General features: G+C 74.2%; 49 protein-coding genes, 2 tRNA genes and 1 pseudogene (2 of these 52 running past the window's edge). 31 read left to right on the top strand and 21 right to left on the bottom strand.

Annotation, left to right across the window (positions count from 1 at the left end; genetic code table 11):
• Positions 1-1,360, top strand: the 3' portion of a protein-coding gene (dnaB, locus tag J2S46_RS20880) for a replicative DNA helicase (RefSeq protein ID WP_191288703.1). It extends 134 nt beyond the left edge of the window; 1,360 of the gene's 1,494 nt are visible here — the last part of the coding sequence; its start codon lies off the left edge, out of view; its stop codon occupies positions 1,358-1,360.
• A 156-nt stretch (positions 1,361-1,516) separates the two neighbouring features.
• Here dnaB and J2S46_RS20875 read toward each other — a convergent pair whose 3' ends face one another.
• Positions 1,517-2,080 carry a dihydrofolate reductase family protein gene (locus J2S46_RS20875; protein WP_191288519.1) on the bottom strand — a complete coding sequence of 188 codons (564 nt, stop codon included), beginning with the start codon at positions 2,078-2,080 and terminating at the stop codon, positions 1,517-1,519.
• Positions 2,081-2,368: 288 nt separating this feature from the next.
• A complete protein-coding gene (gene def, locus J2S46_RS20870) occupies positions 2,369-3,040 on the bottom strand; it encodes a peptide deformylase (protein ID WP_191288520.1) in 672 nt (223 codons plus the stop codon).
• A 143-nt stretch (positions 3,041-3,183) separates the two neighbouring features.
• On the opposite strand from def, the gene J2S46_RS20865 reads away from it, so the two are divergent.
• Both J2S46_RS20865 and J2S46_RS20860 read left to right on the top strand, forming a co-directional pair.
• Complete coding sequence (locus tag J2S46_RS20865; protein ID WP_370882214.1) at positions 3,184-3,759, top strand: winged helix-turn-helix domain-containing protein; 576 nt, start codon at positions 3,184-3,186, stop codon at positions 3,757-3,759.
• A 551-nt stretch (positions 3,760-4,310) separates the two neighbouring features.
• A complete protein-coding gene (locus J2S46_RS20860) occupies positions 4,311-5,813 on the top strand; it encodes a PKD domain-containing protein (RefSeq protein ID WP_191288521.1) in 1,503 nt (500 codons plus the stop codon).
• A gap of 339 nt (positions 5,814-6,152) precedes the next feature.
• On the opposite strand, the gene J2S46_RS20855 is transcribed toward J2S46_RS20860, so the two are convergent.
• Together J2S46_RS20855 and manA are read right to left on the bottom strand one after the other, a co-directional pair.
• Positions 6,153-6,734 (bottom strand): DUF4232 domain-containing protein, encoded by a 582-nt coding sequence (locus tag J2S46_RS20855; RefSeq protein ID WP_191288522.1) that lies wholly within the window; start codon positions 6,732-6,734, stop codon positions 6,153-6,155.
• 106 nt (positions 6,735-6,840) lie between these two features.
• Positions 6,841-8,040 (bottom strand): mannose-6-phosphate isomerase, class I, encoded by a 1,200-nt coding sequence (gene manA / locus J2S46_RS20850; RefSeq protein ID WP_191288523.1) that lies wholly within the window; start codon positions 8,038-8,040, stop codon positions 6,841-6,843.
• Positions 8,041-8,355: 315 nt separating this feature from the next.
• Here manA and J2S46_RS20845 point away from each other — a divergent pair, with 315 nt between their 5' ends.
• Positions 8,356-9,135 (top strand): polyprenol monophosphomannose synthase, encoded by a 780-nt coding sequence (locus J2S46_RS20845; RefSeq protein WP_229912210.1) that lies wholly within the window; start codon positions 8,356-8,358, stop codon positions 9,133-9,135.
• A 128-nt stretch (positions 9,136-9,263) separates the two neighbouring features.
• Here J2S46_RS20845 and J2S46_RS20840 read toward each other — a convergent pair whose 3' ends face one another.
• Positions 9,264-9,629 carry a winged helix-turn-helix transcriptional regulator gene (locus J2S46_RS20840; RefSeq protein WP_073929182.1) on the bottom strand — a complete coding sequence of 122 codons (366 nt, stop codon included), beginning with the start codon at positions 9,627-9,629 and terminating at the stop codon, positions 9,264-9,266.
• Between the two features lie 105 nt (positions 9,630-9,734).
• On the opposite strand from J2S46_RS20840, the gene J2S46_RS20835 reads away from it, so the two are divergent.
• From J2S46_RS20835 to J2S46_RS20815, 5 genes and pseudogenes are all read left to right on the top strand, one after another.
• Positions 9,735-10,370, top strand: a complete 636-nt coding sequence (locus tag J2S46_RS20835) for an FMN-dependent NADH-azoreductase (protein WP_191288525.1) — start codon at positions 9,735-9,737, stop codon at positions 10,368-10,370.
• Positions 10,371-10,571: 201 nt separating this feature from the next.
• Entirely contained in the window at positions 10,572-11,483 is a 912-nt protein-coding gene (locus J2S46_RS20830; RefSeq protein WP_191288526.1) for an MBL fold metallo-hydrolase, read from the top strand.
• Between the two features lie 108 nt (positions 11,484-11,591).
• Positions 11,592-12,218 (top strand): molybdenum cofactor guanylyltransferase, encoded by a 627-nt coding sequence (gene mobA / locus J2S46_RS20825; RefSeq protein ID WP_191288527.1) that lies wholly within the window; start codon positions 11,592-11,594, stop codon positions 12,216-12,218.
• 113 nt (positions 12,219-12,331) lie between these two features.
• Positions 12,332-12,610 (top strand): annotated as a pseudogene (locus J2S46_RS20820) (DUF6457 domain-containing protein); the annotation flags it as partial.
• Complete coding sequence (locus J2S46_RS20815) at positions 12,607-13,968, top strand: molybdopterin molybdotransferase MoeA (RefSeq protein ID WP_370882213.1); 1,362 nt, start codon at positions 12,607-12,609, stop codon at positions 13,966-13,968. The pseudogene J2S46_RS20820 and the gene J2S46_RS20815, both read left to right, overlap by 4 nt.
• Before the next feature lie 88 nt (positions 13,969-14,056).
• On the opposite strand, the gene J2S46_RS20810 is transcribed toward J2S46_RS20815, so the two are convergent.
• On the bottom strand, positions 14,057-15,172 hold the full coding sequence (locus J2S46_RS20810; RefSeq protein WP_191288529.1) for a potassium channel family protein: 1,116 nt from the start codon (positions 15,170-15,172) through the stop codon (positions 14,057-14,059).
• A 147-nt stretch (positions 15,173-15,319) separates the two neighbouring features.
• Here J2S46_RS20810 and J2S46_RS20805 point away from each other — a divergent pair, with 147 nt between their 5' ends.
• From J2S46_RS20805 to J2S46_RS20785, 5 genes are all read left to right on the top strand, one after another.
• Positions 15,320-16,297, top strand: coding sequence for an NAD(P)H-quinone oxidoreductase (locus J2S46_RS20805; protein ID WP_191288530.1), 978 nt, complete (start codon positions 15,320-15,322; stop codon positions 16,295-16,297).
• Between the two features lie 180 nt (positions 16,298-16,477).
• The gene (locus tag J2S46_RS20800) at positions 16,478-17,707 is read left to right on the top strand and encodes a hypothetical protein (RefSeq protein ID WP_191288531.1); all 1,230 of its coding nucleotides are present in this window, start codon (positions 16,478-16,480) and stop codon (positions 17,705-17,707) included.
• Positions 17,708-17,949: 242 nt separating this feature from the next.
• Positions 17,950-18,555, top strand: coding sequence for a bacterial proteasome activator family protein (locus J2S46_RS20795; RefSeq protein WP_073929314.1), 606 nt, complete (start codon positions 17,950-17,952; stop codon positions 18,553-18,555).
• 210 nt (positions 18,556-18,765) lie between these two features.
• On the top strand, positions 18,766-20,193 hold the full coding sequence (locus J2S46_RS20790) for a protein kinase domain-containing protein (protein ID WP_191288532.1): 1,428 nt from the start codon (positions 18,766-18,768) through the stop codon (positions 20,191-20,193).
• A 112-nt stretch (positions 20,194-20,305) separates the two neighbouring features.
• Positions 20,306-22,042 carry a protein kinase domain-containing protein gene (locus J2S46_RS20785; protein WP_191288533.1) on the top strand — a complete coding sequence of 579 codons (1,737 nt, stop codon included), beginning with the start codon at positions 20,306-20,308 and terminating at the stop codon, positions 22,040-22,042.
• Between the two features lie 13 nt (positions 22,043-22,055).
• Here J2S46_RS20785 and J2S46_RS20780 read toward each other — a convergent pair whose 3' ends face one another.
• Together J2S46_RS20780 and J2S46_RS20775 are read right to left on the bottom strand one after the other, a co-directional pair.
• A complete protein-coding gene (locus tag J2S46_RS20780) occupies positions 22,056-23,081 on the bottom strand; it encodes a phosphotransferase (protein ID WP_370882321.1) in 1,026 nt (341 codons plus the stop codon).
• A gap of 194 nt (positions 23,082-23,275) precedes the next feature.
• Complete coding sequence (locus J2S46_RS20775; RefSeq protein ID WP_073929174.1) at positions 23,276-23,935, bottom strand: response regulator; 660 nt, start codon at positions 23,933-23,935, stop codon at positions 23,276-23,278.
• A 458-nt stretch (positions 23,936-24,393) separates the two neighbouring features.
• Between J2S46_RS20775 and pdhA the strand changes: the two genes are divergently transcribed.
• Genes pdhA through J2S46_RS20760 form a run of 3 tightly spaced genes read left to right on the top strand, consistent with a single transcriptional unit; the run spans position 24,394 to position 27,952 of the window.
• The gene (pdhA, locus tag J2S46_RS20770) at positions 24,394-25,545 is read left to right on the top strand and encodes a pyruvate dehydrogenase (acetyl-transferring) E1 component subunit alpha (RefSeq protein ID WP_073929173.1); all 1,152 of its coding nucleotides are present in this window, start codon (positions 24,394-24,396) and stop codon (positions 25,543-25,545) included.
• Entirely contained in the window at positions 25,545-26,519 is a 975-nt protein-coding gene (locus tag J2S46_RS20765; RefSeq protein WP_370882212.1) for an alpha-ketoacid dehydrogenase subunit beta, read from the top strand. Before pdhA ends, J2S46_RS20765 begins: the two co-directional genes overlap by 1 nt.
• 14 nt (positions 26,520-26,533) lie before the next feature.
• Positions 26,534-27,952, top strand: a complete 1,419-nt coding sequence (locus tag J2S46_RS20760; RefSeq protein ID WP_191288535.1) for a dihydrolipoamide acetyltransferase family protein — start codon at positions 26,534-26,536, stop codon at positions 27,950-27,952.
• Between the two features lie 115 nt (positions 27,953-28,067).
• Here the strand turns inward: J2S46_RS20760 and J2S46_RS20755 are convergent, their stop codons facing one another.
• The gene (locus J2S46_RS20755; RefSeq protein WP_191288536.1) at positions 28,068-29,012 is read right to left on the bottom strand and encodes a hypothetical protein; all 945 of its coding nucleotides are present in this window, start codon (positions 29,010-29,012) and stop codon (positions 28,068-28,070) included.
• 207 nt (positions 29,013-29,219) lie between these two features.
• Here J2S46_RS20755 and J2S46_RS20750 point away from each other — a divergent pair, with 207 nt between their 5' ends.
• A complete protein-coding gene (locus J2S46_RS20750; protein ID WP_191288537.1) occupies positions 29,220-30,470 on the top strand; it encodes a benzoate/H(+) symporter BenE family transporter in 1,251 nt (416 codons plus the stop codon).
• A gap of 19 nt (positions 30,471-30,489) precedes the next feature.
• Here the strand turns inward: J2S46_RS20750 and J2S46_RS20745 are convergent, their stop codons facing one another.
• Positions 30,490-31,464, bottom strand: a complete 975-nt coding sequence (locus tag J2S46_RS20745; protein WP_191288538.1) for a hypothetical protein — start codon at positions 31,462-31,464, stop codon at positions 30,490-30,492.
• Between the two features lie 438 nt (positions 31,465-31,902).
• Here J2S46_RS20745 and J2S46_RS20740 point away from each other — a divergent pair, with 438 nt between their 5' ends.
• Entirely contained in the window at positions 31,903-33,135 is a 1,233-nt protein-coding gene (locus J2S46_RS20740) for a M64 family metallopeptidase (protein ID WP_191288539.1), read from the top strand.
• Positions 33,136-33,273: 138 nt separating this feature from the next.
• Entirely contained in the window at positions 33,274-34,698 is a 1,425-nt protein-coding gene (locus J2S46_RS20735; RefSeq protein WP_191288540.1) for an MFS transporter, read from the top strand.
• A 39-nt stretch (positions 34,699-34,737) separates the two neighbouring features.
• On the opposite strand, the gene J2S46_RS20730 is transcribed toward J2S46_RS20735, so the two are convergent.
• Complete coding sequence (locus tag J2S46_RS20730) at positions 34,738-35,571, bottom strand: BRO-N domain-containing protein (protein ID WP_191288541.1); 834 nt, start codon at positions 35,569-35,571, stop codon at positions 34,738-34,740.
• A 206-nt stretch (positions 35,572-35,777) separates the two neighbouring features.
• Entirely contained in the window at positions 35,778-36,599 is an 822-nt protein-coding gene (locus tag J2S46_RS20725) for a maleylpyruvate isomerase family mycothiol-dependent enzyme (protein WP_191288542.1), read from the bottom strand.
• 170 nt (positions 36,600-36,769) lie between these two features.
• Here J2S46_RS20725 and J2S46_RS20720 point away from each other — a divergent pair, with 170 nt between their 5' ends.
• The 3 genes from J2S46_RS20720 (at position 36,770) to J2S46_RS20710 (ending at position 39,510) form a co-directional block, all read left to right on the top strand.
• A complete protein-coding gene (locus J2S46_RS20720) occupies positions 36,770-37,567 on the top strand; it encodes a carbon-nitrogen family hydrolase (protein ID WP_191288543.1) in 798 nt (265 codons plus the stop codon).
• A gap of 171 nt (positions 37,568-37,738) precedes the next feature.
• The gene (locus J2S46_RS20715; RefSeq protein WP_229912212.1) at positions 37,739-38,779 is read left to right on the top strand and encodes a GntR family transcriptional regulator; all 1,041 of its coding nucleotides are present in this window, start codon (positions 37,739-37,741) and stop codon (positions 38,777-38,779) included.
• Positions 38,780-38,862: 83 nt separating this feature from the next.
• On the top strand, positions 38,863-39,510 hold the full coding sequence (locus tag J2S46_RS20710) for a putative DNA-mimic protein (RefSeq protein ID WP_073929162.1): 648 nt from the start codon (positions 38,863-38,865) through the stop codon (positions 39,508-39,510).
• A 65-nt stretch (positions 39,511-39,575) separates the two neighbouring features.
• Here J2S46_RS20710 and J2S46_RS20705 read toward each other — a convergent pair whose 3' ends face one another.
• Positions 39,576-40,367, bottom strand: coding sequence for an SLATT domain-containing protein (locus J2S46_RS20705; RefSeq protein ID WP_073929161.1), 792 nt, complete (start codon positions 40,365-40,367; stop codon positions 39,576-39,578).
• A 566-nt stretch (positions 40,368-40,933) separates the two neighbouring features.
• Here J2S46_RS20705 and purD point away from each other — a divergent pair.
• From purD to J2S46_RS20685, 4 genes are all read left to right on the top strand, one after another.
• A complete protein-coding gene (purD, locus tag J2S46_RS20700) occupies positions 40,934-42,181 on the top strand; it encodes a phosphoribosylamine--glycine ligase (RefSeq protein ID WP_191288544.1) in 1,248 nt (415 codons plus the stop codon).
• Between the two features lie 612 nt (positions 42,182-42,793).
• Positions 42,794-44,467, top strand: coding sequence for a hypothetical protein (locus tag J2S46_RS20695; protein WP_191288545.1), 1,674 nt, complete (start codon positions 42,794-42,796; stop codon positions 44,465-44,467).
• A 236-nt stretch (positions 44,468-44,703) separates the two neighbouring features.
• Entirely contained in the window at positions 44,704-46,242 is a 1,539-nt protein-coding gene (locus J2S46_RS20690; protein ID WP_191288546.1) for a N,N-dimethylformamidase beta subunit family domain-containing protein, read from the top strand.
• Positions 46,243-46,355: 113 nt separating this feature from the next.
• The gene (locus J2S46_RS20685; protein WP_191288547.1) at positions 46,356-47,267 is read left to right on the top strand and encodes a phosphoribosylaminoimidazolesuccinocarboxamide synthase; all 912 of its coding nucleotides are present in this window, start codon (positions 46,356-46,358) and stop codon (positions 47,265-47,267) included.
• A gap of 35 nt (positions 47,268-47,302) precedes the next feature.
• Here J2S46_RS20685 and J2S46_RS20680 read toward each other — a convergent pair whose 3' ends face one another.
• The 7 genes from J2S46_RS20680 to J2S46_RS20650 form a co-directional block, all read right to left on the bottom strand.
• On the bottom strand, positions 47,303-47,941 hold the full coding sequence (locus J2S46_RS20680; RefSeq protein ID WP_073929156.1) for a response regulator transcription factor: 639 nt from the start codon (positions 47,939-47,941) through the stop codon (positions 47,303-47,305).
• Entirely contained in the window at positions 47,938-49,233 is a 1,296-nt protein-coding gene (locus J2S46_RS20675; protein WP_191288548.1) for a sensor histidine kinase, read from the bottom strand. The genes J2S46_RS20680 and J2S46_RS20675 overlap by 4 nt, the downstream gene beginning before the upstream one ends.
• 89 nt (positions 49,234-49,322) lie before the next feature.
• Positions 49,323-50,168, bottom strand: a complete 846-nt coding sequence (locus J2S46_RS20670) for an ABC transporter permease (RefSeq protein WP_191288549.1) — start codon at positions 50,166-50,168, stop codon at positions 49,323-49,325.
• The gene (locus J2S46_RS20665; protein ID WP_191288550.1) at positions 50,165-51,208 is read right to left on the bottom strand and encodes an ABC transporter ATP-binding protein; all 1,044 of its coding nucleotides are present in this window, start codon (positions 51,206-51,208) and stop codon (positions 50,165-50,167) included. Before J2S46_RS20665 ends, J2S46_RS20670 begins: the two co-directional genes overlap by 4 nt.
• A 188-nt stretch (positions 51,209-51,396) precedes the next feature.
• Positions 51,397-51,472, bottom strand: a tRNA-Gly gene (locus tag J2S46_RS20660).
• Positions 51,473-51,537: 65 nt separating this feature from the next.
• Positions 51,538-51,610: transfer RNA gene (locus J2S46_RS20655), tRNA-Gly, on the bottom strand.
• Positions 51,611-51,740: 130 nt separating this feature from the next.
• Positions 51,741-52,058 (bottom strand): histone-like nucleoid-structuring protein Lsr2, encoded by a 318-nt coding sequence (locus J2S46_RS20650; RefSeq protein WP_073929152.1) that lies wholly within the window; start codon positions 52,056-52,058, stop codon positions 51,741-51,743.
• A gap of 453 nt (positions 52,059-52,511) precedes the next feature.
• Between J2S46_RS20650 and purS the strand changes: the two genes are divergently transcribed.
• From purS to J2S46_RS20630, 4 genes are all read left to right on the top strand, one after another.
• Complete coding sequence (purS, locus tag J2S46_RS20645) at positions 52,512-52,763, top strand: phosphoribosylformylglycinamidine synthase subunit PurS (protein ID WP_073929151.1); 252 nt, start codon at positions 52,512-52,514, stop codon at positions 52,761-52,763.
• Positions 52,760-53,437, top strand: a complete 678-nt coding sequence (purQ, locus tag J2S46_RS20640; protein WP_190210938.1) for a phosphoribosylformylglycinamidine synthase subunit PurQ — start codon at positions 52,760-52,762, stop codon at positions 53,435-53,437. The genes purS and purQ overlap by 4 nt, the downstream gene beginning before the upstream one ends.
• Complete coding sequence (purL, locus tag J2S46_RS20635; protein WP_191288551.1) at positions 53,437-55,692, top strand: phosphoribosylformylglycinamidine synthase subunit PurL; 2,256 nt, start codon at positions 53,437-53,439, stop codon at positions 55,690-55,692. The genes purQ and purL overlap by 1 nt, the downstream gene beginning before the upstream one ends.
• Positions 55,693-55,843: 151 nt before the next feature.
• Entirely contained in the window at positions 55,844-56,671 is an 828-nt protein-coding gene (locus tag J2S46_RS20630) for a maleylpyruvate isomerase family mycothiol-dependent enzyme (RefSeq protein WP_191288552.1), read from the top strand.
• Positions 56,672-56,715: 44 nt separating this feature from the next.
• On the opposite strand, the gene J2S46_RS20625 is transcribed toward J2S46_RS20630, so the two are convergent.
• Positions 56,716-57,226, bottom strand: partial view of an SUKH-4 family immunity protein gene (locus J2S46_RS20625; protein WP_191288553.1) — the 3' portion only. Its footprint extends 128 nt past the window's final position; only the last 511 of its 639 coding nucleotides appear in the window; the start codon falls outside the window, past its right edge; its stop codon occupies positions 56,716-56,718.

The raw sequence follows: 57,226 nt of genomic DNA, 5'->3' as shown, positions 1-57,226 counted from the left end.
CGACGAGGAGGACGAGCGCCCCGGTGCCGTCGACGGCTTCGAGCGGGTCCCCCCGCAGGACCTCGCGGCCGAGCAGTCGGTCCTCGGCGGCATGCTGCTCTCCAAGGACGCCATCGCCGACGTGGTCGAGGTGCTCAAACCGCTCGACTACTACCGTCCGGCGCACGAACTCATCCACAGCGCGATCCTCGACCTCTACGCGCGCGGCGAGCCGGCCGACCCGATCACCGTCGCCAGTGAGCTGACCAAGCGCGGTGAGCTGGTCCGGGTCGGTGGCCCCGGTTACCTGCACACCCTGGTCAACTCCGTCCCGACCGCCGCCAACGCCGAGTACTACGCGGAGATCGTCCACGAGCGGGCCGTCCTGCGCCGGCTGGTCGAGGCCGGCACCCGGATCGCCGGCATGGGCTACGCCGCCGAGGGTGACGTCGACGAGATCGTGAACGCCGCCCAGGCCGAGATCTACGCCGTCACCGAGCAGCGCACCAGCGAGGACTACGCCCCGCTGGCCGACATCATGGAGGGCGCCCTCGACGAGATCGAGGCGATCGGCTCCCGGCAGGGCCAGATGTCCGGCGTCCCCACCGGTTTCGCCGACCTCGACGCGCTGACCAACGGCCTCCACCCGGGCCAGATGATCGTGATCGCGGCCCGTCCCGCGATGGGCAAGTCGACCCTGGCGCTGGACTTCTCCCGCGCCTGCTCGATCACCAACGGCCTGCCGAGCGTGATCTTCTCGCTCGAAATGGGGCGCAACGAGATCGCCATGCGCCTGCTGTCCGCCGAGGCCCGGGTCGCCCTGCACCACATGCGCTCCGGCAACATGACGGACGACGACTGGACCCGCGTCGCCCGCCGGATGCCCGACGTCACCAACGCCCCGCTCTACATCGACGACTCGCCCAACCTGTCGATGATGGAGATCCGGGCCAAGTGCCGCCGGCTGAAGCAGCGTCAGGACCTCAAGCTGGTCGTCATCGACTACCTCCAGCTGATGCAGTCCGGCGGCTCGCGCCGGGCCGAGAGCCGCCAGCAGGAGGTCTCCGACATGTCGCGAAACCTGAAGCTGCTGGCCAAGGAGCTCGAAGTCCCGGTCATCGCGCTCTCCCAGCTGAACCGTGGTCCCGAGCAGCGTACGGACAAGAAGCCGATGGTCTCCGACCTGCGTGAATCGGGCTCGATCGAGCAGGACGCCGACATGGTCATCCTGCTCCACCGCGAGGACGCCTACGAGAAGGAGTCCCCCCGGGCCGGCGAGGCCGACCTGATCGTCGCCAAGCACCGTAACGGCCCGACGGCCACCATCACGGTGGCCTTCCAGGGCCACTACTCGCGCTTCGTGGACATGACGCGGGAGTAGCGGGCGGGCCGGGCGGGGGCCCGAAGGGCTGGGCGGGGTCCCGCGGCGGTCGGCGGACGGACGGCGGCACCGCCGCTGTCATGAGACCCGCAGTTCAGGGGCTTCACTCGTTCGGGTGGCTCGGGGTGCGGTGTCCGGGGCACCCGGGACGGGCGCTCAGCGCCTGGTCTCGTACCTGGTCAGGATCACGCCGCCGGGAAGTGTCCGCGTCTCCACCAGGTTCAGGTTCACCCAGGAGTCCAGCGCGGTGAAGAACGGCGTGCCGCCGCCCACCAGGACCGGTGCGGTGGCCAGCACGTACTCGTCGATCAGCCCGGCCCGCATGGCCGCGCCGGCGAGCGTCGCGCCGCCGATGTCCATCGGGCCGCCGTCCTCGGCCTTGAGCCGGGTGATCTCCGCGACCGCGTCGCCGGCGACCAGGCGGGTGTTCCAGTCGACCTCGTCGATCGTCGAGGAGAACACCACCTTCGCCATGTCCCGCCAGCGGCGCGCGAACTCGGCCTCCGCCGGGGTGGCACCGGGCCGCCGGTCGCCGGTCGGCCAGTGGGAGCTCATGGTCCGCCACAGCTTGCGCCCGTAGAGCGACAGGTCGGTCGCCTGCAACTGGTCGGACCAGAACTGGAACAGCTCGTCGCTCGGCACGCTCCAGCCGATGTCGTCGCCGGGCGCGGCGATGTAGCCGTCCAGGCTCAGGTTCATGCCGTAGATCAGTTTCCGCACGGCGTCAGCCTTCCGTGGGTCGGTCTCACGCGTACAGACCGGCACGGCGCGGGAAGCCCGCCGGAGCCCGATCTGATCTCACATGCTAGTCCTGGTGCCCGGTGACGCAGCCGCAAACTCTTCGTCGCGCCGAGGAATCGGCATCGACCGGGGACCGGTCCCGGGTGACGTCGGGGTGGGGCGGCGGAGAAGCCAGAAGGTGACGGAAGACCGACATGTCATCGGCGGCGAGGCTGTCCAGGAGCAGGAGCAGGAGCGTGCGTCAGGAGCGTGCGTCAGGAGCAGCCGTCAGGCCACGGGCCGGCCGAGGCCGGCGGCCTTGACGCTGCGTCGGGCCAGGACCTCCTCGCGGCGGTCGGCCGTCTCCCGCAGGGCTTCCTTGCGGTCTCGGCGGGACAGTCGGTCCAGGTAGAGGTGGCCGGCCAGGTGGTCGCTCTCGTGCTGCAGGCAGCGCGCGAAGTAGCCGGTCCCCTCGATCAGGAGGGGACTGCCGGTCAGGTCGAACCCGCGTACCACGGCGTGGTCGGTGCGGGGCAGGGACATGGCGGCGCCGGGTACCGAGAGGCAGCCCTCCAGGTCGTCGACGAGCCGGCGGGCGCCCGGCCCCGGCAGCTCCAGCACCGGGTTGACGATGTGGCCGACGTGCCGGATCCCGGCGTCGTCCAGGCAGTCCCAGACGAACACCCCCAGATCCACGCCGATCTGATTGGCCGCCAGGCCGGCGCCCTCGGCCACGTGCATGGTCAGGAAGAGGTCGTCGATCAGCGCCGACAGCTCGGGGGTGCCGAACGCGGTCACCTCCCGGCACGGCCGCCGCAGGACCTCCTCGCCCACCTCCGTGACCCGCCGCACCGAACCGCGTTCGGCCTCCGGCGGCAAGGCGGGGTGGGAGTCCACGGGTACGCCCTGCAGGCGGACCCGCCGGTCCGTGGGACGGGGCCGGTCATGGCGGACGGACATGCCGTCTCCCCCTCTTCTCGCTTCGTGCGGGCGCCGTGGCGCGGCAGGTGCGGGCCGGTGCCTCGCGGTCGGGTCCCCCGGTCTCCTGCCGGCGGCTTGCCAGTGGCTTGCCAGTGGCTTTGCAAAGTAGCAGACTTTGCAAAGTGGCTGAAGAAGACGTCAACTCCGCGCCCGGCTCGGCCGATCCGGGCGCGGACCGGCTGCCCGAGCACGAGATCCGGACCGCCCTGCTGGACCTGCTCGCCGAGGTCGGTACCGTCACGGCAACCGAGGCGGCCGGGCGGCTCGGTCACAGCTCCGGGCTCTGCTCGTTCCACCTGCGGCAGCTCGCCCGGTACGGGTACGTCGAGGAGGCCCCGCACCGCGGAGGCCGGGCGCGTCCCTGGCGGCTGCGGCACCAGGCACCCGCGGGCGACCCGGACCAGGTGGAGTTCGGGGACCTGGCCCGGAGGCTGGAGGACGAGAGCTGGCAACGCTGGCTCGACCGGCGGGACCAGGAGCCGGCCGGCCGGCGCCACGACGAGGCGTTCAGTGCGGTCGCCTACCTGACGCTCGGGGAGATGAGTACGGTCGCCGCCGCGGTCCGGCGGGCCCTCGCCCCCTACCAGGACCGCGAGCAGCGCCCCTTGGCGCGCCCCGACGGGGCCCGGCCGGTCGCGGTCGTCACCCGGCTCTTCCCCTTGCTTCCGGCCGAGGCGGGCGATCCGGGCCCAGGGTGACCGGTGAGGCGTGCGGCCGGACAGCACGAACGGGGAGCTTCCGCCTCCGGTCGGGTGACGGTGGGTCGCAATTCACTGACGGTGTGTTCGTGGCGGATCCACACGGGGTGCGGGAGGTGACCCTCACGGGCCGATTTCAGCATTCCGACGCCCGGACTTCCCCTTGCGTTACCCGGGGGATTCGCCTCCCGGTCGAGGTGGAAGCGCCCGGAAAGGCCATGATGGGAGGCTGATTGATCCCCTTTGCCGCATTTCTGGCACGGTGGGCGGCCGGGTCGCGGACGGGGCCGGCAAAGCCGTCAGGAATTGCGTTGTTGGGAATGCCGACGATCTGTACGCTGAGCCTCCTGTCTGTCCTGATCGGTATTCAAGAGAACTGGTGGCCAGTGCCTCATCCCCGTCTCGTAGCGGCCGCAGCTGTATTCGCGGCCGGTGTCGCCCTGATACCGAGTGCGGCCTTCGCTGCCGGCTCGTCCCCCGCGGCGGGCTCGCCCGCCGCAGCCGCCGGCGCCCAGCGCGCGGTTGGGGCCGAGCTGTCCGCGGCCAAGTCCGTGAACTTCCCGACCGTCACCAGCCCGGCGGACAAGGCGGTCCACTCGAAGGCCCAGGCCGGTACCTTCGGCAGCCACGCCGCGGCGGACTCCACCGCCAACCCGAACCTCTCGCTCGGCCTGGTCGCCCAGGGCACCAGCGCGTACGGCTTCTCGCTCACCCCCGAGGTGAAGAGCGCCGACGTGCCGGTCACCACGGTGGTCGACTGGGGCGACGGGCAGACGAGCACGACGAAGTCCACCGGCGGCAGCCAGGACAAGTCCACGCACTCGTACGCCAAGCTCGGCACCTACACCATCACGGTGACGGCCACCGACGAGTCGGCCAACCAGGTCGTCAACAAGATGACGGTGACCACGTACGGCTCGCTGTACACCCCGTACGGCCCGACCCGTCTGCTGGACACCCGCGGCAGCGGGGTGCAGCCGTACACCAACGCCCGGGTGCAGATCGGTGGCAACGGCGGCATCCCCGTCGGCGTGACCGCGGTGGCCCTCAACGTGACGGTCACCAACGCCACGACGGCCGGTCACATCACGGCGTACGGCGAGGGCACCACCCTGCCGACCACGTCGAACCTGAACTTCAACGCCGGCCAGACCGTGCCGAACCTGGTGATCGTGCCGGTCGGCGCGAACGGCTACGTCGACCTGTACAACGGCGGCTGGGGCAGCGTCGACCTGATCGCCGACGTGGCCGGGTACTTCAGCTCCAGCTCGACCAGCGGCTACACCTCGCTGGCCTCGACCCGCATCGCGGACACCCGGGACGGCACCGGTGTGTCGTCGGCGGCGCAGCTCGGCGCGGGCGCCTCGTTCTCCCTGCAGATCGCCGGCGGTGCGGGCGGTCAGCTGCCCGTCTCCGGTGTCACCTCGGTGGCGCTGAACGTGACGGTCACCAACCCGCGCAGTGCGGGCTTCCTGACGGTCTACCCCGGCGGCCAGACGGCTCCGACGGCGTCCAACGTCAACTTCGTGGCGAACCAGACGGTCGCCAACTCCGTGATCGCGCCGGTCGGCGCCGACGGCAGGATCCAGATCAAGAACGGCGGCTGGCAGCCGGCCGACGTGATCGTGGACGTGGTCGGCTACTACAGCGGCGCGAGCCGGAGCGCCTACCTGCCGGCCTCCCCGGTCCGTCTGATCGACACCCGGGAAGAGGCCGAGGGCCCGCTGCTGCGGAGCCAGTACTACCCCGTCCCGCTGGGCAAGGACCTGCCGACCGTCACGGGCTTCGTGCTCAACACCACCGTGACGAACACCACCGGCGTGGGCTTCCTCGCGGTCACCCCGGACCCGAACAGCTGGGACTCGTACCTCAACGGGACTGCCTACGTGCCGAACCGGCAGCCCGGTTCGGTGCTCAACTGGCAGCGGGCCCAGACCGTTCCGAACCTGGTCCAGGCGAGCAGCGGGTCCACCGGCGTCATCGACTTCTGGAACGTCAGTGACGGCAACGCCGACCTGATCGTGGACCTCTTCGGGTTCTACACCACCGACTGACGCATCTGCGGTAAATCGTTCCGACGAGCCCGGAGTTCCGCGGCGGCGTGCCATGCCGCCCCGGAATTCCGGGTTTCGTTTTTGCCCGGTTCTCCGGATTCCTTCCGGGCCGTCCGGAACGCCGGAATTCTGCGCCGGTCGGGTGGGGGTCCGTCGCGGGCCGACGGAATCCGTTGCGCTCGCCGGGCGCCCCCTTCCGGCTTCGGGTACCGGAATGCCGTCGTCGGCCGTGCGGACCTGCCGGTAAGGGCATTCGCTTCGCATTGCCGCAACAATCGGATGCGGTGCGGCAGGGGCGCCGATGCGGCGCGGCGATCCGGCGGCCACGGCGGCCGGCCGCTACCGGGCGGCCCTGGTCCAGGGCGCCACGGCCGGCGCGACGGCGTCGCCGAAGTCGAGCGGGTGGTCGGGCGTCACGGTCTGCGGGGGCCGGTCGGCGGTGGGGCCGATGGCCAGGTGGGTGCCGGTGCCGGCGGTGAGCGGTGTCGGCAGGACCGGGCCGACCAGGGTGTTCCGCCAGGCCAGCAGGCTCGTCGCCCGTTCGCCGGGCAGCAGGGTGACCTGGACGGGCGTGGCGTCGAGGCCCCCGACCGCGCCGTAGGCGGAGGAGCCGCTCTCGACCTTGACACCGAGCGGCCGGTGTTCGTCGTCCAGGACCTCGACGGTGGGGTACCCCGTGACGGTGTAGCGGTGGATGCCGCAGTTGACCATCTCGATGGTCAGGACGCGCAGCCCCATGGCGGCGTCGGCGGGCCCGGACGTGATGGCGACGCCGGGGTCGGGGCAGTCGGCGCGGCCGGGCGCGGCCGCGGGGGCCGTAGCCGGTACGGTGCCGCAAGCGCTGAGCAGTGCGCCGGCCGCGAGCAGCGGCGCGAGGCGGCGCAGGCGCCCGGGGCGGCGGGTGTCCGGCGTGGTGGTCACCGTTCGATCCTGCCACGGGCCGCCCCGGGCCCCGGGGCGCAGGTCTGACGAGGCCTCAGCACCGCCGGTCGGGAAGGGCGGGGGCCGCACGGGCGGCGCCGCGGCCTCAGAGCGTGACGGTGGCCCGGAAGACGGTGGCACCCGGCCCGGTGAGGGTCGTGTCGGTGCCGGTGGCCGGGAGGAACGCGGACTCGCCGCGGGCGAGGTCCAGGGTTTCTCCGTCGGCGGCGGTGAGCCGGGCCGTGCCCTCGGTGCAGAGCAGGATCTGCGGGGCGCGGCCGTCGATCCGCCGTTCCTGCTCGCCGAGCAGGAAGCGGGAGAGCCGGAACTCGTCGATCGGGACGGGGTACAGCTCCTCGCCGGGTGTGCCGGGCACCGGAACGGGCCGCAGGACGTCGGGGTCGGCGGGGGTGAAGCCGACCACCTTCATCAGCTCCGGGACGTCGATGTGCTTGGGGGTGAGGCCGGCCCGCAGCACGTTGTCCGAGTTGGCCATCAGCTCCACGGCGGTGCCGTACAGGTAGCCGTGCGGGACGCCGGCGCCGAGGTAGAGGGCCTCGCCGGGCTGCAGCCGGACGTGGTTGAGCAGCATGCCGGCGAGCAGGCCGATGTCGCCGGGGAAGGTCCGGGTGATCAGCGCGTACGGCGCGTAGGGGCCGTCGGGGTCGCCGGCGGCGGCCTTGTCGACGGCCTCGGCGCTCTGCCTGACGATGCCCTCGGCGGTGTCCGGGGCCATGGTCAGGATGTGCGCCAGGGCCTCGCGCAGCGCGGTGGGCTCGGGGCCGCGCCGCAGCAGGCCGATCAGGGGGGTGAGGGCGGGAACCTCCAGCGCGGCCATCAGGGCGGCCGCGTCGGCGGGGCGGCGGAACCCGCAGAGGCCGTCGAACTCGTCGAGTGCACAGATGAGTTCGGGCTTGTGGTTGGCGTCGCGGTAGTTGCGGTGCGGGGCGTCGACCGGGATGCCGAGGGCCTCCTCGGCGGCGAACCCGGCGCGGGCCTGGTCGAGCGTGGGGTGGGCCTGGATGGAGAGCGGGATGCCCGCGGCCAGCACCTTGAAGAGGAAGGGCAGTCCGTTGCCGAACCGGGCCACCGTGTCCGCGCCGAGTTCGCCCTGCGGGTCGGCGGCGATCAGCTCGTCGAGCGGCCGCGGTCCGTCGCCCCGGTCGGTGCGGGAGGGGGCACCGGGGTGGGCGCCCATCCACAGCTCGGCCTGCGGGCTGCCGGTGGGCTCCTGCCCGAGCAGTTCGGGGATCGCGGTGACCGAGCCCCAGGCGTACGGGCGGACGGTGTTGACGAGCCGGTCCATGCGCGCGGTCCTACTCCTTCGGCACTGAGGTGGGCGCCGGATCGCCGGGAGGTGGCCCTGCGGGCGCGGTCAATCCTGGCAGAGGCTGGGAGTCGACCCTAGCCGACTGGTCGTACGGCTTGGCAAGCCGTCCGGCCGGGGTGGCCATGCGTGTGCGGACCGCCTTCGCGGACCGCGCGGGGAGTGGCCCTCCGGGTGCGGTATAGGATGCCGGTTCTCAAGACTTTCTGTCTCCGCGGGCCGTCCGGAAGGTCCTGCATCGTTGATGCGGGTACGGGCGGCGTTCCCCGCCCCCATCGCTCGAGAGGCTTGCACGTGACCGCGACCCAGCAGACTTTTGCTGATCTCGGCAAGGTGCTGGTGATCATCCCGACGTTCAACGAGGCCGAGAACGTCGAGCTGATCGTCGGTCGGGTCCGGGCGGCCGTGCCCGAGGTCCACGTGCTGGTGGCGGACGACAACAGCCCCGACGGCACCGGTGACATCGCCGACAAGCTGGCCGCCGCGGACCCGCAGGTGCAGGTGCTGCACCGCAAGGGCAAGGAAGGCCTGGGCGCGGCGTACCTGGCGGGGTTCCGCTGGGGCATCGACCACGGCTACGACGTGCTGGTGGAGATGGACGCCGACGGCTCGCACCGCCCCGAGGAGCTCGACCGGCTGCTGACCGCGCTGCGCGGCGCCGACCTGGTGCTGGGTTCGCGCTGGGTGCCGGGCGGCCGGGTGGTGAACTGGCCGAAGTCGCGCCTGCTCCTCTCGCGCGGCGGCTCCACGTACTCGCGCCTGATGCTGGGTGTGCCGATCCGCGACGTGACCGGCGGCTACCGGGCGTTCCGCAAGGAGACGCTGCTCGGGCTGGGCATGGACGAGGTCGCCTCGGCCGGGTACTGCTTCCAGGTCGACCTGGCGTGGCGCACGGTGAAGGCCGGCTTCAAGGTCGCCGAGGTGCCGATCACCTTCGTCGAGCGGGAGCTCGGCGCGTCCAAGATGAGCCGGAGCATCGTCCTGGAGGCCCTGTGGCGGGTCACCTCCTGGGGCCTGACCGACCGCTTCGACCGGATCACCGGCAAGAAGAACGGCGCCGGCCGGGCCGAGTAGGCCTGCCACCCTCCCTCGCACGTCGCAGCACCCGGACCGCCTGGTCCGGGTGCTGTTCTGCGTTCGCGGCGCGCGCGGCCGGCCCCTGACCGGCACATCCGGGGGCCTGCGGTCGGCAGATCAGCAGATCAGCAGGTCGGGCGGCCGGGGCAGAGGTGCAGCTCGGCCCAGCGGGCGAGTTCGCCCAGGGCGGGGCGCAGCGCCGCGCCGGAGTCGGTGAGGCGGTAGCTGACCCGCAGCGGCGGGCCTTCGTCGACCTGGCGGAGCACGAGACCGGCGTCGGCGAGTTCGGTGAGCCGGTCGGAGAGCATCCGCTCGCTGATGCCGGGGATGGCCCGGCGCAGCTCGGAGAAGTAGCTGGGCCCGTGTTCGTCCAGCACCGCGACGACCAGTCCGGTCCAGCGCTTGCCGAGCAGTTCGAAGGCACGGGTGATGGCGAGGCCCACGCTCTGACAGGGCTCGGTCGTGCTCGTCGGTACCTCCTGCGCGGCCATGGATACAGGGTACCGGCCGCCCGCTAGTGACTATAGAAAAGTAAGCTGCTACGTTAAGCGCAGCTGCCGACAAAAGGTCAGCTCCTTATTAATCGGAGGTCTGTCATGCCCACCCTGCTGCACATCGACTCGTCCGCCCTCGCCGACGGCTCCGTCTCCCGGGAGGTCTCGGCGGTCTTCCGCGAGGCCTGGCTCGCCCAGCACCCGGAGGGCACCGTGGTCTACCGCGACCTGGCCGCCGCCCCGCTGCCGCACCTGGACGCCCACGCCGTCACCGCCCCCTTCGTCCCGGCCGGGGACCGCACCCCCGAGCAGCAGGCCGCACTGGCCCTGCGGGAGCAGCTGGCCGCCGAGCTGGAGCAGGCGGACGCGGTGGTCATCGGCACCCCGATGTACAACTTCACGATCCCGTCCACCCTCAAGGCCTGGCTCGACCAGGTGATCGTGATCGGTCGCACCGGCGGCGCCGAGCCCTCCGCGGCCGGCACGCCCGTCACCGTGGTCGCCTCGCGCGGCGGCTCGTACGGGCCCGGAAGCCCGCGGGAGGGCTTCGAGTTCGTCACCACCTACCTGGAGAAGGTGCTCACCGGCATGCTCGGCCTGCAGGTGGACTTCATCGTTCCCGAGTTCACCCTGGCCCCGACCCAGCCCGAGCTGGCGGCCTTCGTGGAGCACGCCCGGGCGTCCAAGGCCCAGGCCCTGGAGGAGGCCGAGCTCAAGGCCAAGGCGCCGGTCGCCTGAAGCGCCCGGGGGGCCGGCGCGGGCCCGGCGTCGGACGGCCCGCCCCGGCGCGGCCGCGGCCGGTGGGGCGCCCGTGGTGGGGCCTGCGACCCCGCCGGGCGCGCCTAACCGCCAAACGCCGGGGCTTGCTCCCATGCTGGTCCAGACATGGCCGGGCCGGGACGACCCGGCTCCGGCCCCGACCGACCGCCAGGAGCAGAAGTGACGTCGTCGCCGCCCGAGGAGAGCGCCGGACCGGATCCGACGGCCCGCCGCACGGGGGCCCCGGACGTCCGCCCGTTGGAGATCGCCGTCTTCACCGGCCCCGAATCGGCCTTCTTCGCCACCTCCACGCTGATCCTCGGCGAGCAGAGCGCGATCCTGGTGGACGCCCAGCTCACCCGCAGCGCCGGCCGGGAGCTCGCGGAATGGGTGGCCGGCAAGGGCCGCCGGCTGCTCGCCATCGTGATCACCCACCAGCACCCCGACCACTACTTCGGCGCGGAGGAGGTGCTGCGGCTCTTCCCCGAGGCGCAGCTGCTGGCCGCGCCGCCCGTGGTGGAGGGCATCCTGCGCACGGCCGCCGCCAAGGTCGCCCAGTGGAAGCCGGTGTACGGGGACGACATCCCTGACCACCCGCTGGTGCCCGCGCAGCTGCTCCCGCAGCCGCTGATGGTCGACCGCCAGCTGATCCCGGTGCTGCTGCTCGGCCAGGGCGACTGCGAGGGCTCCACGGTGGTGCACGTGCCGAGCATCCGCACGGTGATCGCCGGCGACTTCGCCTACAACGGCACCCACGTCTGGACCGCCGACACCACCCCCGAGCAGCGGGCGCAGTGGCGGCGCAACCTCGGCCGGATCGCCGAACTCGGCGTCGAGCGGGTGATCGCCGGCCACCGGGCGCCCGACCGCGGGGACGACGCCGCCGAGGTGCTGGCCTTCACCGGCGAGTACCTGCGGGACTTCGACAACCGGCTGCGCGAGCACCCGACCGACCCGGAGGCCCTGGTCGCGGCCATGAACGAGCGGTACGCGGAGCTGACCCTGCCCGCGATCCTGGAGCACGGCGCGACGGCCAACGTGGCCCGGGAGCTCGGCGAGATCGTCGAGGGTGAGATCGTCGAGGACGACTAGACCGGCGCCCGCCCCGCGAGCCCCGCCGGCCACGCCGCCCCGGCCGGGCACCGCCCCGGCCAGGCCCGGCACCGACGGCCCGGCACCGTCCGGGCGGATACTGACGGCATGACACCGTACGACGCGATCGTGCCCGCCGGCGGTGCCGCCCGGCGGCTCGGCGGCGCGGACAAGCCCGGCCTCACGGTCGGCGCGAGCACCCTGCTCGACCGGGTGCTCGCCGCCTGCGCCGGCGCCGCCACCTCGGTGGTGGTCGGACCGGTCCGGCCGACCACCCGTACGGGACTGCGCTGGACCAGGGAGCAGCCGCCCGGCGGCGGGCCGGTCGCCGCCGTGGCCGCGGGCCTGGCGCAGGTGAGTGCCCCGGTGGTGCTGCTGCTCGCCGCAGACCTGCCCTTCCTGGACGAGCGGACCGTCCACCGCCTGGTCGAGGCCCTGGACGGCCCCGGCGGGCAGGGCCCGGACGCCCCCGAGGCGGTGCTGCTGGTGGACGCGGCGGGCCGGGACCAGCCGCTCGCCGCCGCGTACCGCACCGCGGCGCTGCGGTCCGCCCTCGCCGCCTTGGGGGACCCGGCGGGGCTGCCGCTGCGCCGCCTCACCGGCGGTCTGCGCACGGTGCGGCTGGCGGACGCCGACGGCGTCACCCATGACTGCGACACCTGGGAGGAACTGGCCCGGGCCCGCGAGCGCGAGCGCACCGGAGCCGGACGGCCGGCGGAGCGCGGACCCCGGTGAGGCCGGTCCGACCGGCCGCGCCCCCCGGACGGCGCAGCTCACAGCCCGCACCGCCCGGCCGTGAGCGAAACGACGCGCGCCGCTCACGGCCCCAACATCGCGGCAGGCCCGGGATCAGGCAGCATGGGGCTATGGAGCGCACGCTGGACGACTGGATCGCCGAGGTCTGCACCGAGCTGGGCATCGAGCTCGACGTCGACGTACCCGGGCTGCTGGACATGACCAGGGTGGTCGCCCACGGGGTGGCCCGGCCGGCGGCGCCGCTGACCGCCTTCCTGGTGGGCTACGCCGCCGCCCTGCGGGGCGGCGGGGCGCAGGCCGTCGAAGAGGCCAACAAGCGGGCGACGGCCGTCGCCGAGCGCTGGGCGGCCGCCCGACCGGAGGGGACGTGAGCATCCTGACGGGCGCCGGGCCGGGTGCGTCCGCGGCGGACGCCGCCGTACCGGGCGCCTCCGGCCGGCGGGAGCCGCTGCACGGCGCACCTGGCCACGGTGCGGACGACGGTGCTCCTGGCGACGGTGCTCCGGGCGACGGTGCTCCGGGCCTCGGGACCGGCGACCCGGGCGTCCCGCCGCCGGCCGCCCCGCCGGTGGGCGAACTCTCCTGGCAGCAGGCCCGCGAGAGGGCCCGGCGGGCCGGCGACCGGCCCCTGGCACCGCTGCGGGTGGACCTCGCCGAGGCGATCGGCCGGACCCTAGCCGAGCCGCTCACCGCGCTCACCGATCTGCCCGCCTTCGACACCTCGGCGATGGACGGCTGGGCCGTCTCCGGCCCCGGCCCCTGGCGCCCGGCGGGCCGGCTGCTGGCCGGACAGCCGGCCGGGGTGCTGGCCGACGGTGCCGCCGTGGAGATCGCCACCGGCGCCCAGCTGCCGCCCGGCGCCACCGCCGTGCTGCGGCGCGAGCACGGCCGAGCGGACGGCGCCCTGCTGCACGACCGCACCCCGGGCAGCCTGGCCCCTGGGCAGGACGTCCGGCCGCGCGGGCAGGAGTGCCACCGCGGCGACCACCTGCTGCCGGCCGGGACACCGGTCGGCCCGTCCGTGCTCGGCCTGGCCGCCGCCTGCGGCCACGACCTGCTGGCCGTGCACCGCCGCCCCACCGTCGAACTGCTCGTACTGGGCGACGAACTGCTGGAGTCCGGGCTCCCGCAGCCCGGCCGGGTCCGGGACGCGCTCGGGCCGCTGCTGCTGCCCTGGCTGCGCGCGGCCGGAGCCGAGGTGCTCGGCCGCCGCCAGGTCCGCGACGACTTCGGGCTGCTGCGGGACGCCGTCCGGCACTCGCCCGCCGACGTCGTCGTCACCACCGGCGGCACCGCCGCCGGGCCGGTCGACTTCCTGCACCGGGCACTGGAGGCGGCGGGCGCCCGGCTGCTGGTCGACGGCGTCGCCGTCCGGCCCGGGCACCCGATGGTGCTGGCCGAACTCGCGGACGGCCGCCACCTGGTGGGACTGCCCGGCAACCCGCTGGCGGCCGTCGCCGGCACCGTCACGCTGGCCCTGCCGCTGCTGCACGCGCTGGCCGGCCGGGCCGCCGCCGACCCGTGCGTCACCCCGGCCGCCGAGCCGCTGCCCGGCCACCCGCACGACACCCGCCTGCTGCCCGTCCGGCGGGGCCCGCGCGGCGCCGTGGCCCAGGCCTTCGGCGGGCCGGCGATGCTGCGCGGACTGGCGCTGGCCGAGGCCCTCGCGGTGGTGCCGCCCGGCGGCGTGCCGGCGGGCGCCCCGGTGGAACTCCTGCCGGTGCCCTGAACGCTCCTGCCGGTGCGGCGGACGGCCCTGCCGGTGCCCGCAACGGACGGGCCCGGAACGGTCCGCCCGGTGGGGCGGGCGGCAGCCGTCAGCCCGTGGTCGCCGGTCCGGCCGGCCGGATGGTGATGACCCGGTCGGTGAGCTGCAGGACCGCCGCCTCCGGGTCGGTGTAGTTGAGCACCCGGCGCCCGCGGACCACGGCCACCACCAGGTCCGCGCACTCGCGCGGGCTGTGCCCGGCCTCGGCCCTGGTGACCGGGCGCTCGACGACGTCCAGGCCGGTGCCGTAGGTGAGCAGGTCCTCCATCACCGACCCGGCGTGCGGGCTGAGCATCGACATGCCCAGCAGCCGGCCCGCCGAGCTGGAACTGGTCACCACCACGTCGGCGCCGCTCTGACGCAGCAGCGGGGCGTTCTCGTCCTCCCGGACGGCGGCGACCACCGTGGCGCTCTTGTTCAGCTGACGGGCCGTCAGGGTGATCAGGACGGCGGTGTCGTCGCGCTCAGGGGCGACCACGACCTGCGCCGCCCGCGGCAGTTCGGCCCGCAGCAGGGTGTCCGTGCGGGTGGCGTCGCCGACCACGCCGACCAGGCCGTCCCGGGCGGCCTGGTCGACCACCTTCTGCTGCGGGTCGACCACGACGATCGAGTCCTTGCGGATGCCCTGGCCGAGCAGGGTGTCCACGGCGGTGCGCCCCTTGGTGCCGTAGCCGATGACGACGGTGTGCTCGCGCACGGTGGACCTCCAGCGTCCGATGCGCCATTGCTGGCGGGTGCGTTCGGTCAGCACCTCCAGGGTGGTGCCGACCAGGATGATCAGGAAGACCACCCGCAGCGGGGTGATCACGAAGATGTTGATCAGCCTCGCCGTGTCGCTGACCGGGGTGATGTCCCCGTAGCCGGTGGTGGAGAGGGTGACGGTGGCGTAGTAGGCGGCGTCCAGGAGGTCGACCCGGCCGTCGGCGTTGTCGTTGTACCCGCCGCGGTCGGCCCAGACGATCAGGGTCGTCAGGGCCAGCACCCCGAGGGCCAGCAGCAGGCGCTTGAGCACCTGCCGCAGCGGCGGGGCGCCGCGACGGCTGGGCAGGGCGATCTGGCGGTCCGAGTCCGTTCCGCCCTCGGCGACGCTCCTGGCGCCGATGCCGGCCAATCGCAGCCGCGACGGCCTGGCGTCCGGCCGGGGTGGTGGTCTGTCGATGGTCATACGAAGAATCATGCGGTGGCCCGGGGACCGGAACTGACACCGCCGCGCGGCCGGCGGCCCGCCCCGGGGCCCCGCTCCGCCGCTCGTCGGCCGCGCGTCAGCCGGTCGTCCGCCGGCGGGCCGTCCGGCGGGCGTAGCGTGGCGGGCATGCGAGCCATCACCGTTCCCCAGCCAGGCGGCCCCGAAGCGCTGACCTGGGCCGAAGTCCCCGATCCCGTGCCCGGTGAGGGCGAGGTGCTGGTCGAGGTCGTGGCCACCGCCGTGAACCGGGCCGATCTGCTGCAGCGCCAGGGCTTCTACGACCCGCCGCCCGGTGCCTCCCCGTACCCGGGGCTGGAGTGCTCCGGGCGGATCGTCGCGCTCGGCGCCGGGGTCTCCGGCTGGGGCGTCGGCGACGAGGTGTGCGCGCTGCTGGCCGGCGGCGGGTACGCGGAGCGGGTGGCGGTGCCGGTCGGGCAACTGCTGCCGGTGCCCAAGGGGGTGAGCCTGGAGGAGGCGGCCGCGTTGCCCGAGGTGACGGCGACGGTCTGGTCGAACCTCTTCATGGTGGCGCACCTGCGTCCGACCGAGACGGTGCTGCTGCACGGCGGTGCGAGCGGGATCGGGACGATGGCGATCCAGCTGGCGAAGGCGGTCGGCGCGCGGGTGCTGGTGACCGCCGGCAGCGCCGGGAAGCTCGCGCGCTGCGCCGAACTGGGCGCGGACGTCGGCATCAACTACCGCGAGCAGGACTTCGCGGAGGCCGTCCGGGAGGCGACCGGCGGGGCCGGCGTGGACGTGGTGCTGGACATCATGGGAGCCAAGTACCTGGAGCGGAACGTGGCTTCGCTGGCCCTGAACGGGCGGCTGGTGATCATCGGTCTGCAGGGCGGGGTGAAGGCCGAGCTGAACCTCGGCGCGCTGCTGGCGAAGCGGGCGGCCGTGGTGGCCACCTCGCTGCGCGGCCGGCCGCTGGCGGAGAAGGCGGCGATCGTCGCGGCCGTGCGCGAGCACGTCTGGCCGCTGATCGAGGGCGGGGTGGTCCGGCCGGTGGTGCACCAGGTGCTGCCGCTGTCCGAGGCGGGCGCCGGCCACCGCCTGCTGGAGTCGGGCACGCAGGTGGGCAAGGTGGTCCTGCGGGTGTGAGGCCGGCACGGGCGTGAGGTCCGTACCGGCGGCGCCGGCGGGAGGCGAGGCGGCCGGGTGACGTACGGTGTCCGATCTTGTTCGGAATGCCCGGATTGTCGGGTTGTGTGAGGCTGGAGGGGAGCTGTCCCGCCGCCGGCCGCGCCGAAGCGCGGTCGGCCGTCGGAAGGACCTCCGTCCGTGGCCGCATCTTCGTACGTGTTCTCCGAGCTCCCTCCCGCCGGGCCGACCCGCGCCCGTTCCGGTGCCGGTGCCCCCGCCGGCGGACGCCACCGGCCGGCCGCCGCCTGTTGGGCCGCGGCGGCCGGCCTCGCCCTCCCGCTGCTGCTCTCCCCGCCCGCCGTCGCCTCGGCGCCCGGCGAGGAGGGCGGTGCGCTCGTCCGGCGCGCGGCGGACGCCCCCGTCGGGTCACTGGTGCTTCGGCCCGCGGCCCCGCCGGCCGGGGCCGCCGCCGTGGTCTCGCTGCCGGGCCTGCCGTTCGCCGCCCTGCCGTTCGCCGTGATGCGGGCCGCCGCCCCGCCGCCGCCCCTGGGTCTGTCGCCGGCCGATCCGTCCCCGGCCGGGGCCGACACCGCCGCCCCGGCCGCCCCCGACGCCGACACCGCCGCCCCGGCTGATGCCGAGCCGCAGACCGGCGACGAGCCGCAGGCCGGCGACGGGCCGTCCGCCGAGGTGCCGTCCGCCGACCCGCAGCCCCCGGACACCCCGGCGCCCCCGGACACCGAGGAGTCCCCGTCGGCGGAGCCGTCCGCCGGGGCGGGCGGGTCCGACACGGGCGTACCGGCGCCCGGGCCGTCCCCGGTGCCCACCACCCGTACCCCCTCCGCACCAGGCTCCCCCGGCGCGGGCCGGCCCGGCGCGGGTCCGGGCCCCGGGCACCAGGCCGGGCCCTCGCCGACGGCGGAGCCCTCCCCCGCCGAACCGCGGCCGGAGGGTGACGTCCTGCCGTCCCCCGCCGTGCAGGGGCCCGTCGCGCCCTCCTCCCCGTCGAGCTCGCCGCCGTCCGTGCCGTCCGTGCCGTCCGTCGCGCCGTTCGCGGATCCGGCCGGCCCCGGGCGGGACGCCCGCCACCCGGTGCCCGACCGGCTGCTCCCCGCCGACCGCGCGCAGGCCTACCGGCACCACTTCGGCCCCGCCTCGCCGGGGCCGGGCGGGCGCTTCCGGGTCGAGCCGCCGGCCGCCGGCGGCACGGTGGACGAGGACGTGGCCCCGGCCCCGCCGGACGCCGGCACCGCGGGCGGGTCCCCGCAGGCCCTGGCCGCCGGTCCGGACGCCGTCGAGGTGGCCGGCCCGGTCGCCGCACCCACCCGCTGGACCGACTCGTCGACCTTGCAGCTGCCGCTCGGCGCCGGCCTGGCCCTGATCGGCAGCGGCCTCGCCCTGGTCGGGCTGCGGATGCGCCGCGGCTGAGCGGGGTACCGGCCGCTCCCGGCCGTCCGGCAGGTCCCGCCGTTTGACCGATCTGACGGTCCGGCAGATCATCTGCGTGACGGTCGCACACGACCGGGGGGGTGCCCGCCCGCGGATCTGCCGGCGGGCGCCCGGGGAGGGCCCGGCCACGGGCGCCGCCGGCCGCCGGAAGGCACCGGCCGGGGCGCGGTACGGGCCGGGGTCTTCCCTGGACCGAAGCCCGGTGAGAGAGAATGGGATTCATGACGAAGCCGATGAACGAGCACTCGCAGCAGGAGTCGTCCCAGGCGTCGGGCGGCCAGTCGCAGGACGGCCCCAAGGTGCTGATCGTCGGGCCGGACGGGATGCCGGTGGGCCAGGGCTTCACCCGGCTCGGCGAGGAGGACGGGTTCGAGCCCCGCGAACTCCCGGTGACCGAGATGGTGGAGCAGCCGGCCAAGGTCATGCGGATCGGCAGCATGATCAAGCAGCTGCTGGAGGAGGTCCGGGCGGCTCCTCTGGACGAGGCCAGCAGGGTCCGGCTGAAGGACATCCACGCCAGCTCCATCAAGGAGCTGGAACTCGGGCTGGCGCCCGAACTGGTGGCGGAGCTGGAGCGGCTGTCGCTGCCGTTCACCGAGGACACCATCCCGACCGAGGCCGAGCTGCGGATCGCGCAGGCCCAGCTGGTGGGGTGGCTGGAGGGTCTCTTCCACGGTATCCAGACCGCGCTGTTCGCCCAGCAGATGGCCGCCCGGGCGCAGTTGGAGCAGATGCGGCGGGCGCTCCCGCCCGGTCTGCACGGTGCCGAGCCCGACCTGGAGGAGCCGGGCGAGGGGCGGGGCATGCGCTCCGGCCCGTACCTGTAGGCGGGCGGCCGCCCGCGGGGTGTCGCAGCAGGGTCACAGTGTCGGCCCTGCACAGAGCGGTGGGCCGTCGAGCCGATACCCTGGCCCCTGTCGCAGGCCCCCCGAGGCCGCGGCGGGGGTCGGGCCGGCCGGTGGCGGAGCCCGGTCCGCACGGACGATACCGAACGTCACGGCCGGGGTGTCACCACGGCCGAGGGGGAGCAGAGGACCATGAGCGAGGGCGGCACCGCGGGTCAGGGCTACTCCCTGGGCAACGGCAGGTACGAGCTTCAGCACCTGCTCGGCGAGGGCGGCATGGCCTCCGTCCACCTGGCGTACGACAACGTGCTGGACCGCCAGGTCGCGGTGAAGACCCTGCACACCGAGCTGGGCCGGGAGCAGTCCTTCCGCGAGCGCTTCCGCCGCGAGGCCCAGGCCGTCGCCCGGCTCGAGCACACCAACATCGTCACGGTCTACGACTCCGGCGAGGACGTCGCCGCCGACGGCGCCACCACCCCGTACATCGTGATGCAGCTCGTCGAGGGCCAGCCGCTGCGCGACGTCCTCAACGAGGCGATCGCCCAGTACGGCGCGATGCCCGCCGAGCGGGCGCTGAAGATCACCGCCGGGGTGCTGGCCGCGCTGGAGGCCTCGCACGACGCGGGCCTGGTCCACCGCGACATCAAGCCCGGCAACGTGATGTTCGACCGCAAGGGCGTCGTCAAGGTGATGGACTTCGGCATCGCCCGCGCGCTGCAGTCCGGTGTCACCTCGATGACCCAGACCGGCATGGTCGTCGGCACCCCGCAGTACCTCTCCCCCGAGCAGGCGCTCGGCAAGAGCGTGGACGCCCGCTCCGACCTGTACTCGGTCGGCTGCATGCTGTTCGAGCTGCTCACCGGCCAGCTGCCGTTCGACGGGGACTCCCCGTTCTCGATCGCGTACAAGCACGTGCAGGAGGAGCCGCCGGCGCCGTCCTCGCTGAACCGGGCGATCACGCCGGCCGTCGACGCCCTGGTGGCCCGCGCCCTGCGCAAGGACCCGGCGCACCGGTTCCCGACCGCCGAGGCGATGCGCGAGGAGGTCGAGCGGGTGCTCGGCGGCGGCGCCGGCAGCCCCTTGCAGGCCAGCACCCCGCTGGTGATCAACGAGGGCCCGCGCTCGGCGCACGCCTCCACCTCGCTCACCAACATGCCGCAGGTGCCTGGCGACCTCAGGACGCCCGCCCCGCAGGTCGCGCAGCCGTACCAGCCGGTGCACACCTCGCCGCAGTACGGCCCGCAGACGCCGCCGCCGCCGTACAGCACGCCGGCCCCGCACACGCCGCAGCCCTTCGCGCAGCCGCAGTACCGGACGCCGCCGCCGCACGGCTTCCACCCGCAGACGCCGCCGCCGTTCCCGCAGCAGGCGCACACGCCCGCGCCGATGCCGATGCAGCAGCCGGTGTTCGCCCCGGTGCCGGCCACGAACAACAACGGCTGCTCGACCGCGCTGGTGGTGGTCGGGATCATCCTCGGCGTGATCGTGCTGGTGATCATCATCATCGCCATCGTGGTGACCAAGGCGGACAACACCACCGACTACAACAGCGGCCGGTCGCTGCCCGCCTCCGTGCTCCAGCTGGACCAGCGGCCCCCCGCGGGCGGCGGGCTGCTCTGAAGGGCCCGCCGCGGGCGGCCGTGCACGGCAGGCTGTCCGAGGCGGTAGCGTTCTAGGGATTACGTAGCGACAGGGCGACCGCGATCCGAGCGAAGGCCCGGGGCGAGGAGCGATGGCACAGACGCAGCAGCCTGGCGACGGCGAGGGGGACGGCGCCGCCGGCCGGGACGAGGCCGCACGCGAGGCCACCGCCCCGACCGCCGCCCTCCCGGCCTCCGCCGCGGGCCCGCACACCCCGGGCCGCGGCAGCACGGCGCCGCTCGGCACCGTCGGCGACGGCCGCTACCGACTGACCCACCGCCTCGGCCGCGGCGGCATGGCGGAGGTGCTGGCCGCCCAGGACGTCCGGCTCGGCCGGACGGTCGCGGTGAAGCTGCTCCGTCCCGAGCTGGCCCAGGACGACATCGCCCGCCTGCGGTTCAACCGCGAGGCGCAGTCCGTCGCGGGCCTCAACCACCACTCGATCGTCGCCGTCTACGACACCGGCGAGGAGCAGCACGGGAGCGGCGGACCGGACGGCGGCGGCGAGTCCACGCCGTACATCGTGATGGAGCTGGTCGAGGGCCGCACCGTCCGCGAGCTGCTGGTGGACGAGGAGGCCCCGCCGGTCGACCAGGCGCTGATCATCATCGCCGGGGTCCTGGAGGCGCTCGCCTACAGCCACCGGCACGGCATCGTGCACCGCGACATCAAGCCCGCCAACGTGATCATCACGACCGGCGGCGCGGTCAAGGTGATGGACTTCGGCATCGCCCGCGCGCTGACCGGCGCGGCCAGCACGATGACCCAGACCGGCATGGTCATGGGCACCCCGCAGTACCTCTCGCCCGAGCAGGCGCTCGGCAAGGCGGTCGACCACCGCTCAGACCTGTACGCGGCCGGGTGCATGCTCTACGAGCTGCTGACGCTGCGGCCGCCGTTCACCGGCGACACCCCGCTCTCGGTGGTCTACCAGCACGTCCAGGACGCGCCGGTGCCGCCCTCGCAGGCCAACCACCGGGTGCCGGCCGGGCTGGACGCCCTGGTGCTGCGCTCGCTGGCGAAGAACCCGGACGACCGCTTCCAGGACGCCGACGAGTTCCGCGCGCACGTCCAGCACGCGCTGCGCCAGTTGCACGGCGCCGCCGGGGCCGGCTACCCGGGTGCGGCGGCCGCCGCCGCGGCCGCCGGGCTGGCCGCCGCCGGGCAGGGCCACAGCGGTGCCTTCCCCGGTCCGGGGACGGGCGGGTACGGCCAGGGCACGCCGCCCGGCGGCGGTACCGCGATCACCGAGTCCTTCGGGTCGATGGGCCAGAGCGACCCGACCGCCGCGCTGCCCTACCAGACCGGTTCTCCCTACCAGACCCCCTCGGGGCCCTACCAGGGCCCGGGCGGGCCGAACGGCGGGAACGGCGACGGGGACGACCACGACCGCCGCCGCGGTCCGTGGGGGTGGGTGGCCGGTGTGGTCGCCGTGCTGGTCGCGGCCGGGATCGGCATCGCCGTCGCGGTGCAGGCCGGCGACAACGACCACGGGAAGACGCCCACCGCCCCGGCGGTGACCACCACCTCGGCCCCGGAGGTGACGCAGAGCTCGCCGTCGGCGCAGCCCTCGCCGTCCGCCACCAAGCAGACCCAGGCGCCCAGCGACAACCAGACCTTCGTGCAGACCACGGCACCGACCCGGCACAGCACGCCGTCGCCCTCGCTGTCGCCGAGCGCGACGGCCACCAAGTCGCCGACGGCCACGGCCTCGCCGACCTCGTCCGGGTCCGCGACCTCGACGGGCGGGGCGACGCCCTCGTCGACCGGCAGCGCCCACCCGCCGGCCTCGTCGCCCGCCGCCCCGGTCAGCCCGGCGGCGGGGTAGCCGCCGGGCCGGGTCAGTTGGTGAAGGCGTCCAGGACCTGCTCGTACTCCTGGCACCACCAGGCCAACTGACCCGCCGAGGCGGGGAACAGCGGGTCGGCCCGGTGGTCGCCGCGCTGGTAGTGCCACTGCAGGATCCAGAAGTCGTTCAGCCGCTCCCACCAGACCCGGTGCGCCGCCGCCGCCATCTCCTCCGGGCGGGCCCCGCCGGCGGCCCGGTACGCCTGCGAGTAGCGGCGGACCCGGACCAGGTCGAGCATCCCGGTCAGCGGGTGGTTGAAGAGCAGGGTCGCGGCGCGCACGGCCTCCTCGGCACGCGGTTGCGGCCCGAGCTTGTCCCAGTCGAGGACGGTCGCCACCTTGCCGCGCCGGTGCAGCAGGTTGAGGCCGTGGAAGTCGCCGTGCGTCCAGCCGGTGGGCGGGGCCGCGTCCAGCGCGGGCCTGCGGTGGGCGAGCTCGGCCAGCAGCTCGATCCGCTCGGTGAGCCGCTGCTCGGCCAGGGCGTCGAAGGCCCCGTACGGCTGCCGCTCGCGGGCCCGCAGGCGCAGGGCGGCGGCCAGCCGGGCGCTGTCGCGCGGATCGGCGCTGCGGTACCCGGCGGGCTGCGGCCGGGCGGCGCAGACTTCGTCGAGTGCGCCGTGCAGCCGGGCGAGCAGCGCACCTAGCGCCTCGCACTGCGGGAGGTCCAGATCGGTGCCGTGCCGGTGCCGGCCCTCGATCCAGGGGAAGAGCGCGAAGAGCCGGCCGCCGTGGGCGGTCACCGTCCGGCCGCCGGCGGCGGCCAGCGGCGGGGCCACCGGCAGTCCGCGCCGGTGCAGGCCGGCGGTGGCGCGGTGCTGACCGGCGATCACCGGCCGGCTCGCGGTGGCGGCGTCCACGTAGCACTTGAGGAAGTAGGAACCGTTCCCGGTGGTGACGCGGTAGCCGCGGTTGAGCAGTCCCTCCGCGACGGGCACGGCCTCCAGCAGCGGGCCCACCCGGTAGGACCGCAGGACGCTGGCCAGCGCGGACGGCGGGACGGGCGGGCTGAGCGTCCCTATCGGCGGGGCCTGGAGGTCCGGCCGGGCCGGGGCGCAGGCCAGCGCCCCCGCGAGGGGTTGCCGGGGGGCGGAGGGCCGGAGGGCGGCGGCCGTGGCCGAGAGTGATTGTGGAGTCACGGCCAGAGCGTAGGGCCCCCCGCCGGGGGTCCTTGACAAACCGTCAGTGTTCTGAAGCGAGCCCCGTGGGGCCGGCCTCAGTGGTTCTGGTCGGCCTGGTGGCGGGCCACGAAGGCGGCGGCCTGGGTGCGCCGCTCCATGCCCATCTTGGCCAGCAGGCTGGAGACGTAGTTCTTCACCGTCTTCTCGGCCAGGTGCAGTTCGTTGCCGATCTGGCGGTTGGTCATTCCCTCGCCGATCAGGTCGAGGATCCGGCGTTCCTGCTTGGTGAGCTGGGCGAGCCGTTCGTCCTGCTTCTCGCCGCCCTCGCGGAGCCGCTCCAGCACCCGGCTGGTGGCGACCGGGTCGAGCAGCGACTTGCCGGCCGCGACGTCCCGGACGGCGGTGATCAGGTCGGTGCCGCGGATCGCCTTGAGCACGTACCCGGAGGCGCCGGCCATGATCGAGTCGAAGAGCGCCTCGTCGTCCGAGAACGAGGTGAGCATCAGGCACTTGACGTCCGGCAGCCGGGAGCGGATCTCGCGGCAGACCTCCACCCCGTTGCCGTCCGGCAGTCGGACGTCGAGCACGGCGACGTCCGGGTGCACGGCCGGGATCCGGGCGAGGGCCTCGGCGGCGGTGCCGGCCTCGCCGACCACCTCGATGTCGCCCTCGACGGACAGCAGGTCGTGGACGCCCCGCCGGACCACCTCGTGGTCGTCGAGCAGAAATACTCTGATATGTCCGTTTGTCGTCACGCCCAAAGAATCCCATACCGGATGCCCGGAGACCCGTCGCCCGCCACGACGCGTACCACCGCTCCGCCCGCGCACCGCCCGTACGGCGCCCGCCCCGAGCCGGCGGCGCGCCCGCGCACCACCGGTGCGCGGCCCGTCACCCGGCGGCGGGGCGGAAAAAACCGATCCCCTTTACCCCCTTACGCGGAGCCCGCTGCCCGGATAGCGTGCGCAGGTGTCCTGCACGGCACCACCGTGAGAGCTGCGCCACACCTGCGGCTCCCGGACGTGAACAACTAGGACGTCCTAGCGCAAGCGCGCCAAGGGCGGTCGCTGGGTAACGTTCTCGTGAGGTACGCCGTCGGAAGAGGATCACCACCTGCCCCGCAGCCGGTGCGCACACCCAAGCGCGCCTCGCGAGGCGGTGACCGGACCGGTCACCGGCGACCCCGGGCGGCCGGACAGACCGAGGAGTGAACGTGACCGTCAAAAGCACGGCAAGGGCGCGCAAGAAGGCCGCCCCGGCCGTACCTGACAACCTCCCCGCGGGTTCGGGAGCCCAGCCGGAGCTGATCCAGCTGCTCACCCCCGAGGGGGAGCGGGTCGAGCACCCGGACTATCCGCTCACCACCACCCCGGAGGAGCTCCGCGACCTCTACCGCGACCTGGTCCTCGTCCGGCGCTTCGACGCCGAGGCCACCTCGCTGCAGCGGCAGGGCGAGCTCGGGCTGTGGGCCTCGCTGCTCGGCCAGGAGGCCGCCCAGGTCGGGTCGGGCCGCGCCATGCGCCCCGGCGACTACGCCTTCCCCACCTACCGCGAGCACGGCGTCGCCTGGTGCCGGGACGTGGACCCGCTCAACCTGCTCGGCATGTTCCGCGGCGTGAACCACGGCGGCTGGGACCCGAACGAGAAGAACTTCCACCTCTACACCATCGTGATCGGCGCGCAGGCCCTGCACGCCACCGGGTACGCGATGGGCATCACCAAGGACGGCACCGACGACGCCGTGATCGCCTACTTCGGTGACGGTGCCTCCAGCCAGGGCGACGTCAGCGAGGCCTTCACCTTCGCCTCGGTCTACAACGCGCCGGTCGTCTTCTTCTGCCAGAACAACCAGTGGGCGATCTCCGAGCCGACCACCAACCAGACGAAGATCCCGCTGTACCGCCGCGCCTCCGGCTTCGGCTTCCCCGGCGTCCGCGTCGACGGCAACGACGTGCTGGCCTGCCTCGCGGTCACCCGCTGGGCGCTGGACCACGCCCGCAGCGGCAACGGCCCGGTGCTGGTCGAGGCCTTCACCTACCGGATGGGCGCCCACACCACCTCGGACGACCCGACCCGCTACCGGCTCGCCGAGGAGACCGAGGCCTGGCGCGCCAAGGACCCGATCTCCCGCCTGAAGGCGCACCTGGACCGCGAGGGCCTGGCCGACGAGGCGTTCTTCGCCTCGGTCGAGGCCAAGAGCGAGGAGCTGGGCCTGCGCGTCCGCGAGGGCGTGCGCTCCATGCCCGACCCGGACCCGACCCTGATCTTCGACCACGTCTACGCGGAGCCGCACACGCTGGTCGACGAGGAACGGGCCGAGTACATCGCGTACGCGGCCTCCTTCGAGGGCGGGGAGAACCTCTGATGGCCGGTCAGCTCAGCATCGCCAAGGCGCTCAACGAGGCCCTGCGCAAGTCGCTGGAGAGCGACCCCAAGACGCTGCTGATGGGCGAGGACATCGGCAAGCTCGGCGGCGTCTTCCGGATCACCGACGGACTGCAGAAGGACTTCGGCGAGAGCCGGGTCATCGACACCCCGCTCGCCGAGTCCGGCATCGTCGGCACCGCGATCGGCCTCGCGCTGCGCGGCTACCGCCCGGTGGTGGAGATCCAGTTCGACGGCTTCGTCTACCCGGCCTTCGACCAGATCGTCTCCCAGCTCGCCAAGATGCACGCCCGCGCGCTGGGGCACGTCAAGCTCCCCGTCACCGTCCGCATCCCCTACGCGGGCGGCATCGGCGCGGTCGAGCACCACAGCGAGTCGCACGAGGCCTACTTCGCGCACACCGCGGGCCTGCGGGTGGTCAGCCCCTCCAACGCGCACGACGCGCACTGGATGCTGCGCCAGGCGATCGCCTCGGACGACCCGGTGATCTTCCTGGAGCCCAAGCGCCGCTACTGGGACAAGGGCGAGGTCGGCGACGCCGCCGACCTGCCGCTGCACGACGCCCGGATCGCCCGCGGCGGCACGGACGCCACGCTGATCGCGTACGGCCCGATGGTCAAGGTCTGCCTGGACGCCGCCGCGGCGGCCCAGGAGGACGGCCGCAGCCTGGAGGTCGTCGACCTGCGCTCGCTGTCCCCGGTGGACTTCGCGGCCCTGGAGGCCTCGGTCAAGCGCACCGGCCGCGCCATCGTGGTGCACGAGGCACCGGTCTTCCTCGGCATGGGCGCCGAGCTGGCCGCCCGCCTCACCGAGCGCTGCTTCTACCACCTGGAGGCGCCGGTCCTGCGGGTCGGCGGCTTCCACGCGCCGTACCCGCCCTCCCGGGTGGAAGAGGCCTTCCTGCCCGATCTGGACCGTGTGCTCGACGCCGTCGACCGCTCGTTCGCGTACTGAGCCAAGGAGCGATGATGACCACCGAAGTTCGCTCGCTCCGCGAGTTCAGGATGCCGGACGTCGGGGAGGGCCTCACCGAGGCCGAGATCCTGACCTGGTACGTCAAGCCCGGCGATCCCGTCACCGACGGCCAGATCGTCTGTGAGGTGGAGACCGCCAAGGCCGCGGTCGAGCTGCCGATCCCCTTCACCGGGACGGTCGAGCAACTGTTCTTCCCCGCGGGCGCGACGGTCGACGTCGGCACGGCGATCATCACGGTCGCGGTGGCCGGCGGGGCACCCGCCCCCGCCGCTGCCGCCCCGGCGTCCGCGCCGGTCGTGCGGAGCGAGCCCGCCGAGCCCGCCGAGCCGGAGCGCCGAGAGGTGCTGGTCGGCTACGGCCCGCGCACCGGCGGCGCCCAGCGCCGGGCCCGCAAGACCACCGTCGCCGTCTCCAACGGCACGGCGGCGGCCCCGGCCGCCGTCGCGCCCGCCCCGGTGGCGCCCGTCGCGCTGCCCGAGCAGGCCGTCGGCGACCGGCCGCTGGCCAAGCCGCCGGTGCGCAAGCTCGCCAAGGACCTCGGCGTCGACCTGCGGACGGTCGTCCCGACCGGCCCGGACGGTGTGATCACCCGCGAGGACGTGCACGCGGCCCTCGCGCCGGCGCCGGTGGTGGCCCCGGCCCCGCAGGCACCGGTGGCCGCGCCCGTCGTCGAGGTGGTCCAGGACGACCGGGCGGCGGCCGTGACCGGCGGCGACGTGCGGATCCCGGTCAAGGGCGTCCGCAAGGCGACCGCGCAGGCGATGGTGGCCTCGGCCTTCACCGCCCCGCACGTCACCGAGTTCGTCCAGGTCGACGTCACCCGCACGATGAAGTTCGTCCGCCGGCTGAAGGAGACCGGCGAGCTGGGCCGGGATGTCCGGGTCAGCCCGCTGCTGCTGGTCGCCAAGGCCCTGCTGACCGCGATCAAGCGGCACCCCGAGATCAACGCGCAGTGGGACGAGGCGGCGCAGGAGATCGTCATCAAGGGGCAGGTGAACCTCGGCATCGCCGCGGCCACCCCGCGCGGCCTGATCGTGCCCAACATCAAGGACGCCGGCGCCCGGACGCTCTCCGGCCTCGCCACGGCGCTCGGCGAACTGGTGGACACCGCCCGTCAGGGCCGGACCTCGCCCGCCGACATGCAGGGCGGCACCGTCACCATCACCAACGTCGGCGTCTTCGGCGTCGACACCGGCACCCCGATCCTCAACCCCGGCGAGGCCGCCATCCTGGCCTTCGGCGCGGTCCGGGACATGCCGTGGGTGCACAAGGGCAAGGTGGTGCCGCGCCAGGTGACCACGCTGGCGCTCTCCTTCGACCACCGCCTGGTGGACGGGGAGCTGGGCTCCAAGGTGCTGGCCGACGTGGCCGCGCTGCTGGAGCGCCCGAAGCGCCTGATCACCTGGGGCTGATCGCCTCGGGTCGATCACCTCGGGCTGATCACCCGGGGCCGGTTCCCCGCACAGCACGACAGGGCCGTACCCCCACCGCCGTGGGGGTACGGCCCTGCCGCTTGCCGGCGCCGCCTCAGCCCTGGTTGCGGAGGCGGCGCACGGCGATCAGGACGCCGGCCCCGAGGGCGACGAAAGCGGCGGCCGAACCGGCCAGGAAGCCGTTCGGGCTGCTGGCGCCGGTCTTGGCCAGCGCGGCGGCGGTGGTGGGTACGGCGGTGGCGGTGGGTGCGACGGTGGCGGTCGGTGCCGTGGAGGCGGCGGCCGGCTCGGCGGCGGCGGCCTGGGGCTTCGCCGGGGCGGCGGCGGCCTTGGCCGGCGTTGTGGGCTTCGGAGCGGCCGGGTGCTTGACCTGCACGTAGCGGAAGGCGGTCTTCGGCTTCGGCGTGTTCTCGTTGTCGCTGTCCTCGGTGCCGGCCGAGACGCCGACCTGGATCTCCGTCTGGTCCTTCGAGGAGTCCGCGGACAGGGCGACGCGGAAGGTGAAGTGGGTGGCCCGGCCGTTGTCGAGGTGGACGCCCGGCAGGTTCGCGGTGTCGGCGTAGAGGACGGGGTCGCAGCCGTGGACCACCGGGACCTTCTTCCAGCCGGCGCCGGTGTTGACCTCGACCGAGAGGTCCTGGACGCGCAGGTTGGTGCCGCCGCCGGGGTGGCTGCCAGCCTTCTCGTTGTAGAGCGAGAGGTGCGGTACCACCTTCTCGTACGCCGCTCCGGTGAAGTTGCCCACCTCCACCGGGATCTCCAGCTTCCCGCCGCCCGCGGTGATGGTCAGCGGGTCCTTGCCCAGCATGAAGAATCCGGTCTCGACGGTGCCGTCGTGGGTGACGGCCGGCGTCGGCGCCGCTGTCGGGGCCGTCATCGGAGCGTCCAGCGGGGCGCCGCAGGCCCAGGCCGTGCCGGCGCCGGGCAGCAGCGGCAGACCCGCGCCGAGGACCAGGGTGGCAGCCCCCACGGTGAGCGCCGAGCGCCGGGGGAGCAGCGGGACGTTCTTCGTGAATGCGGAGATACCGGACGCGCGCATGACGTGTTCCCCCAGCGAGATGGCAATGACGGTGTGGTGGGTGAAGGTGACCGGCCCGCTCCTGCTGAGCGGAAGTGCGCCCCCCGGCTGCGCCGGTCTCGCTCCGTGCCCTTCTCCCCTAAAGACGTCCATCCCCGCAGGGGGTTGCAGGTGGGTCCGGACGTTTTTTCGGAAGCTTCGCGAACCGCGCTCCGCGATACTGCCGGGATGGTCGAACAGCAGCTCGTGGAGCAGACGGTGGCGCATCCCCCGGACGACGGCGGGCGTCGGTCGCTGCGCCGGGACGTCTCGCTCCCGGCCCTGCTCGCCGGGCTCGTCTGCATCGTCGTCTCGTTCTCGGGCCCGCTGGTGGTGGTGCTCGCGGCGGCCGCCGCGGGGCGGCTCGACCCGGCGCACACGGCCTCCTGGATCTGGGCGGTGTCGATCGGCAGCGGCGCCACCTGCCTGCTGCTCAGCTGGTGGACCCGCACCCCGGTGATCACCGCCTGGTCCACCCCGGGCGCGGCCCTGCTGGTGACCAGCCTCGGCGCCTACCCGTACCGGGAGGCCGTCGGCGCGTTCCTGGTCAGCGGGGTGGTGGTCGCCCTGTTCGGGATCACCGGGCTGTTCGGGCGACTGATCCGGGCGGTGCCGGCCGGGATCGTGAACGCGATGCTCGCCGGGATCCTCTTCTCCTTCGGCACCGGCATCTTCACCGCGCTGCACGCCACCCCCGTCCTGGTGCTGGGCACCTTCGCGGCCTTCCTGCTCGCCAAGCGGTTGGCCCCTCGGTACGCCGTACCCGTGGCGCTGGTGGCGGGCGGGGTGCTCGCGGCGGTCACCGTCGGCCTGCCGCTGCACCTGGGCGACGCGGGCGGGCCGACCCGGCCGCTGCTCACCGTGCCGGCGTTCTCCTGGCCCTCCCTGGTCGGCCTCGCGCTGCCGCTCACCATCGTCGCGCTGGCCTCGCAGAACGCCCCCGGGCTCGGGGTGCTGCGGGCCTTCGGCTACCGGCCGGACGACCGGCTGCTGATCGGGGCCACCGGCGGGGTCTCGGTGCTGCTGGCGCCGTTCGGCTCGCCGGGCATCAACATCGCCGCCATCACGGCCGCGATCTGCGCCGGCCCGGAGAGCCACCCCGACCCGCGCCGCCGCTATGTCGCCGGAATGTCCGCCGGGGCGCTGTACCTGCTGGTGGGCAGCTTCGGCGGAGTGCTGGTGAGCCTGTTCACCGGCCTGCCGAAGGAGCTGATCGCGGTGATCGCCGGGGTCGCCCTGCTGGCCTCGTTGCAGGGCAGCCTGGCGGCGGCGGTCGCCGAGGAGCAGGGGCGGGACGCCGCGGTGGTGACCTTCCTGGCGACGGCCTCCGGCATGGCGCTGTTCGGCATCGGGTCGGCCTTCTGGGGCCTGTTGCTGGGGGTCGCGACGCATCTGCTGCTGCACGCCCGGCGGCCGTCGCCCGGTCGGCTCCCGAGCTGACCGGGCCGGTCCGGGCTGTTCAGGCCCGGGCTCGGAGGCGGCGGACGGCGATCACGACACCGGCGCCGAGGGCGACGAAGGCGGCCGCCGAGCCGGCCAGGAAGCCGTTCGGGCTGCTCGTACCGGTCTGCGCGAGCTCCGTGGCGGGCGTGGTGGCGGCCGGGGTGGCGGGAGCGCCGGTGGCGGCGGGAGCGGTGGGGGTGGCGGGAGCGCCGGTGGCGGCGGGAGCGGTGGGGGCCGCGGCTGCCCGGGTGGCGTCGGCGGCGGGCCTGGCGGCGGCGGGCGCGGCGGGCTTCGCCGGCGCGGCGGGCTTGGCGATGGCCGGGGCGGCGGGCTTGGCCGGAGCGGTGGAGGGGGCGGCCGCGGGGTGGGTGATCTTGACGGTGCGCAGGTCCGAGTGGCCGGCGGTACCGGAGCCGAAGGCGAAGGCGTCGGTCACCAGGGTGAGCTCGGTCTGGTTCTGCGGCGAGGCGGGGGAGAGGGCGACCCGGAAGAGGAAGTTGGCCGCGTGGCCGTGGGCGATCGGCTGCTTCAGGGCGGCCGTGTCGGCGTCGACGGTCGGACCGCAGCCCGGCATGTTCGCCAGGCGCTGCCACTTCCCGTTGCGCATCACCTCGATGGTGACGTCCTTGCTCCGCACGGTGGCGCCCTTGGAGACCTTCAGCGCGAAGGTGGGGTAGGCCTCCTGGTAGTCGGCGCTGGAGGTGTTGGTCATCGACACCCCGTACTCGGCCCAGCTGCCGTCGGCCGCGATGGTGGCGGACTCGAAGGCCCGGAACTCACCGTTCGGGTCGGCCTTCGTCAGGCCGGTGGGGTCGTTGTAGACCTCGCGGGGGCCACCGAAGCGGTCGTCGCTGCAGGCCCAGGAGGAGTCGGCGCCGATGAGCTGCACGCCGCCGGTGAGCAGGACGGTGGCGGCCAGGGCGGCGGCCTTGCCACGGCGGGAGAGCGACGGGACGTTCTTCGTGAATGCGGAGATACCGGACGCGCGCATGACGTGTTCCCCCAGGGAGATGGCAATGACGGTGTGGTGGGTGAAGGTGACCGGCCCGCTCCTGCTGAGCGGAAGTGCGCCCCCGGCTGCGCCGGTCTCGCTCTCCGTGCCCTTCTCCCCTGAAGACGTCCATCCCCGCAGGGGGTTGCAGGTGGGGCCGGAAGTTTTTTCGGAACCGTCCTCCGAGCCCGTGGCGGCCTGCTCCGCACCCCTTCGGCCGGTTCGCGCCACGGGTCGCGGCCCGGTCCGCTGGGCGGCGGGAGCGCGCCGAGGGGGGCTCGTGTCCCAATCATTGGGATGTCTGGTATGAAATGGATCTTCGGCCACTCCAGTGACATTGGGTTCTTCCGGGAGGGGAGCGGCACGTCCGGGGGGTACGTCTTGGCGACCCCCACCCGAGCGCCCGCCGGGTGACCGGATCCCCTAGGACGCACTCGTATGCCGCCTGGCACCCCTGGCCGGCTCGTCCGGAGTCTGGCCGCGCTCGTCCTGCTGTCCACCGCCGTGCTCCCGGCCGCCCTGGAGCTGGCCGGCCCCGCGCCCTTCGGCGCGATCGGGACCGGTGCCCCGGCCGACCGCGCGGTGCCGCCGCACGCGGTGAAACGGGCCGACCTCCGGGCCGCCGGCGCCGCCCCGACCATCGACATACGCCGCACCGGGGACCCGGCCAACCGGATCACCCTCGTCCTGCTCGGTGACGGCTACACCGCGCCGGAGCAGGAGCTGTTCCGCGAGCAGGCGGACCGGGCCTGGAAGGCGCTGATGGAGATCGAGCCGTTCCGCAGCTACCAGGGCTTCTTCAACATACGGCGGGTCGAGGTCGTCTCCCCGGTGTCCGGCATCGCCGAGAGCGAGAGCCACGACCAGCACAGCGACACCCCGCTGGGCATGCACTTCTGGTGCGACGGAACCGCCCGGCTGCTCTGCGCGGACGAGGGCGCCACCGCCCGCTACGCCGGGGACGGCGAGGGCCCGCAGTACCTGATCGCGCTGGCGAACTCCACCGAGTACGGCGGCGCCGGCGGCACCGGGGTGACCACCCTCGCCGGCGGCAGCCCCGACGCCGGCCGGATCATCCAGCACGAGATCGGGCACACCGTGGGCGACCTCGGGGACGAGTACGACAGCGCCCCGGACGACGCCGACTACCCCAACCTGGCCACCGAGAACGCCGACGAGATGCGCCGCAAGCAGGTCAAGTGGTGGCGCTGGCTGGGCGTCCAGTCGCCGGACGGCGGCGGGACGGTCGGGGCGTACCGGAGCGCCAACGGCATCTACCGGCCCACCCCCGACTCCGTGATGCGCACCCTGGGCGGCACCTACAACCTGCCCTCCCGGGAGGCGATCATCGAGCAGATCTACCGCCGGGTCGCGCCCACCGACAGCCCGCTGCCGCCGGCCGGCGAGGTCAGCGGCCGGCCCCGCCTGGAGGTCCGTCCGCTGCCGCTGAGCGGTTCCCGGCAGCTGCAGGTCGACTGGCGGGTGGACGGCGTGCCGGTGCAGCCGCCGACCGCCGACCGCGGCTCGCTGGACACCGCCGCGCTGAGCCTGCCGCCCGGGCACACCGCCGTGGTCACGGCGGTGGTCCGGGACACCACGGACTGGGTGCGGGACGAGGCCTTCCGGGACCGCTACATGACCCGCACCGTGACGTGGACGGTCAAGGGCTGACGGCCGGGGCCCACAACGCGTGCATCGGGTGGCCGGCCGGGAGCCGACGGCGCGGCCGGGCGGCCGTCCCGCCGGGATCCTTCGTGCCCGGACCCCGGAGTCGGGTTCGGAAGGCGGGATGACTAACCTGGCCCCACTATGAGCGTGGACCCTGCCAGTACCGCCCGCCCGCTGTCCGTACCCGGTCCCAGGATCACCACCGCCGCCCCGCACCCCCCGGCCGCCGCCCCGCCGCCCGGCGGACGCGCCGCCTGGGCCGCCTGGTCGATCGGCGTCAGCGCCTACTTCCTGGCGGTGATCCACCGGACCAGCCTCGGGGTGGCCGGGCTGGACGCGGCCGAGCGCTTCGGCATCGGCGCCTCCGCGCTCTCCACCTTCTCCATCCTGCAGGTGCTGGTCTACGCGGCGATGCAGATCCCGGTCGGCCTGCTGATCGACCGGCACGGGCCGCGCAAGGTCCTGCTGACCGGGGTGCTGCTGCTGAGCGCCGGGCAGCTGGCGTTCGCCTTCAGCTCCTCCTTCGCGCCCGCGCTGGCCTCCCGGGCGGTGCTGGGCTGCGGCGACGCGATGACCTTCATCGCCGTCCTGCGGATCGCCGCCCGCTGGTTCCCGGCCGCGAAGAACCCGCTGGTGGCGCAACTGACCGGGCTGGCCGGGATGGGCGGCAACCTGGTCACCACCGTGGTCCTCGCCCAGGCCCTGCACACCGAGGGCTGGCAGGCCACCTTCACCACCACCGCGCTGCTCGGTATCGGGGTGGCCGCGCTGCTGGCGCTGTTCCTGCGGGAGGCCCCTCCGGCAGCCCCGCCCGTGACCCCGTCGGTGGCCGGGGCCGCCACGGTGAGCGTGGCGGACCTGCCCGTCGTGCCGGCCGTGGCAGACCTCCCCGCCGTCCCCGCGGCCGAGCCGCCCGCCGCCCCCAGGCCCTCCGTCCGGTCGCAGATCCGGGACTCCTGGCAGGAGCCCGGCACCCGGCTCGGGCTCTGGGTCCACTTCACCACCCAGTTCCCCGGCAACGCCTTCGGCCTGCTCTGGGGGCTGCCCTACCTGGTCGAGGGGCAGGGCATGACCCGCGGCCAGGCCGGCGGGCTGCTCACCCTGCTGGTCTTCAGCAACATGGCCTTCGGGCTGCTCTTCGGCCGGCTGCTCTCCCGGACGACGAAGGCCCGGATGCCGATCACCCTCTCGGTGATAGCCGTCACCGGCGCCGGCTGGGCGGTCGCCCTGGCCTGGCCCGGTGCCCACCCGCCGGTCGCCCTGCTGGTCGTGCTGATCCTGCTGATGGGCAGCAACGGCCCGGCCTCGCTGGTCGGCCTCGACTACGCCCGGGCCCACAACCCGGTCGGCCGGCTCGGCACCGCCTCCGGCATCGCCAACATGGGCGGCTTCATCGGGACGATGGTCACCCTGTTCGGCATCGGCGTCCTGCTCGACGCGCTCTCCCCGGCCGGGGCCGGCAGCTACTCGGCCGAGGCGTACCGCTGGGCCTTCTGCTGGATGTACGTCCCGCTGGCGGCCGGCACCCTGATGATCCTGCGGCTGCGGCGGAAGGTCGCGCCCTAGCCCCGGTGGGTCCGGCGGGGCGCTGCGGAGCGGGACCGCTCACTCCTCCCCGGGCTCCTCGTCCAGCGCCCGCATCAGCTCCGCGATCTGCCGGGCGGTGCCGTGGGCACGCGCCTCGTGGCGCTGCATCTCCACCATCAGGACCCCTTCCGCGGTGTCGGCCGGGTCCGGCACGGCGGGCGCCGGGGCCAGCAGCCGGATGAGGTCGACCAGCTTCAGCTTCGCGCAGCGCGGGATCGCCCGGCCGCCGCTGATCCCCACCCGCTCCACGCTCGGGCAGGAGAACCAGGCCCCGAAGGGCGGCCCGCTGTCCTCCTCCCGGCTCGGCACCCGGAACTCCATCTCGCCGTGCCGGCAGTGCACCGTCCCGTCCGAACGGACGTGCACGCCCAGGCTGCCGTCCGCGCCGACCTCCGCCACGATCTCCACCCGCTGACCGACCGCCTCGGCCAGGGACCGCGCCATCCGCCGGCGCTGGACCGGGACGTCGGTGTCGCCCCGGCGGATCGAGGGGAGGAGATCCCCGGTGACCCACTCCTGGAAGGCCTGCGCGGAGGGTTTCGTCGACCTCATGATCAAGGTGTAGAGGCCGGCCTCACTGACCAGACCGAGCATCGGGTTGCCGCGGACGTAGGGTTTCCCACCTGCGGGAACGCCGTATGCCTCAGAAATTCTGAGGGTTTCCGACCGAAGGTCGATGGTGCGGGCGTCGCCCGGTCGTAGGATGCGCAGCGCCTCGCTCGGGTTGGTACGCCCAAGGGCCTTGCACACGTCCGCCGTGACGAACCACGGCGCCCCGTCGATCAGCACCACCCTGATCGGCTGCCCGGTGACCGGGAAGCTCGTTCGCACCAGCACCATTTCCTCGTCCATGACGCCCCTCGCCCTTCCGTTGATGAACTGCCCGGAACAACGAGGCCGAACGGGTGAGGTACTGGTGCCGAGGGCCCGTACGGGAGCGCGAGGTGCGCCACCCCGCGCGCGGCCGCCGGGACGCCCCGGGCGGCCGGCCGCCCTCGCGCAGGCGGCAGCCGTCCGGCGGGGTGACGGGGGCGGCAGGGGGTCAGGGGGTCACGGGGTCACGGGGTCACGGCGAAGTTGGCCAGGATCCGGGCGGCCAGCTCCTCGTCACCCTCGGTCTTGACCGGGCCGGGCCGGCCACGGCCGCAGGCGAGCCGGGCGAAGGTCTCCCAGCCGAGGGTGAACTGCACGTCGGGGGCGAGGCTGATGCCGTCGTCCACCGAGCCGCGGCCGGCGGCGTCCACCCGTACCGTGCGCAGGAACTCGACCGGCCCCGTCACGTCGAAGCCGACCGTGCTGCCGGCCGGGGCGCCGGCCAGCTTGGCGACGACCTTGGGGAGCGCGGCGACCAGGTGGTCACGGGCGATCAGGGCGGCGGCGGAGTCGAGGTTCCCGGGCTCGCCGAGGGCGCGCCGGAGGTCCTGCTCGTGCACCCAGACGTCGAAGACCCGCAGGCGCAGCAGCTCGTGGTACGGGAGGTCGCGGGTGAAGGGGCCGGCCGGCCAGCGGACCGGGTCGGTGGGCTCGTGCCGGGCCGTGCGCAGGGCGCGCGAGCGCCGGATGATCGTGTACTCCAGCTCGCCGGTCATCTCGGGCGAGGTGTGGCAGCGGCGCTTGTCGACCGGCAGTTCCATGTAGCGGGTGAACTCGTCCGTGACGTGCCGCAGGTCGCTCGGCAGCGAGTGGATCGGGCGCGGGTCGCCGAGCAGTTCGGACTCGAACGCGATGACGTGCGAGACGACGTCGCGGACGGACCAGCCGGGGCATTCGGTCGCCCGGTTCCAGGCGTCGGCGGGCAGCGGAGCCACCAGCTCCGATATCGACTCGATGGACTGCGTCCACGCATCGGTGTAAGCCTGCACGGTCTGGTTGTCCGTCACGGGAATCTCCGGCCCTCCGTCAGCTGCCCAACGCGCGTGCCCAGGAATGGCGGAAGACGGGAACGGCGGCTTCCGGGCGCACGCGCTAACCGCACGTTACGCTGCCTGGAGAGAGCAGGGCAGCGCTTTCGGGTGACGATCGTAGGACTCTTGCCGTGGACGGTGGTACTGTGCGCGCTTCATTGATCCAACTCTCGGTCTCCGACACCGAGCCCGCCGACGAGCGGCGGGCCAGGGCGGCCGCCCTGGTGCGGGCCCAGGAGGGCGCCGACCTGGTCGTCCTGCCGGAGCTCTGGCCGCTCGGCGGCTTCGCGTACGACACCTGGTCGACCGGTGCCGAGCCGCTCGACGGGCCGACCTCCGACGTGATGGCGGCCGCCGCCAGGGCCGCCGGGGTGTGGCTGCACGCGGGTTCGATCGTGGAGCGGGACCCGGACGGGCCGATCTACAACACCTCGCTGGTCTTCGCCCCGGACGGCGAGCTGGCGCACACCTACCGCAAGATCCACCGCTTCGGCTTCGACAGCGGCGAGGCGGTGGTGATGGGGGCGGGCCAGGAGATCGTCACCGCCGGCACCGACTTCGGCGTGCTGGGCCTGGCGACCTGCTACGACCTGCGCTTCCCCGAGCTGTTCCGGGCGCTGCTGGACGCCGGGGCCGAACTGCTGGTGGTGCCCGCCGCCTGGCCCGCGCGCCGGCGCGAGCACTGGACCCTGCTGAGCCGGGCCCGGGCGGTCGAGGAGCAGGCCTTCGTCCTGGCCTGCAACACCGCCGGGACGCACGGCGGGGTCGAGCAGGCGGGCCACAGCATCGTGGTGGACCCGTGGGGCCGGGTGCTCGCCGAGGCGGGCGACGGCGAGGAGGTCCTCACGGTCGAGTTCGACCCGGCCGAGGTGGCCAAGGCCCGGGCCGAGTTCCCGGTGCTGCGCGACCGGCTGCTGGGGATCCCGGCGCCGGTCCAGCGCTGACAGCCGGCCGGGAGCTCCGTCCCGACGCCCGGCCGGAGGGTGCCCGGCCGGCCACCGGGCGCCCGGCCGCGGCGTCCGGTTTTCCGGTGTTGCGCCCCTGTGCACCGCATGGGCAAGTTTGAGAAGATGAGCGGCCGTCGTTCCAGTCCTGCCGGGGAGGAGGTCGCACGCATGCCGGACCCAGGCACCGGGGAGAGCCGCTCCGCCATCCACCGCAACAGCCTCCGCGAGCAGATCGCCGGCGCGCTGCGCGAGGAGATGATGGCCGGCCGGCTGGCCGCCGGCCGCAACTTCACCGTCCGCGAGATCGCCGAACTGTACGGGGTCTCGGCCACCCCGGCCCGCGAGGCCCTGGTGGACCTCGCGGCGCAGGGCCTGCTCCGGGCCGAGCACCACCGCGGCTTCACCGTCCCGGAGTTCGGCTGGGACGACTTCGTGGAGATCTTCGAGACCCGCACCCTGCTCACCGACAGCGCCCTGCGGCGGCTGGCGGGCCGGGCCGTCCTGCCGGACGGCGCCCGGCTGCCCTCGCTGCGGCGGCGCGCGGACGCGGCGGCGCGGGCCGCCCGGGCCGGCCAGCTGGACGTGATGGTGGGCTGCGACCGCCGGTTCTGGCAGGAGGCGGGCGCCCTGCTGGGCAACCGCCGGATCGCCGACTACCTGGACTGGCTGCGGGTGCAGTCCTGGATGTTCGCGGCGCCGTACCTGCGGGCGACGCCCGACCTGGCCGGAATGTGCTGGGACGGGCACCACGAGTTCGTCGACACCGTCGAGGCGGGGGACGTGGCCGGCGCCCGCCGGGTGGTGGGCGAGTACAACCTGCTCACCGTCCGCCTGATGGCGGAGCTGACCGGGCACGATCCGGAGAGCCTCGGGGTGCTCCCGCTGCTGGTGGAGGCGGTCGTCCCGCAGCCGCCGGGCGCGGCACCGGCGGTCCGGCCCGTCACCCGTTCCACGCCCCGGCCCGCGGGCCGCTCCGGCGAGGCCGCCGCAGACCGGCCGGGGGCCCGGAGCGGTGACCAGGCCGGGCTGCGGGCCGCCGGTCCGGCCGGCGGCGGCCGGAGCGCGGGCCCTGGCGGCGGCCGGCTGGTCGACCTCTCCCGGGACGTCGGGCTCGGCCTGGTGCCGCAGCCCCGTTCGATCCCCTTCAGCAGGTTCGGGCCCGCCCTGCCCCCGTCCGAGCCGGACTCGCGGCGCACGCCGGGCCGGTAGGGTGGGCGGTCGCTGAACCGACCGCACCCGTCCGCCGCCCGCCACCGTGCGCGGCGTCGCCGCCCGAGAGGAAGAGCCGGCTCATGGCCTGCGACCTCTGGCTCGTCCCGCTGGTGGACGTCCTGAGCCACAGCCCCGAGAACCCCTTCCGGGACGACCTCGTGGTCTACAACTCCGCCCTGGCCGCCCACGGGCTGCCCGAGGTGCCGGTCTACCAGTACGTGCCCGGGCTCAGCGGGGCGGTGGAGCCGATAGCCGCCTTCGACTACGACTCGCTGCACTTCCTGCGCCGGGCCTACCTGCTGGGGCTGACCGGCTTCGAGATCACCCCGGTGGACGCGCTCGGCGGCGACTACGAGCAGCTGCTGGAGATGTTCGAGAGCACCGCCGAGCAGTCCCACCTGGTCTGGCACTTCGACCACGCCGGGGCGTACGTGCCGATCGAGTTCGCCACCCCGCTGGTGGACGACGCCCTGCTCGCCTCCGGCGGCCCGCTGGGCTCCACCCAGGGGCTGCTGCGCGAGCTGCAGGCCGTGGCGCCGGTGCTCGGCATCGACCCGCTGGACCCGCCCGCGCCGACCAGGCCGCTCGGCCCGACCGGCCTGGAGCAGCCCTTCGGGCCGCCGCTGGACGACGTGCACCCGTACGCGCGCGAGCGGCACGCCTGGGCCGGCCTGTACGCGGCCGCGACCCGCAGCCTGACCCAGGGATCGATGATCGTTTTCGCCTGACCGGGCCGTGCGCGCCGCTCGCGCGCGGCCCGCGGGCCCGGAGCGCCCCGCCCCGGGCCCCGCGGTCAGCGCAGCGGGCCCTCCGGCGGCCGCTGGCGCGGCATGGTGGGCCGGGTGCCCGGCGTGGGCAGGATCCGGACCTGCGCGCCGCTGCCCGGCTCCGACCGCCCGCCCCAGGCCCCCGGGGTCTGGGTGGGCAGCTGGGTCATCGTGGCGCGGAACTCCAGCATCCACTCCGAGGTCTCGCTGCGGACCATGTCCGAGACGTCCTCGCAGAACCGGCGCAGCACGCCGAGGCAGCGCTCGGCCGCCTCGCCCGCGGTGCCCTCGGTGGGGCCGAGCACCTCGCGCACGCACTCCGAGGCCCAGTCGAACTGGAAGGCCTCCAGGCGTCGTTGCAGGGCCTGCGCGGTGCTGACGTCGCGCATCCAGCCTGAGGTCAGGCCGAAGACGCGGTCGGCGCCGAGGCAGGCCCCGGCCAGGGCCAGGCCGACGTACCCCCAGTTCGATGCGTGGTCGAGGACCCCGGTGAGGTCCACCAGCGGCGCGGTCGCGCCGGCCACCGTGAAGGTGGCGGTGCCCAGCCGCAGCAGGCGCGCCCAGCGGCGCTTGGCCAGGCGGTCGCGGCGGTACCAGTCGATCGCCTCGACGGCCCGCTCCTCCGACCAGCGGTAGAGCTCCTCCAGCCGCTCGGCGGGCTCGCCCCAGTCACCCAGCGGGAACTGGCGGGCGCTCAGGTCGGTCCGGCGGCGGGTGGACGCCCGGCCCGTGGCGGCGGTGGCCGTCGCGGGCGGGTCCTCCTCGCCGACGTCCTTGCCCCAGGCACTCTCCTCGGGCTGCATTTCCGGCTGGCTCACCTGTGGGGCTCCCTGTGGCGGGCTGACTGCTGGGTCGACTGGGTCCGGACCACGAACGGTCCGGCCCGCCGGTGGTCCGCACGGCCCGGGTGCCGGGGCGCGGGCTTCGGAGGCCGGGGTGGAATCGTCCGGAAAAGGCACTTCCTGACGATTCATCCCCCTGACGGTTCGTGAATTCCTGCTGGCGCGGTGGACGGGCGAGGCCGCCGGGCGGGTGTGGACCGCCCGTAGGTTCGCGTACCGGCACATCGCCGGTGGTTGTCCAACAGCACTTCTTACCGCCAAATGGCTGACCGTGGGGTCGCTTCGCCAATGATCGTTACCGGAAATGACCTCAGGATCCCGAGGTGGGAGGGTTGCGGGGGCCGGCGAGATTTCACCCTTCCGAGCGAGCCGCCGGTGACCCGCTGTCCTGACCCGGACACCCGCCGCTGCCGCCCGAGGGTCCCGACGGGCGCGCGTTCGGAGCTTCCTCCAGGTCGGCGCTGCCGCAGCCGCCCCCGGTCCGGACGTCCGCATGAGACCGGAGAGCGGCCCGATCGCGTCACCGACTACCCTTGCCAACCGTGAAGGTCCTCGTCATCGGCGGCGGCGCCCGCGAACACGCCCTGTGCCGCTCTCTGTCCCAAGATCCCGCCGTCACCGAGCTGCACTGCGCCCCGGGTAACGCCGGGATCGCGCAGGTGGCGACGGTCCACCCGGTCGACCAGCTGGACGGTGCGGCCGTGGCCGCGCTCGCCCGGCTGCTCACCGCCGACCTGGTCGTGGTCGGCCCGGAGGCCCCGCTGGTCGCGGGCGTCGCCGACGCCGTGCGCGCGGCCGGCATCCCGGTCTTCGGCCCCTCCGGCCGGGCCGCCCAGCTGGAAGGCTCCAAGGCCTTCGCCAAGGACGTGATGGCGGGCGCCAACGTGCCCACCGCCCGCTCCTACGTGTGCACCACGGTGGCGGAGGCCGCCGAGGCGCTGGACGCCTTCGGCGCCCCCTACGTGGTCAAGGACGACGGCCTGGCCGCCGGCAAGGGCGTGGTGGTCACCTCCGACCGCGCCGAGGCGCTGGCGCACGCCGCCTCCTGCGAGCGAGTGGTGATCGAGGAGTACCTGGACGGCCCGGAGGTCTCGCTCTTCGCGATCACCGACGGCGTCACCGTGCTGCCGCTCCAGCCCGCCCAGGACTTCAAGCGCGCGCTCGACGGCGACGAGGGCCCGAACACCGGCGGCATGGGCGCGTACTCGCCGCTGCCGTGGGCCCCCGAGGGCCTGGTCGAGGAGGTCCTGGAGACCGTCCTGCAGCCGACCGTGGACGAGCTGCGCCGCCGGGGCACCCCGTTCTCCGGCCTGCTCTACGCCGGCCTCGCGCTCACCTCGCGCGGCACCCGGGTGATCGAGTTCAACGCCCGCTTCGGCGACCCGGAGACCCAGGTCGTGCTGGCCCGGCTGCGGACCCCGCTGGCCGCCGTCCTGCACGCCTCCGCCACCGGCACGCTGGAGCTGCTGGAGCCGTTGCGCTGGGACGACGGCGCCGCCGTCACCGTGGTGATCGCCTCCGAGGGCTACCCGGCCGACCCGCGCACCGGGGACCCGATCGAGGGCCTGGCCGAGGCCGACGCCGCCGACGGCACCGCGTACGTGCTGCACGCCGGCACCCGTCTCGACGGGACCGGTCAGGTGCTCAGCGCCGGCGGCCGGGTGCTGTCGGTCACGGCGACCGGCACCGACCTCGCCGAGGCGCGCGGCCGGGCCTACGACGCGCTCGCGCTGATCAGCCTCAAGGGCGGCCAGCACCGCACCGACATCGCGCTGAAGGCGGCCGGCTAGCACCGGCCGTTCCGTCCGACAGCTCCACCGGCCGGCCCGGGCCGCAGGCCCCGGCCGGCCGCCGCACGAGCGGGCCCCCGAGGGCGCTGCGTCCGGTCCCCGCCCCGTTCCTGGGCGGGGACCCTCATGGACGCAGCGCCCTCGGGCCTTCGCGGCCGGGGGGCGGGCGCCAGCTGCCACACCGCTCGGACGCCGGATTCCACCAGTTCGAGTGACAGCATCCTCGTCCGGCTGACGTGGTCCGGCCATCGGCCTTATGGTGCGCTGGATCGCAGTGCCACGGGCCGCGCCGCGATGATCGTCGCCAGGTGGCGGGGCCCGTACGGGGGGATGCTGGGGGGTGCGTGGCCCGGTGTGCCGGTCCGGTCCGGGCCCGCCACGCGTCGAAGCCGGACGCCGGCGTCCGGAATGCGTGCGGCGTCACCGGGACGAGTGGAAACCGGGGCGATCCGGAACACCCGCCGGGATGCGGGCGTCAAAACTGTCAGGAGCGCCACGCAGGATGCACAACCGGGCTCGGATACCGCCGTTCCCGGTCGGAACTGATCGTTTCGAGTCGGCCCGGTCGTCCTGACAAGGCGCCCGGGGACTCCGAAGGGGGTGCCGCACCGTATGGCCGCTGTCGAGACCGCCCGCGCCCGCGCCCAAGCGGTGCTGCGGGTCCGTGGCAGGGCCGTGGCCGCCGCCGTACTGCCGGCCGCCGTCGCGGTGGTGCTGCTCGCCGGGCGGGTCACCGGCCGGCTGGGCGCTCCGGGGTCGCCCGACGCGGCGGCCTGGGACGCCGTCCGCTGGGCGGTGTGCGCGGTCGCCGCGGCCACCCTGCTGGTGGCCGGCCTGGTGGCCAGGGCCCGTCGCACCGCAGCCGTCCCGCAGACCCCGGCCGTCCCGCTCTCCCGGGCGGACGCCCCCGAGCTCTACCGCCTGATAGGCGAGCTGGCCGACCGCCTGGAGGTCCCGGCGCCGTCGGCCATCGCGCTCACCCCCGACTGCGACAGCTGGCTGGAGGACGTGCCGGTGCCGCGGGCGGGCCGCCGGGCCGGGCGCGGCCGGGGGGACACCCCGCCGCCGGCCCCGGTCCTGGTGATCGGCTCGCCGTTCCTGTGGTGGATGCGGGCCGGCGAGCTGCGGGCCCTGCTGGCCCCCGTGGTGGCCGGTACCGCCGCCGCGGCCGACCCCGACATCGCCGCCGCCCGCCGGTTCGTCCGCGGCCTCGACGCGAGCCTGGACTCCGGCGCGGCCCCCGGATCCGCCCCCGACCCCGGATCCGACCCTGAACCCGGTGCCGGCCCGCGGGGCCGCCGGGGAACCCGGCTGCTGACCGACCGGATCACCCGGTGGCTGCTCGGCGCCTGCCGGGAGCACTCCGCCGAGTTGGAGCGGGCGGTCGCCGGCTGGGCCTCCGAGCAGGCCAAGGCCGTCGACTACGGACTGCGGATCGCCGCCCAGGAGCAGGTCGGGCTGGCGTACGCGGGCTGGGACCGGATGCTGACCCGGGTCGCGCTGCCCGCCTGGAAGCTCGGCCGCCACCCCTGCCACCTGAACGCCGGCGTGGTCGCCGCGCTCACCGAACTCTCCCGGCGCGACCGGCTCGCCGCCGACGGCTACGGCACCCGGCTGGGCGACCGGCCCGCCTGCGACCTGCTGGAGGAGCCGGGCACCGTCGACGCGGCCGTCTCACTGCTCGCGGCCGAACTCTTCTTCGGGTCGCCCGGGGGGCCGTCCCCCGCCGGTCCGGCCCCGGCCCCGGCCCCGCTCACGCCCGGTGGGCCCGGCGGCGACTGTTCCGCCACCGCGGCCGCCGACGGCTGGAAGGAACTGGACTGGGCCGACTACCCCACCGAGGTGGTCGACCTCGGCTGGCGGACCAGGGCCGCCGCCCTGCAGGCCGCACTGGACCGGCTGGCCCCGCAGGCCCGCCCGGGCGCCCCCACCCTCACCCGCCTGCTGTCCCGGCTCTCCGACGGCGACGGCGAGCCGCTGGCCGCCGCCCTGGCCAGCCAGCTGGCCCGGACGGGCCGGCCGCCCTCCCTGCTGGAGCCCGTCCGCAGCGGCCGGGACCTGCTGGTCGAGCACGTCACCGCGATGGTCTGCTGCGCGGCCGTCGACACGGCGGGCGGCACCCCGGGCCTGGACTGGCTGGACGGGCCGGTCCTGCTGATCGGCGGGGTGCGCCGGACCGACCTGGCGGAGCCGGTGGCGCAGGCCGTCGAGCAGGGCCAGGACGGTCCGCTGCGGGCCTGGCTGGACGCTGCCGGGGTACGGCTGGAGAAGCCCGTACGGCTCTGAGCGGGGCCCGGGGAATGCCCCGGGCCGGGTGGCGGAGCGGCGCACGGTGCCGGACCGCGCGCCCCCGGGATCCGCTGTTCCCGCAGGACAGCGGCCCGGAGCGGGGAGCCGGGCAGATTGACCGCCACTAGTTGCTACGGTGAGGCTACGCAGCGCCAGCAGTGTGTGGTGTATTAGACCGCACGCACATCCGGGCGGCACGTGCCAGCCCGGTGGAGGTGCACCTGGGAGGGCGCGTGGGGACCGAACTCAACCGTCGCTGGGAGTCCGGAACGCACGCGCACGGCGTCTCCGACCCCTTCGGACAGGGCCCGCTGCCCTGGCTGCGCAGCCCCGACCAGTACGTCGCGGGCACCGGGGAGGCCGTGCCCTGGTACGTCTCGCTGGACGCGCCGGGCCAGCAGCCGCTCACCGGGGCCAGACCCAGACCCCCGGTCGGCACCCCGGCCAACTCCGACGACGTGGACCAGCAGATCAAGGGCTTCGCCTCGGCCGGCGTGGTCCGCCCCGGCGGGTCGGTGGACTTCCGGGTCACCGTCCGCCCGCCCCGCGAGTTCACCGTCGACGTCTACCGGATCGGCCACTACGCCGGCGACGGCGCCCACCACATGACGTCCAGCCCGCTGATCGCCGGGCTCGCCCAGCCCGCGCCGCTGGTGGCCGGCCGCACCGTCTCCTGCCACCACTGGTGGCAGTCCTGGCGGCTGCAGGTCCCCACCCACTGGAAGCCCGGCGCGTACGTCGCCGTGCTGACCACCAGCGACAACCTGCACCGCAGCCACATCCCGTTCACCGTCCGGGACTTCGACGACCCGGCGCGCACCGCGGACCTGCTGCTGGTGCTCCCCGACGTGACCTGGCAGGCCTACAACCTCTTCCCCGAGGACGGCCGGCTCGGGGCCAGCCTCTACCACGCGTGGGACGACCGGGGCGGGCTGCTCGGCGAGCGGGAGGCGGCCGTCACGGTCTCCTTCGACCGCCCGCACGCCGGCGCCGGGCTGCCGCTGCACGTCGGCCACGCCTACGACTTCATCCGCTGGGCCGAGCGGTACGGCTACGACCTCGCCTACGCCACCGCCACCGACCTGCACGCCGGCCTGGTCGAGCCGGCCCGGCACCGGGCGCTGATCTTCCCCGGCCACGACGAGTACTGGTCCGAGCCGATGCGCCGGGCCGTCGAGCGGGCCCGCGACGACGGCACCTCGCTGGTCTTCCTCTCCGCCAACACCATGTACTGGCGGGTGGAGCTGTCCGCCGCGGCGTCCGGCGAGCCCAACCGGCTGCTGAACTGCCGCAAGCGGCAGAAGGTGCCGGCCGGCAGCCCCGCCGCCGGGGTGGCCGGCAGCCAGAGCGCGCTCTGGCGGGACGCGGCCGAGCCGGAGCAGCACCTGCTGGGCATCCAGTACGCGAGCCGGGTCGCCGCGCCGGTGCCGCTGGTGGCGCGCAACACCGAGCACTGGCTCTGGGACGGCACCGGCCTGCGCGAGGGCGACGAGCTGCCCGGCCTGGTGGCCGGCGAGGCGGACCGTTACTTCCCCAAGGTGGCGCTCCCCGAGCACACCGAGCGGGTGCTGCTGGCGCACTCCCCGTACCAGGACTCGGCCGGGCGGACCCGCTACCAGGAGACCTCGCTGTACCGGGCCCCGAGCGGCGCGTACGTCTTCGCGGCGGGCACCTTCGCCTGGTCGCCGGCGCTGGACCGCCCCGGGCACACCGACGAGAGGGTCCAGCGGGCCACCGCCAACCTGTTGGATCGTCTGTGCAAGGACGGCTGAGCGGCCCGCGCCCTTGGGTGAAGGGACAAGGGGCCTCGTGAAAGACTCGGCCCCACCGACCTCCCTTTTTCGTGCCCGCGGACACGCGAACCACCCTGAGGACTGAGACGACCTTGAGCGGATTTGTCACCAAGCCCGAGCCTGTCCAGGTACCCGGCCTGATCCACCTGCACACCGGCAAGGTGCGCGACCTGTACCGCGCCGAGTCCGGCGAGCTGGTGATGGTCGCCAGCGACCGGACCTCGGCCTACGACTGGGTGCTGCCGAACGCCATCACCGACAAGGGCCGGATCCTCACCCAGCTCTCGCTGTGGTGGTTCGAGCGGATCGCCGACATCGTCCCCAACCACGTGATCTCCACCGAGGTCCCGGCGGGCGCCCCGGCCGACTGGGCGGGCCGCACGCTGATCTGCCGCCCGCTGGAGATGGCCCCGGTCGAGTGCGTGGCCCGCGGCTACCTGACCGGCTCCGGCCTGCTGGAGTACCGCAACGACGGGACGGTCTGCGGCATCGCCCTGCCCGAGGGCCTGGAGGACGGCTCCGAGCTGCCCGCGCCGATCTACACCCCCGCGCTCAAGGCCGAGGTCGGCGAGCACGACGAGAACGTCAGCTACGAGGAGACCGCCCGCCGGATCGGCTCCGAGCTGGCCGCCGAGCTGCGCCAGGTCACGCTGGCCGTCTACTCCCGGGCCCGGGACATCGCCCGCGACCGCGGGATCATCCTGGCGGACACCAAGTTCGAGTTCGGCCTGGCCGACGGCCGGCTGGTGATCGGCGACGAGGTGCTCACCCCCGACTCCTCCCGCTTCTGGCCTGCCGACCAGTGGCAGCCCGGCCGGGCCCAGCCGTCCTTCGACAAGCAGATCATCCGGGACTGGCTGACCTCCCCCGCCTCCGGCTGGGACCGGCACGGCGAGCAGCCGCCGCCGGAGCTGCCCGCCGAGGTCGTCGAGCGGGTCCGGGCCAAGTACGTCGAGGCGTACGAGCGGCTGACCGGCACCGACTGGCCCACCGACTGGGTGTAGCCCGCCCGGGCGCGGCCCGCCCGCGCGCCGGCCGGTCAGATCCAGCCGTGCTCGCGGGCGATCCGCACCGCCGCGTGCCGGTTCTCCGCGCCGAGCTTGGCGGCGGCCGAGGAGAGGTAGTTGCGGACGGTGCCCTGGGAGAGCGCCGCCCGCTCGGCGATCCCGGCGATCGAGGTGCCGTCCGCGGCCAGCTCCAGGACGTCGGTCTCCCGCGGGGTCAGCGGGGTCTCACCGGCCGCGATCGCGTCCGCCGCCAGCTCCGGGTCGACGTACCGGCCGCCGGCCCGCACGGTGCGGATGATGCCCGCGAGGTCGGCCGCCGAGACGGTCTTCGGCAGGAAGCCCCGGACCCCGACCTCCAGGGCGCGCTTCAGGTAACCGGGGCGGCCGTGGCCGGTGACGATCATCGTGCGGCAGTCCGGCAGCAGCCGGCGCAGCTCGGTGGCCACCTCGATGCCGTCCAGGCCCGGCATCTGGAGGTCCAGCACCGCGACGTCGGGTCGGTGGGCCTTCGCCATCGCCAGCGCCTCCGGGCCGGAGGCGGCCTCGGCGACCACCGTCAGGTCGTCCTCCAGGGCGAGCAGGGCGGCCAGCGCGCCCCGGATCAGGTGCTCGTCGTCGGCTAGCAGCACGCGGACCGGGGTCGGCGCGGTCGGCTCCGTCGGGGTGTTCATCGGGCGGCCTTCTCCAGTGCGGTGGGTTCGGGGGCGCCGGCCGCCGGGCCGGCGCCCAGCGGGACGCTCGCGCGCAGCAGGAAGCTGCCGGGCGCCGCGGGCGGCAGGTCGAGGGTGCCGTCGTGGGCGGCGAGGCGTTCGCGCAGGCCGCGCAGCCCGGTGCCGCCGGGCGGCCGCCCGCCCGGGGGCACCGGAGGGCCGGCCGGCACGCCGTCGTTCGCCAGCTCCAGCACCGCCCGGCCGTCGGCCACCCGCAGCCGGACCGAGCAGTGCCGGGCCTCGCTGTGGCGAAGCACGTTGGTGGTCGCCTCCCGCAGCACCCAGCCGAGCACCGACTGGACGGGCCCGGCCAGCGCGGCCGCGTCCTCGCCGAGGTCGATCCCGCACTCCACGCCGGCGGCCCGCAGCACCGCGCGGGCGCCGATCACCTCGGCGTTCAGGTCGGCGGTCCGGTATCCGCGGACGAGGTCACGGACCTCGCGGTGGGACTCCTGGGCGATCCGCTGGACCTCGGTCATCTGGTCGGCGGCCTCGGGCCGCCCGCGCCGGGCGAGCTGGACGGCCAGCTCGCTCTTCAGCGCGATGGTGGTGAGGTTGCGGCCCATCACGTCGTGCAGGTCCCGGGAGAACCGCAGCCGCTCCTCGGCCACCGCCAGCCGGGACTGAGCCTCGCGGGCCGCGTCCAGCTCCCACACCACGCCGAGCAGCCAGGCGAAGCTGCGGCAGCTGGCGCCGAGCAGCGGCAGGATCACTCCGAGGCCCACCAGCAGCCCGCAGGTGGTGGCGGGGTCGGTGCCGGCCATCAGCAGCGGGGGCGCGAGCAGGGCCAGCCCCAGCGGCCCTTGCAGCGCGACGGTCCGGAAGGGGCGGGCGACGCTCAGCGGTCCGAACCAGAGCACCGCCAGGCCGCCCGCCAGCGTGACGGCCAGGCTGGCGCCGTCCTCCCGGGGGCTGATGTCCGAGCCGATCAGCACGGTGATCCAGAGCGCCGCCAGCGCTCCCGCGGCGGTCGACCGGAGCCGGCGGTCGACGGCGCTCGGACGGCCGAGGTAGTGGTCGAGGGCGGCGCCGTAGGCCCTGATCGACAGCCAGCTGACGCCGCAGGACAGGGCCAGCACGGCGGCCCCGCCGGCCGGTCCCGGCCCGTGCTGCGGGGCTGTCCCGACCAGCGTGAGCAGCACCACCGGGGGCTGGGAGAACGCCATCAGGTAGAGCGACCAGCGCAGGTACAGCTCGCTGCGCTGCGGTTTGCCGTAGCCCCGCCAGCGCCGGGCCGGTGCCGTGACGTCCATCTCCGCCGCTCCCCCTGAAGTCATGATCTTGCTGCCTGTCTTCCTACCAGTGGCGGGCCGCGGTGACCATCGACGGGGAGGCCGGCCGGTCAGCGCCGGGGCTCCCAGCGGAACACCCGCAGGGTGGCCCAGACGGCGACGGCTGTCCAGAGGGTGCCGACGGCCAGGTGCGGCGCGGCCTCGGCCCAGGTGCCGGCGAAGCCGGTGGCGGGGCCGGAGCCGTCGGTGCCGAACCAGCCGAGCCGGATCAGTTCGAAGGCCGGGGTGGCGGGCAGCAGCCGGCAGAGGTCGGCCACCCGGTCGGACATGGCTTCGAGCGGGACGAGCAGGCCGGAGCCGAACTGGGTCACCAGCATCAGCGGCAGGGTGGTGATCCCCGCGCTCTCGACGGTCTTGGTGAAGGTGCTGGAGAGGGCGGCGAGGGCGATCAGCAGGACGAGGGCGAGGGCCAGACCGGCCAGGATCAGCAGCGGGTTCGCCGGGCCGGGCAGGTGCAGCATGACGGCGCCGCCGGCGGCCACCAGCGCGCACATCAGCAGGCCGAGCACGACCGCCGGGACGGCGGTGCCGGCCAGGATCTCCAGGTCGCCGGCCTCGCCGGTGCGCAGCCGCTTGAGCACCAGTTCGTTGCGGCGGGCCACGTAGGCGCTGGTGAGGTTGTAGTAGACGACGAACATCAGCACGAAGCCGACCACGCCGTTCACCAGGGCGGCGTCCAGGTCGAGCCCGGCCAGCTTCTCGGCCTGCTGGTCCAGGACCCCGCGCAGGGCGCCGATCATCAGCAGCGGGAGGGCGACCGCGATGAACAGCGCGCTGCGGTTGCGCAGCAGCAGCGTGGCCTCGGCCCGGCCGAGGGCCAGGATCCGGCCCGCCGGGGTGGTGGTGGGCGCGGTGGGGGCCGGCCGGGTGGTGGCGGGGGTGGAAGCGGTGGTCATCGGGCACTTCCGATCAGCTTGCGGAGCGGGTTGCGGCGCGCGGGCACGGCGGGGGCCTCGGGGCTCTGCTCCTCGGCGCCGGCGGCGATGGCCAGGAAGGCCTCCTCCAGCGAGGCGCTGCGGGCGTCGAGCCCGCCGAGGGCGAGCCGGTGGTGGGCGGCCCAGCCGAGCAGCTCGGTGAGGGTGTCCTGCAGCCGCGGGCTCTGCACGGTGATCCGCCGGCCTTCGGCGCGGACCTCGGCGCCGGCCAGCGGGGGCAGCGTGAGGTCGGAGAACTCCTTCTCCCGCTCGGGGAGTTCGAAGGAGATCCGGGACGGTCGGCCGGCGATCACCTCGGCCACCGTGCCGGTGGTGACGATCCGGCCGCGGTGCATGATCGCCAGCCGGTCGGCCAGCTCCTCGGCCTCCTCCAGGTAGTGCGTGGTGAGCAGCACGGTGGTGCCGCGGGCCCGCAGGTCGCGGATCAGGCGCCAGGTCGCGGCGCGCGCCTCCGGGTCGAGGCCGGTGCTGGGTTCGTCCAGGAAGAGCACCTCCGGGCGGCCGAGCAGCGCCACCGCGAGGTCGAGCCGGCGCCGCTCGCCGCCGGAGAGCTGCTTGACCCGGACACCGCGCCGGCCGGTCAGCCCGACCAGCGCCAGGGCCTCGTCCAGGGTCCGCCCGCCGTCGCCGGGCCGTGCGCCGCTGGTGATCCCGGCCCAGGCCCGGCCGGTCTCGGCGACGGTCAGGTCACCGGGGAACCCGCCCTCCTGGAGCATGATGCCGATCCGGGGCCGCAGCGCCCCGCGCTCGCGGTACGGGTCGTGGCCGAGCACCCGCACCTGCCCGCCGGTGGGGGCGGCCAGGCCCTCGATCAGCTCCATGGTGGAGGTCTTCCCGGCCCCGTTGGTGCCCAGCAGGGCGAACAGCTCGCCCCGGCGGACGGTGAGGTCGACGCCGCGGACGGCGTCGAAGCCGGCCGGGTCGGCCGGTCCGTAGCGGCGGTGCAGGCCGGCGACCTCGATCACGTGGTCCGCGGGCGGCTGGGGGTGGCTCGTTTCCATGACTCCAGCCTTCCGCCGCGGGGGCGGTGCGGGCAGTGCGCGCTGTCACCGGTCGCGGAGGCGGATTCACGGGTCGGCGGTGACAAATGTCATGGGCACCGGGAGCGGCGGCGTGTGACCTGCGCCACGAACGGAGAAGGTCTCGCGGAACGACGAAGGCCCCCTCGTGAGAGGGGGCCTTCGATTCATGGAGCGGACGACGAGATTCGAACTCGCGACCCTCACCTTGGCAAGGTGATGCTCTACCAACTGAGCCACGTCCGCATGCTGAGCTATTGAGTTGTCCGTCCCGGGCGTACTGCCCGGTCATGCTGTTCGTGCTTACTGCGAGCGGACGACGAGATTCGAACTCGCGACCCTCACCTTGGCAAGGTGATGCTCTACCAACTGAGCCACGTCCGCACGGTGCTTTCTAGGGCACCGGCCGCCTCGACCGGACTCCGGTTGCGGCGACGAGGAATACTTTACCCCATCGATCGGGGTGGTCGCCCCACCCTTCCGGACGGGCGGGGCGACCAGCTGCTCCGGGAGGTCAGTTGGCCTCGGCGAAGGACTCGTAGACGTGCTTGGGGATGCGGCCGCGGGCCGGCAGCTCCATGCCGCGGGACTGCGCCCAGGCGCGCACGGCGGCCGGGTCGGGGGTCAGGGCGGTGCGGCGGAAGGACTTTCCGGTGCGGCTCTGGCGGCGGCCGGCGGCGACGAACGGGGCGAGGGCCTCTCGCAGCTTTTCCGCGTTGTCCAGGGACAGGTCGATCTCGTACGACTTCCCGTCGACGCCGAAGTGGACGGTTTCCGCTGCCGCGCCGCCGTCCAGGTCGTCGGAGAGCGTGACAACTACACGCTGAGCCATGGGTGTCAATCCTCTCGGGCATTTCGGCCGCAGGGCGCGGGGTGCGCTCCTGAGGCCCGATGTGCACCAGTCGCGCAAGCGCATACGGGCAGGCGGGATGCCATGCCGGATACGCAGCACTTGCCGCAGCAGGTGGCCCTATTCTGCACCCGAAGCGGGGTGAAATCGAAGAGTCCTGCTTTCTTTTCCGGATATTCACGTGATTCACCGAGGTTCGGATACCGCTGCCACGGGATGGCCGATCTGTCCGGAGTGCCGGTATTCGGGTGTTCTTGAGAAGGGTCCCGAATCCCCCGAAAAGGGGCACCGGCGGGAGTGTCGCCGGAGGTGCCGCCCTTGTCGCGTAAGGGGCTGGGGTCTACGCGCGTCGCGACGTCCGGGCCGCAATCGGACCTCAAACCCCCGGTAGTCTGGAGTTCCCCCGCCTTCACGAGAACACCACCGGGAGTGCCAGTGGCACGCGTCGTAGTCGACGTCATGCTCAAGCCGGAGATCCTCGACCCCCAGGGACAGGCGGTGCAGCGTGCACTGCCCCGCCTTGGTTTCGCCGGGATCGCCGACGTCCGCCAGGGCAAGCGTTTCGAGCTGGAGCTGGAGGGCCCGGTCGATGACGCCGCGCTCGCCCGCATCCGCGAAGCCGCCGAAACCTTTCTCGCCAACACCGTGATCGAGGACTTCACCGTTCGAGTGGAGGAGTCCTCGTGACCACCCGCGTCGGCGTCGTCACTTTCCCGGGCTCGCTCGACGACCGTGACGCGCAGCGCGCGGTCCGCCTGGCCGGCGCCGAGCCGGTCGCGCTCTGGCACCGTGACAAGGATCTCCACCAGGTCGACGCGGTCGTCCTGCCGGGCGGATTCAGCTACGGCGACTATCTGCGCTGCGGTGCGATCTCCCGCTTCTCGCCGGTGATGGACACCATCATCGAGCAGGCGAAGCTGGGAATGCCCGTCCTCGGTATCTGCAACGGGTTCCAGGTGCTCTGCGAATCGCACCTGCTGCCCGGCGCGCTCACCCGCAACGACTCGCTGCACTTCATCTGCCGCGACCAGAAGCTGCGGATCGAGAACGCGAACACCGCGTGGACGCGCGATTACTCCGCCGGCCAGGAAATCGTCGTGCCGCTGAAGAACGGCGAGGGCCGCTTCGTCGCCGACCAGCACGTCCTGGACGAGCTGGAGGCCGAGGGCCGGGTCGTCGCCCGCTACCTCGACCTGAACCCCAACGGTTCGTACCGCGACATCGCCGGCATCACCAACGCCGCCGGCAACGTCGTCGGCCTGATGCCGCACCCCGAGCACGCCGTGGAGCCGCTCACCGGCCCGACCACCGAGGGCCTGGGCTTCTTCACCTCCGTACTGAAGCAGCTGGTGAACGCCTGATGAGCCTCGACACCGTCAAGAACGCCGAGCAGACCCCGGACGCCGCCCAGCCCTGGGCCGAACTCGGCCTCAAGGAGGACGAGTACGCCCGGATCCGCGAGATCCTGGGCCGGCGCCCCACCGGGGCCGAGCTCGCGATGTACTCGGTCATGTGGTCGGAGCACTGCTCGTACAAGAGCTCCAAGGTGCACCTGCGGCAGTTCGGCGAGAAGGCGCCCGCCTCGGACGCCATGCTCGTCGGCATCGGCGAGAACGCCGGTGTGGTCGACGTCGGCCAGGGCTACGCGGTCACCTTCAAGGTCGAGTCGCACAACCACCCGTCGTACATCGAGCCCTACCAGGGCGCGGCCACCGGCATCGGCGGCATCGTCCGCGACATCCTGGCGATGGGCGCCCGCCCGGTCGCCGTGATGGACCCGCTGCGGTTCGGCGCGGCCGACCACCCGGACACCCGGCGCGTGCTGCCCGGGATCGTCGCGGGCATCGGCGGCTACGGCAACTGCCTGGGCCTGCCGAACATCGGCGGCGAGGTGGTCTTCGACTCCTGTTACCAGGGCAACCCGCTGGTCAACGCGCTCTGCGTGGGCGTGATGAAGCACGAGGACATCCACCTCGCGCAGGCCTCCGGCGCCGGCAACAAGGTCATCCTGTACGGCGCCCGCACCGGCGGCGACGGCATCGGCGGTGTCTCCGTGCTGGCCTCGGAGACCTTCGACGCGACCGGCCCGGCCAAGCGCCCGGCCGTCCAGGTCGGCGACCCGTTCCAGGAGAAGCTCCTCATCGAGTGCACCCTGGAGATCTTCGCCGAGAAGCTGGTGCTCGGCATCCAGGACCTCGGCGGCGCCGGCCTCTCCTGCGCCACCTCCGAGCTGGCCTCGGCCGGCTCCGGCGGCATGCGGGTCGAGCTCGACACCGTCCCGCTGCGCGACTCCTCGCTCTCCCCCGAGGAGATCCTGATGAGCGAGTCGCAGGAGCGCATGTGCGCGATCGTCGAGCCCGGCAAGGTCGACCGCTTCCTGGAGATCTGCGAGAAGTGGGACGTCATCGCCACCGTCATCGGTGAGGTGACCGAGGGCGAGCGCCTGGAGATCTTCTGGCACGGCGAGCAGGTCGTCGACGTGCCGCCGCGCACCGTCGCCCACGACGGCCCGGTCTACAACCGCCCGTACGCCCGGCCGAGCTGGCAGGACGCGCTGCAGGCGGACGCCCCGACCGCCGAGCGGCTGCTGCGCCCGGCCACCGGCGAGGCGCTCAAGGAGGCCCTGCTGCAGGTGGCGGGCTCGCCGAACCAGGCCTCCAAGGCGTGGATCACCGACCAGTACGACCGGTACGTGATCGGCAACACCGTGCTGGCCACCCCCGAGGACTCCGGCATGGTCCGGATCGACGAGGAGACCAACCTCGGCGTCTCGGTCGCCACCGACGGCAACGGCCGCTACGCCAAGCTGGACCCGTACGCCGGTGCCCAGCTGGCCCTGGCCGAGGCGTACCGCAACGTCGCGGCCGGCGGCGCCAAGCCGCTCGCCGTCTCCGACTGCCTCAACTTCGGCTCCCCCGAGGACCCGGACGTGATGTGGCAGTTCGCCGAGGCGACCCGCGGCCTGGCCGACGCCTGCCTGGTGCTGGGCACCCCGGTCACCGGCGGCAACGTCTCGCTCTACAACCAGACCGGCGACGTCGCCATCCACCCGACCCCCGTGGTCGCGGTGCTCGGCGTCATCGACGACGTCACCCGCCGCACCCCGATCGGCTTCGCCGAGGAGGGCCAGCACCTCTACCTGCTCGGCGACACCGCCGACGAGCTGGGCGGTTCGGCCTGGACCCAGGTCGTCCACGGCCACCTCGGCGGCCTGCCGCCCAAGGTGGACCTGGAGCGCGAGCGGCTGCTCGGCGAGATCCTGATCGCCGCCTCCCGCGACGGCATGATCGACGCCGCGCACGACCTCTCCGACGGCGGCCTGGCCCAGGCCCTGGTGGAGAGCTGCCTCAAGGGCGGCAACGGCGCCCGGATCGTAGTGCCCGCCGAGCTGGACCCGTTCGTGTTCCTGTTCTCCGAGTCCGCCGGTCGCGCCGTCGTCTCGGTGCCCCGCAGCGAGGAGCTCCGGTTCAACGACATGTGCGGTGCGCGTGGCCTGCCGGCCACCCGGATCGGCGTGGTGGACGGCGACGTCCTGGAGGTCCAGGGCCAGTTCACCGTCTCGCTGGCCGAGCTGAAGGACGCCCACACCGGCGTCATCGAGGCTCTGCTCGCCTGATCCGGTCAGGGCTGCGACCAGCAGCGATCCGAAGGGCGGTCCGCGCTGAGGCGCGGGCCGCCCTTCGGCCGTTCCCGGCCCGCCCGGGGCTTGTCCGCCGGCCGCCGGTGCTGCCCGGCTGTGGCGGACAGGGGGGCGGTAGCCTGCCGGTATGCCGCCGAAGACCCGCAGTTACGACCCCGTGAAGGTGCGCACCGCGCTGGCCGCGCAGGTCGGTGCGCTGCGCGCCGTCGTCCACGAACTGTGCGCCGCCCCGGACGCCGAGCGGCGACTGGCCCTGCCGACCCGGCTGGGGCAGTGGCGGGTGCGGGAGCTGGTGGCCCATCTCGCCCTGCAGATCGCCTGGGTGCCCCGGCACCTCCAGGAGCCGTTGCGCGGGGCGCCGGCCCTGAGCCTGGCCCAGTGGGTCACGGGGGTGGGCACGGTGGCGCCGCTGCTGGACGCCGGTACCCGGGAGTACACCGCGAAGGCCTTCGACGGCGCTCCGGCCGAGGTGGCGGCCGGGTTCGACGCCGCGGCGGAGGAGCTGCTCGCGCTGCTCGGCGGGCCCGAAGTGGCAGACCCCGCGCGACGGTTCGAGATCCGGCTGGGCTCGATGCCGCTCTCCGACATGCTGGTCACCCGGCTGGTGGAGACCGTCGTGCACGCGGACGACCTCGCGGACGCGCTCGGCCTGCCGGCCTTCCCCCACGACCGGCAGGCGGTGGCGGCGGTGGTCCGGCTGCTGGCCGACACGCTGGCCGCCCGGGCGCCGGGCGGTTCGGTGGAGTTGAGGGTTCCGCCGTACGCCGTGGTGCAGGCGGTGGAGGGGCCCAGGCACACCCGGGGCACCCCGCCGAACGTCGTCGAGACCGATCCGCTGACCTGGATCAGGCTGGCCACCGGCCGGATCGGCTGGGCGGCGGCCGTCGAGGAGGCCGCGGTCTCGGCGAGCGGCGAGCGCAGCGACATCAGTGGCCTTCTCCCGGTGCTGAACTGACGGCCGGTCATGCCGTCCGTACCGCGGCGCGCCGACGGGCCGGCTCAGGCCAGGTGCGGGGGTGCCCACCAGTCGTGCTCGCCGGGGTACGAGGCGCCGGCCTGCGGTCCGCTCACGGCCGGGGCGTACTCGACCCACTCGTCCTTGAACTCCCGCAGCAGCCGGGGCCAGCTGGCCCCGGGCCCGGTGAAGGCGCCGGGCCCGGCCGCGGCGAGTTCGGCGCGGACCAGATCGATGGCGCCGCGGACGTCCTCGCTCTCGTCGGTGTCCTCGTACGGACCGTAGAAGAGGGTTCGCTCGCGTTGCATCACGTAGAGGAAGAAGCCCAGTTCCTGCAGGTTCTCGTGGACGGGCGTGATCTCGTCCGAGCCGTTCACTATGGCATGGACGCGACCAGTGGCCCCGTCGAGCAACAACAGGTCGGGGCCGAGGTGCCCGACGAGCAGCCATTCCTTGGCACCACCCGGAATGTCGATGAATTCGTCGAGTTCGGGCCGGACCGCCCCGAGGTCCGGGAACTCGCCGGACGGTTCGTCCACCGGTGACAGGTAGAGC

Origin of the sequence: Kitasatospora herbaricolor, assembly GCF_030813695.1 — a bacterium.
GTDB lineage: Bacteria > Actinomycetota > Actinomycetes > Streptomycetales > Streptomycetaceae > Kitasatospora > Kitasatospora herbaricolor.
The sequence above is the reverse complement of the archived record's forward strand: the minus strand, read 5'-3'. Positions and strand labels throughout refer to the sequence as shown.

Coding starts and splice junctions, on each gene's coding strand:
- J2S46_RS20735 (WP_191288540.1), top strand. CDS start 33,274: ATGAGCGTGGACCCTGCCAGTACCGCCCGCCCGCTGTCCGTACCCGGT.
- J2S46_RS20795 (WP_073929314.1), top strand. CDS start 17,950: ATGACGAAGCCGATGAACGAGCACTCGCAGCAGGAGTCGTCCCAGGCG.
- def (WP_191288520.1), bottom strand. CDS start 3,040: ATGTCCGTCCGCCATGACCGGCCCCGTCCCACGGACCGGCGGGTCCGC.
- J2S46_RS20680 (WP_073929156.1), bottom strand. CDS start 47,941: ATGAACACCCCGACGGAGCCGACCGCGCCGACCCCGGTCCGCGTGCTG.
- purL (WP_191288551.1), top strand. CDS start 53,437: ATGAGCCTCGACACCGTCAAGAACGCCGAGCAGACCCCGGACGCCGCC.
- J2S46_RS20805 (WP_191288530.1), top strand. CDS start 15,320: ATGCGAGCCATCACCGTTCCCCAGCCAGGCGGCCCCGAAGCGCTGACC.
- J2S46_RS20630 (WP_191288552.1), top strand. CDS start 55,844: ATGCCGCCGAAGACCCGCAGTTACGACCCCGTGAAGGTGCGCACCGCG.
- J2S46_RS20835 (WP_191288525.1), top strand. CDS start 9,735: ATGCCCACCCTGCTGCACATCGACTCGTCCGCCCTCGCCGACGGCTCC.
- manA (WP_191288523.1), bottom strand. CDS start 8,040: ATGGACCGGCTCGTCAACACCGTCCGCCCGTACGCCTGGGGCTCGGTC.
- J2S46_RS20755 (WP_191288536.1), bottom strand. CDS start 29,012: ATGCGCGCGTCCGGTATCTCCGCATTCACGAAGAACGTCCCGCTGCTC.
- J2S46_RS20740 (WP_191288539.1), top strand. CDS start 31,903: ATGCCGCCTGGCACCCCTGGCCGGCTCGTCCGGAGTCTGGCCGCGCTC.
- J2S46_RS20715 (WP_229912212.1), top strand. CDS start 37,739: ATGCCGGACCCAGGCACCGGGGAGAGCCGCTCCGCCATCCACCGCAAC.
- J2S46_RS20665 (WP_191288550.1), bottom strand. CDS start 51,208: ATGGAAACGAGCCACCCCCAGCCGCCCGCGGACCACGTGATCGAGGTC.
- J2S46_RS20840 (WP_073929182.1), bottom strand. CDS start 9,629: ATGGCCGCGCAGGAGGTACCGACGAGCACGACCGAGCCCTGTCAGAGC.
- J2S46_RS20670 (WP_191288549.1), bottom strand. CDS start 50,168: ATGACCACCGCTTCCACCCCCGCCACCACCCGGCCGGCCCCCACCGCG.
- J2S46_RS20745 (WP_191288538.1), bottom strand. CDS start 31,464: ATGCGCGCGTCCGGTATCTCCGCATTCACGAAGAACGTCCCGTCGCTC.
- J2S46_RS20750 (WP_191288537.1), top strand. CDS start 29,220: ATGGTCGAACAGCAGCTCGTGGAGCAGACGGTGGCGCATCCCCCGGAC.
- J2S46_RS20765 (WP_370882212.1), top strand. CDS start 25,545: ATGGCCGGTCAGCTCAGCATCGCCAAGGCGCTCAACGAGGCCCTGCGC.
- J2S46_RS20650 (WP_073929152.1), bottom strand. CDS start 52,058: ATGGCTCAGCGTGTAGTTGTCACGCTCTCCGACGACCTGGACGGCGGC.
- J2S46_RS20810 (WP_191288529.1), bottom strand. CDS start 15,172: ATGACCATCGACAGACCACCACCCCGGCCGGACGCCAGGCCGTCGCGG.
- J2S46_RS20785 (WP_191288533.1), top strand. CDS start 20,306: ATGGCACAGACGCAGCAGCCTGGCGACGGCGAGGGGGACGGCGCCGCC.
- J2S46_RS20730 (WP_191288541.1), bottom strand. CDS start 35,571: ATGGACGAGGAAATGGTGCTGGTGCGAACGAGCTTCCCGGTCACCGGG.
- J2S46_RS20675 (WP_191288548.1), bottom strand. CDS start 49,233: ATGGACGTCACGGCACCGGCCCGGCGCTGGCGGGGCTACGGCAAACCG.
- J2S46_RS20760 (WP_191288535.1), top strand. CDS start 26,534: ATGACCACCGAAGTTCGCTCGCTCCGCGAGTTCAGGATGCCGGACGTC.
- J2S46_RS20790 (WP_191288532.1), top strand. CDS start 18,766: ATGAGCGAGGGCGGCACCGCGGGTCAGGGCTACTCCCTGGGCAACGGC.
- J2S46_RS20695 (WP_191288545.1), top strand. CDS start 42,794: ATGGCCGCTGTCGAGACCGCCCGCGCCCGCGCCCAAGCGGTGCTGCGG.
- J2S46_RS20710 (WP_073929162.1), top strand. CDS start 38,863: ATGGCCTGCGACCTCTGGCTCGTCCCGCTGGTGGACGTCCTGAGCCAC.
- mobA (WP_191288527.1), top strand. CDS start 11,592: ATGACACCGTACGACGCGATCGTGCCCGCCGGCGGTGCCGCCCGGCGG.